Genomic DNA, 57,671 nt, shown 5'->3' with positions numbered 1-57,671 from the left:
GACGGTGCTCGAGCAGGTCCGCGCGACGCGCCCTCTGCGATCGGTGATGAGGAGTCCGGCGACCGCGCGGTCTCCAGCGTCTAGATACCCTCCCTTGATCTCCAGCGCGGCCTCGGCCGCGTCCTCCTCGTGCAGGTCCGCTTCGTCCGCGTCTCCAGCGCAGCCGGCCAGCGCGGCGGCGAGGAGGCAGCCTGCTCGGGTACACCGTGCGGTGCTGTTCCGGCACACGGCCAGCCGCCTTTGCACGGCACCTGCCAGCCTGGGCTGTGCACCGCCGCGCGCCCCGAGCGAGGAGAGGATTGCTTCCGGGGAAGCTCGCGCGCCGGGAGAGCCTCCCTCGCGCTGCTATCCCGCGCGTCCGTTCGCGACGTCGCCGCGCTGCGAGCGCTCGTTTTCTCCAGGCGGCGCCGGAGCTCTCCAGGCGGCGCCGGAGCGTCAGCCGACCACGATGTTCACGATCTTCCCCGCGACGTAGATGAACTTCTTCAGCTGCTTGCCCGCGGCGAGGGCGGCCACGGGCTCCAGGCCGAGCGCGGCGGCTCGCGCCTCCTCCTCCGATGCCGCCTTCGCCAGCATCACGCGACCGCGGACCTTGCCGTTCACCTGCACCGGGATCTCCAGGACGTCGTCGACGCAGAAGGCCTCGTCGTAGGTGGGCCACGGCTCGTAGCTGAGCGAACGCTCGTGGCCGGTGAGCCGCCACAGCTCCTCCGCGAGGTGCGGCGCGAAGGGAGAGACGAGGAGGATCAGCCGCAGGACCGCCTCGCGCGGCGGCGAAGGCAGCGAGCTCAGGTGATTCACGAAGACCATCATCGCGGAGATGGCGGTGTTGAACGCCATCCCCTCGATGTCGCCGGTCACCTTCTTGATCGTCCTGTGGAGCTGCCGGCTCGTCGCGTCGTCCATCGCGTCCGAGAGCGGTCGCGTGCACGTCGCGAACACGCGGTCCCGGAACCGGACCACCCCCTGGATCTGCCCTGATTGCCAGGGCTTCACCGCCTCGAGCGGGCCCATGAACATCTCGTACATCCGCAGCACGTCGGCGCCGTGGGCCCGCACGATGTCGTCGGGGTTGATCACGTTGCCCCGCGACTTCGACATCTTCTCGTTGTCCTCGCCCAGGATCATCCCCTGATGGACGAGCTTCGCGAAGGGCTCGGGGTGCTTCACATGGCCGAGGTCGTAGAGCACCTTGTGCCAGAAGCGCGCGTAGAGGAGGTGCAGCACGCCGTGCTCCGCGCCGCCGACGTAGAGGTCGACGGGCATCCACGCGTCGTACGCGGCCTCCGAGAACGGCTCCGCGTCGTTCTGCGGATCGAGGAAGCGGAGGTAGTACCAGCACGAGCCCGCCCACTGCGGCATCGTGTTCGTCTCGCGCGCGTACCACTTGCCGTCCCGCTGGAAGAAGCGCCAGTCGACGGCGCGCGCCAGCGGGCCCGCAGGGTCGTCGCCAGGGCGGAAGTCGGCGAGCGGCGGCAGCTCGATCGGGAGGCTGGCCTCGTCGACCGCGATCGGCTGATCGTAGCGGATCGTGTGCGCGGCGCCCTTCCTGGGATCACCCTGCGGATCGGCGAGCTCGACGGGGAAGTAGATCGGGATCGGCTCGCCCCAGTAGCGCTGGCGGGAGAAGACCCAGTCGCGCAGCTTGTAGTTCACCTCGCGCTTGCCTCGCCCGAGCGCCTCGAGGCGCGCGATGACCGCGCGCTTGCACTCCTCCGTCGCGAGCCCGTCGAACTCGCCGCTCCGGACCGCGACGCCCGGGTCGACGTAGGCGGCCTCGAGCTGGTCGTGCAGGGTGCCGTCGGGGCTCACGACCTCGACGATGGGCAGCCCGTAGGTGCGGGCAAAGGCGAAGTCGCGCTCGTCGTGCCCTGGCACCGCCATCACGGCGCCGGTGCCGTAGCCGCCGAGCACGTAGTCGGCGACCCAGATCGGCACCTCCACGCCCGTGATGGGGTGGACGGCGACGAGGCCGGTGTCGACGCCGGTCTTCTCCCTCGCCGCCGCGGCGAGCCGCTCGCGATCGCTCTTGCCAGCCGCGGCCGCGACGTACGCGCGCACCGCCTCGCGGCGCGGCTCGGACGCGCCGCTCTCCGCGCTCGTGAGCCATGTCGTGAGCGGGTGCTCGGGCGCGAGCACGACGTAGGTGACGCCCATCAGCGTGTCGGGGCGGGTCGTGAACACGCTCAGCGCGCCCTTGCCCCATCCCTTGACCTCGAACGTGATGAGCGCCCCCTCCGAGCGGCCGATCCAGGAGCGCTGCATCGCCACCGTCCCTTCAGGCCAGTCGAGGAGGCGGAGATCCTCCGCCAGGCGGTCGGCGTAGGCGGTGATGCGGAGCATCCATTGCCTGAGCGGCGTCCGGTAGACCGGGTGCGAGCCGCGCTCGCTCTTGCCGTCGATCACCTCCTCGTTCGCAAGGACGGTCCCGAGCGCCGGGCACCAGTTGACGCTCACCTCGTCCTGGTACGCGAGCCCCTTCTTGAAGAGCTGGAGGAAGATCCACTGCGTCCAGCGCACGTAGCGCGGATCGGTCGTGGAGAGCTCCCGCGACCAGTCGTAGCTGAAGCCCAGCATCTTGAGCTGGCGCTTGAAGGTCGCGATGTTCCGCGCCGTCGTGTCGGCCGGGCGCGTGCCGGTCTCGAGGGCGTGCTGCTCCGCCGGCAGCCCGAAGGCGTCCCAGCCCATGACGTGCAGCACGTCGATCCCGCGCATGCGGAAGTAGCGGGACATGATGTCGGTCGCCGTGTACCCCTCGGGGTGGCCGACGTGCAGCCCCGAGCCCGACGGATAGGGGAACATGTCGAGCACGTAGCGCTTCCCGCGGGCGGGGTCCGCGCTGCGGACGGCGCGGAAGGTCTCGCCTTCCTCCCACGCGCGCTGCCAGCGCGGCTCGACGGCGGCATGATCGTAGCGCGCGGGCTCACGCGGCTCGTTGGGAGAAGGTTCGGTGGAGGCGCGGGGGTCCATCGTCTCGGCGGCCATATCGCGACGTGCCATAGCACTGTGCTGCCGCGGTCGACAGCCGCCCCGCGGCGGCAGACGCCCGCGCCCCGGCGGGAGCGCCGCGCCCGTCCACGGCGCGGCACGGCCATGTCGAGAGTTCCCGACAAGCGTGGACAGCGCCTCGGTCCGAGCTCTGCCGTCGGCGACGCCCGCGCCCGAGAGGGCTGACCTCGCGCGCCGCCTCGCGCTCTGGGGCCGCCCGCGCGCCGGAGCGTCGTGCGCGCGCCCTGCTCGCCGGTGGCGCTGGCGAAAGCGCGCGCCTCCTGAGCGCCTCGGTGGCGGGACGAGCTCGCTCCTCCTCGCGCCGACCCGAGGAGCGCACCCCTGGCGTCGCACTCCTGCGTCCGCGACGGGCGGTGTCGTCACGGCGCGGCGCTGCGTGGCGCCAGCGCCGACGAGCGGCAGCGCCTCGCGGGGCGGGGCGACGCGTCAGAAGGATGGCCGCACGCCGAGACTTGGGGGTAGATTGAGGGCGCTGTTCCGCTTCAGTGTGAGGCGGAGGGGTCGCGTGGGCGGTCCCTCCGAGGCGCGCGGATGACCGACAAACACGTTCCATGGGGAGCCCCCGAGAGTGAGAGGGCGGCGCAGCCAGGCCGGCCGCTCCCGTCGGCGCACGGCTCGGGGATCCCTTTCCGGCCGCTGCCCGTGCCGCCGCTGATGGCGCCCGGCGCCCTGCGCCCGCTCTCCGCGCAGTACGCGCTGAGCCCTCATCTTCAGCAGCAGATTCAGCAGCAGAGCCCGCCCGCGTTCTCAGGGCCGATGCCGTCGGCGCCCGCGTTTTCGGGGCCGGCGTCATCGGCGCCCGCGTTCTCGGGCGCCATGCCGGCGCCGGCGTTCTCAGGGCCAGCTCCCGCCGGGTACACCCAGCCGCCCACGGCGAGCGTCTCGGCGCGCGGAGGGACCCTTCCGCCCGGGATCGTCTCGCAGCAGGACGTGCTCTCGGCCAGCGGCGTCTTTTCTCCGAGCGCGCTCCCGTTCATCTCGGCGCCGCCGCAGTCGGATCCGGTGCCTCCGAGCCAGGCGGCCTTCCAGCCGGCGCCGATCACGGATCGGATGGGCGCGAGCGCGACGCAGCCGCCTGCGCCGGCAGCGCAGCCCGGGTTCGCGAGCCCTGGCCTCGGTGCGGCCGCGCCCGCTGCGCCAGAGGCCGCGCGCGCGCCGATGCCATCACCTCACGCCGGCCAGCCGCCTGCTCCGGCGGCGCCGCCCGGGTTCGGGAGCCCTGGCTTCGGCGCGGCCACGCCCGCGGTATCAGAGGCCGCGCGCACGCCGATGCCCTCGCTGCATGCGGGGATGCCGGCTCAGGCCGGGCCGCCACCGGCCGCTGCGCCCGCGCCGGCGATGAGCGCAGCGCCCGGCGCGGCGGCGCACGGCGCGCCCCAGGCGGCCGGCGGGTGGGACGGAGCGGCCGAGAGCCCGTGGGCCACCACGTCGGCGCGCCTCGAGATGCCGGCGCTCCCGTCGACCTTCGTCCAGGAGCGCCCGGAACCGCAGAAGCCACCCGCCGCCGTCGCGCCGCGGCGGCGGGAGGGCGGCAGGACGCTCATCATCGTGCTCAGCGTGATCCTGGCGGTGGCCTTGCTGGCGCTCATCGGGATCACGCTGTGGCAGAGCATGGGCGGCGGAGGACCGATCGCGATCGACTACAAGGAGCCGCCGCCCACGGCCGCCGAGGCGTCGCCGGAGCCCACCGTGAGCGTGACGGCGGCCCCCAGCGCGCCCGCCGCGCCCCGCCCAGCCGCGCGCCCACGGCCGAAGAGCGACGACATCTACGACGAGGTCGAGAAGGAAAAGACCCGGCGCTGAGGCGGCGCGACGCCGCACGGACGGGGCGCGCCGCAGGCGATTCGTTGGCCCCGCGCCCGGTTCCGTGCTGGTGATCGCCCGCGATGGCGACGCCGATCCCGCACAACCTTGCCCCCTTCTCCCTCGACGAGCTGGCGCGCGCGACCGGCGGGCGCGTGCTGAGGAGCGGGCCGGACGCGCGGGGCGTCTCGACCGACAGCCGGACGATCGCGCCAGGAGCGGCGTTCGTCGCGCTCGCCGGCGAGAGCTTCGATGGCCACAGGTTCCTCGACGCCGCCGCGCAGCGCGGGGCGGCCGCGTTCATCGTCTCGCGGGAGGTCGCCCTGCCGCCCGGAGGAGGCGCGGTGCTCGTGAACGACGGCCTCGCCGCGCTCGGGGCGCTGGCCAGAGCGCACCGCGAGCGATGGCGGGCGGGCGCCCACCCCGACGGGCCGCGGGCGATCATCGCGATCGGCGGCTCGGCCGGCAAGACGACGACGACGCGGACCATCGCCGCGCTGCTCGCGGGGGTGGGCCGCGGCGAGGTGCACGCGACGGCGGGCAACCTGAACAACGCCATCGGGCTGCCGATGACGCTGCTCGGGCTCGAGGACCGCCATCGCTTCGCGGTCGTCGAGATCGGCACGAACCAGCGCGGCGAGGTCGCGGCCCTCGCGCGGATCGCGGGGCCGGACCTCGCCGTGCTGACGTCCATCGGCGTCGAGCACACCGAGGGGCTCGGCACGCTGGAAGACGTCGCCGCCGAGGAAGGTGATCTGCTCGCCGCCTTGCCGGCCGAGGGCGTGGCCCTCGGCAACGGCGACGACGCGAAGGTGGTCGAGCAGCTCGAGCGCGCCGGCGCCGCGCGGCGGATCACCTACGGCTCCGGGGAGCGCGCGCGGATCCGGATCGCGGGGAGGCGGCCGGTCGGCGTGCGCGGCACCTCGGTGCGGCTCGAGCGCGGAGGCGAGGCGCTGGAGCTCGTCGTCCCGCTGCTCGGCGAGGCGGGGGCGCTGGCGGCGGCCGCGGCCGTCGCCGTCGTGGAAGAGGCGGTCGGCGAGCCGCTCTCGACCGAGCGAGCGGCACGCGCCGCCGCGGGGCTCGCGCCGCCGGGGGACGGGCGCCTGTCCGTCCGCGAGCTGCCGGACGGCACCGTGGTCATCGACGACAGCTACAACGCCAACCCGCTGTCGATGCGATCGTCCCTCAGGACGGCCGTCGAGGTCGCCGAGGCGCTCGGGAAGCGGCTGGTCCTGCTGCTCGGCGAGATGCGCGAGCTCGGCGCGCTCGCGGCGGCGGAGCACGACGCGCTCGGCGAGCAGGTCGGCGCCGCGCGCCCCGCCGCGCTCGTCGCCGTCGGCGGCGAGGCGGCGTGGATCGCGCGCGCCGCCGAGGCGGCCGGCGTGCGGGCGTGGTTCGCCGTAGACGCGGACGCCGCGGCGGCCCGAGCGCAGGAGATCGTCGAGCGCGGCGATCTGGTGCTCGTGAAGGGCTCGCGCGGGATCAGGATGGAGCGGATCGTCGAAGCCCTCGTCGCCAGCGCCGGGCGCGGCGCCGGCTCGTCGCCCTCGCCGTGAGCGCGCGTCCGCCGGTCGAGCGCGCTCGCCTCCCGGCGCGCCGGGCCGCGATCACGCGCCGAGCGCGGCCCGCGCCTCGGCGACGGACAGGCTGAGCAAGAGCTTCGCCTCCTCGTTGCTGCAGAAGGAGCGCGTGACCATGCGATCGATGTACAGCGTGCCGCGGAGGTGATCGACCTCGTGCTGGAGGATCCGCGCCGGCCAGCCCGTCGCTTCCCACCGGACCTCCTTGCCGTCCTCGTCCACGCCGCTCACCTCGACCGACAGCTCTCGCTCGACCAGCGCCATGTAACCCGGGACGCTCAGGCAGCCCTCGAAGAACGTCGCCCGCCCCGCGCCTGCCGCGTCCGGGAGCGACGGCGCGAGGACCCTCAGCGTCGGGTTGATGATCACCCGGAGCGGGAAGGGCACGCGTCCGCGCTCGGCGCGCTGGCCCGCCGTGAGGCGCGACATGAGCTCCTCGCTGTCTTCGAGCACGATCACCTGCTGGTCGACGCCGATCTGCGGCGCCGCGAGCCCCACGCCGGGCGCCTTGCGCATGACGGAGACCATCGTCGAGACGAGGCGCTTGAGCCGCTTCGTCCCGATCTCCTCGGGCGGGACGGGCGCGGCGGGCTTCCGCAGGACGGCTCTGCCTGCGAGGACGATCGGGGGGAGCTCCATGCTGCCGGGATGAATCGGCGCACTCGCGAGCGCAAGCGTCGTGAGCTCGGGAGCATGGACCGTGTGGGGGGGCCTCGCGGCGAGGCGGGCGTGAGGGTGGATGTCCTCGCGGCGAGGCGGGCGTGAGGGTAGAGGAGCGGCGCCGGGCGCGGCCCGGCGTTTCCATGGCAGCACCTCTTCCGCCTCCGTCGGCTCGCGCGGACGCCCCCCGCCGGCCTCTCCGCCTCGTCGTCGTCGCCGCCCTCGCGGCGCTGACGCTCGCCGCGTTCGCCGCCGTGACGCTGCGGCTACAGCTCGAGCCGAACGTCGCCTCGCTCCTGCCGGAGCGCGGAGACGCCGCGGCGCTGCGCCGGTACGTGCGCGGGTTCGGGGGCGGTGACCTCGGCGTCGTGATGGTCAAGGGCGACGACCCCGACGAGAACGCGGCCGTGGCCGCGGAGATCGCGCGGGCCCTCGCGGCGCGCCCGACCGTGCAGCGCGCCGCCGATCGGATCGACGTCTCGCGCTCGCTCGATCCGTGGGTCGCGTTCCGGCACGCGGACGCGCGCGTGCGAGAGCGCCTCGCCGCCGCGCTCTCGCCCGAGGGGATGCGGGAGCGCCTCGCCGAGACGCGCGCCATGCTGCTCGCGCCGGGCGGCGGCGCCGCGGCCGAGACGATCGCGGCCGACCCGCTGCGCCTCTCGCAGCTCGTCTTCGAGTCCGCGGACATCGGATCCGGGGTGCGCACGCAGGCGGACGGCGCCTTCGCCACGGACGACGGCAAGGTGCACCTCGTCTTGGTGCAGCCGGCGGGGCAGGCGCTCCGCGGCGCCGACGCGCGGGCGTTCGTCGCGGACGCGAACGCCGTCCTCGGCCCGATCCGCGCGGCGCACCCCGGGCTCACGCTCGGGCTCACCGGCGGGCACGCCATCGCCGCGGCGACCGAGGCGATGCTCACGCGCGATCTCGCGATCTCGGGGTCGCTCTCGATGCTGCTCGCCTCCGTCGTCTTCGCGCTGCTCTTCCGCCGCCTGCGCGCCCTCGCCGCGGTGATGCCGCCGCTCGTGCTCGGGACCCTCTGGACCGCGGGGCTCGCCACGGCGCTCCCGGGAGGGCTCAGCGCGATCGCCGTCGCCTTCATGTCGGTGGTCGTCGGCGTCGGCGTCGACACCGGCGTCCACGTCTACGCCGCGCTGCTCGAGGCGCGGCGCGAGGGCCTCGAGCCGGAGGCGGCCGCGCGCGCGGCGAGGGCGCGGACCTCCCGCGCGGTGCTCGTCGCTGCCGTCACCGCGGGGGCGGCGTTCGGGGCGCTCGCGCTGTCGGACATCAACGCGCTCCGGCAGCTCGGGCTCCTGTGCGCCGCGGGCGAGGTCCTGACGGCGATCGCCATCGTCCTCGTGACGCCGGCCGTGGGCGCGTGGCTCGAGCGGGGGACCCCGCCGCTCGCGGCGCCGGCGCGCTGGCCCGACGTCCTTTACCGGCTCACCCGTACGCGGGGCCGCGCGCTCGCGCTCGCGGGGCTCGCGGCGCTCCCCATCGCGGCGGTCGCCCTCGGCGCCTCGCCGCCGCTCGCGGAGGCCATCGTCGCGATCAGGCCGGCCGAGCTCGAGCCCCTCAAGGTACAGCAGGAGATCTTCGAGGCGTTCGGCGGCCGGCGAGGGCAGTGGGTGGTGCTCGTCGCGGACGGCGACCAGGAGCGCGCCCGCGCGCGCGGCGACCGGATCGCGGAGCGCCTCGCCTCGATGAAGGCCGACGTGGAGGCCGTCGACGCGCTCACCGCGCTCGCCCCCGCCGCCCGGACGCAGGCCGAGCGCTTCGCCGCGCGCGACGCGCTCGACCTGCCCGCCAGGGCCGACGAGCTCGCGCGCGCGCTCCGCGACACGGGCTTCGCGCCCGAGCGCTTCTCGGCGGTGCTCGACGGGATGCGCGCGCCGCCCCGGCAGGAGGTGGCGCTCTCCGATCTCGAGCGCGGCCCCGCGTCCATCCTGCTCTCGCGCTACCTCGGGGCGGACGGGGGCGAGGCGCTCGTCGCGCTGTACGTGCGGCCCCGCGAGACCGGCTCGGTCGCGGGGATCGAGCGCGCGATCCGCGAGGAGGATCCGGGCGCCATGCTCACCGGCTACAGCCGGCTCGAGGCGTCGCTGCGCGAGACGCTCGCGCACGACATGCCGAGGATCGCGCTCGTCGCGGGCGCGCTCGTGCTGCTGGCGCTCTCCGCTTCCCTCCGCAGCGCGCGCGACATCGCGCTGGCCGCGCTCGTCGTCGCCTCGGAGATCTCCCTCGTCCTCCTGCTGATCCGGGCGCTCGGCATCCCCCTGCACGCGTACGACGCGCTCGTCATCCCGGTGCTGCTCGGGATCACGGTGGACGAGGGCATGTTCCTGCTCCACCGCGCCCGCGACATCGAGGCGGCGGGCGGCGGCGACGCCGTGATCCGCGAGACGCTGCGCCGCGAGGGGCCGGCGATCGCCGCCACGGCGCTGACCACGGCCGCGGGCTTCTCCGCGCTCGCGTTCTGCGGCTTCGACGGCCTCCGCGACCTGGGCCGGGTCGGCGCGCTGGGCAGCGCGGTCGGCCTCGTCGTCGCGCTCCTCGTGGTGCCTGCGGGGCTACGGCTCTGGCCCCGGGCCCATGGACGCGCATAACATGTCGCCGTTGTCGCCCCGGGGCCTCCTCCTCCTCGCTCTCCTCGCGCTCGCGCGTCCCGCCGCGGCGCAGCCGTCTCCTGCGCCCGCCGCGGCGCCGCCTCCCGCGGCGCCGGCGCCGAGGCCGCCGCGCTCGGCCGTGGCTCGCGCCGTCGACGCGCTCGTGCGCTCGCTCGACGCCGTGGACGGCCGCGCGCTCGTGGCCGCCGCGCCGCTGGTCTCCGACGCGCCCGCGCCGCGCGGCGCCCAGCTCGTGGCCACGCTCGCCGCCCACGTCGCCGGCAAGCTCGGCGCCGGCGTGCGCGCGCAGAAGGACCCGATCCCGCTGCCGCTCGCGCGCGAGGCGGCGCGCGACGACGCGGCGCTCGTCCACCTCGTCGTCGAGATCGCGGCGGGGAAGCTGCGCGTCACCGCGGACGTGTACCCGGTGCCGCGCACCGTCTGGGCGCGCATCCGCGACCCGGAGCCGGGGCCCATCGCCCACGCCTACGCCGAGGCGCCCATCGACGCGGAGATCCGCAGCTTCCTCGCGCCGATCCCGCTCGTCGCCGCCAGGGTCGACCGCGCGAAGAACTTCGAGGGCGACGTGGTCGCGCTCGCGTGCGGCGATCTCGACGCCGACGGGGCGCTCGAGCTCCTGAGCGTGAGCCGCCGGCGCGTGACGACGCTCCGCCTCCGCGGCGGCCGGGTCGTGCCGCTCGCGTCGCGCCCGTGGCCGGACGTCGTCGCCGTGCACCCGGCGCCGCTGCGCGAGCCGCTCGCGTTCGCCACGCTCGTCGAGCGCGCGAGGGACGGCGAGCGCCTGCCGCCGTTCGCCGACGTCGGGCTCACCGATCGCGCGCGCAGCATCCGCTTCGACGGCGAGCTGAAGGCGCTCGCCGAGCTGCCGGGGCTTTCGATCCCGGACGCGGGCGGCTCGGCCTGCACGACGGCGTGGGGGCCGCTCCTCACGGGCCCGCTCGGGCCGTGCGCCCCGGCCGATCCCCCGCCGGCGACCGCGTCGCTCTCCGGCCGGTACGACGCGCTCGCGTCCGCGCAGCTCCTGTCCGCGCAGGGCGAGCCCTTCGCCGTCTGGGCGACGCGCGAGCGCGGCGCGGTCGAGCTCCGGGACAGCGCGGGCCGCCGCAAGGTCGTGGGCAGCGCCGGGGCGCAGCTCGCGGTCGGCGATCTCGATCAGGATGGAGAGCCCGAGCTGCTCGCCAGCCTCGACGTCCTCGATCCGCTCGAGGATGCCGTCGTCGTCTGGTCGTGGCGGCGCCGGGAGGGCGGCCCGGCCCGCGCGGCGCCCGAGGAGATCCTGCGCTTGCCGGCGCCGGCGGGGGTGCGCGCCCTCGCGGTCTGTCCGCCCGACGGGGCCGGGCGCGCCCCGTTCGCCGTCGCGACGGCGGACGAGATCTGGGTGGTGCGGTGAGCCTCCCGCGCCGCGCCTTCCTCGGCGGCGTTGGCGCGCTGCTCGGCGCCGCCGCCCTCCCGGAGGCCGCGCGTGCGATGGGGCGCACCCCGCTCGGCGGCCGCCTCTCGATGCACCTCCCGTGGCCGACGAGCTCGCTCGATCCGCACGAGCTCAGCGATCCCGCCGCGGCGCTGTTCGCGCCGGCGATCGCCGACAGCCTCTACGGGCTCGATGCGTCCGGGAACCCGTACCCGACGCTCTCGTCCGCGCTGCCGTCGCGCGAGGCGGAGGGCGCGGTCGTGCGCCTCCGCGAGGGGCTGCGCACCGCGCGCCTGCTCAAGCTCGACGGCCGCGACATCGTGAGCTCCGTCGAGCGCGCCCGCGCTCGCGGCGCCGCCGCGGCGCTCGCCGACATCCCGAGGCCCGAGCGGCACCCGAGGGATCCGCTCGCCGCGGTGTTCCCGCGCGCGGATCCCGCCCGCGTCGCCCGCGCGCTCGCGTCGCCGATGGTCGCGCTCCTGCCGCGCAGCTTCGACCCCGCGGCGCCGGATGGCACGGGCGCGTTCCGGGCCGACGTCGGCCCGGGGCAGATCACGCTGACGCGCAACGACGTCGCCGCGCGCGGCGCCGCCTTCCTCGACGCGATCGAGGTGATCCGCTCCGACGACCTGACGACCTCGCTGCGCGCGTTCGAGACCGAGCGCGACGACCTCGGCTGGCTCGGCGCCGGCCTGCACACGAACCGCCGCGGCGCCGTCCGCTTCGATCTGGGCGTCGCCGGGTGGATCGTGCTCACGACGGGCCCCGACGCCGGGCCCTTCGGTCAGCCTGGCGTCGCGCAGCGGCTGGTCGACGCGCTGCCGCCCGAGCGCCTCGCGCACCTCGGCCTCGTCGGCCTCCCGAGGGCGCACGGCGATCCCGCGTGGGGAGGGCCCGCGGCGTCGCTGCTCGTGGACGAGTCAGCCGCCCACCTCGTCGAGGTCGCCGAGGCGGTCGCGCCGATCCTCTCGCGGCCTGGGCACGAGGTCACCGCGGAGCCGGTGGCGCGGGCGGAGCTCGGGCGCCGCCGCGCCCGCGGGAAGGCGACGCTCGCGATCGCGCTGGTGCGCCCGCTCGGCCCCGGGCCCCTCGGCGCGCTGCTCGCCCTCGCGACCGCCGACGATCGCAGCCGCGCCCTCGACCTCGCCCGTCACCCGCCCCGCCTCGCGCCCGGCGCCGCCCCCCGCTCGCTCACCGCCACGCTCCGCCTCGGCGTGATCGCCGAGGTCCGGATCGCGGGCGGCGTGCTGCCGGACGTCGCGCTCGCGCGCGCCGCCAGCGGCGAGGGCTGGGATCTCGGCGCCACCTTCCGCCGCCCGGCGAGGCGCTGATGTGTGCCTACCCCCGCGTGGAGGCGAGCGCGACCGCGCGGCGGCTGTTCGGGACGTCCGGGCGAGGGTCGCGGTGATGGGGGCCGCTTCGAGCGCTTGCGCGGTGGGGACATTTGGTTACTATCGGCTGGTCACGAACGTCACTGGCACTCGACACGACGCTTCTCTTCTCGGGGATCGCGGATTGATCGCGGACTGGACGACGCAACGTGTGGCGCATCGGGGGCTCCTCCCCAGCGCCGCCCCCCCTCGATCCCCCACGGCTCCATCGGGGCGGCAGGGCACTGTTCGGCACCGAAGCTGACGCATCTCGCAGAGCCGTGAAGTGAATCAGTGTCATGGGTACTCGCCTCTACGTTGGTAATCTCCCCTTCTCCGCCACCAAGGCCTCCGTGCAGGCCGCCTTCGCCCAGAGCGGCGAGGTGACGGATGTACACATCGTGACCGACCGCGAGAGTGGGCAGTCGCGTGGCTTCGGGTTCGTCACGATGGGCACGCCTGAGCAGGCCCAGCAGGCGATCGAGAACATGAACGGCGCCATGATGGACGGCCGTCCGCTTCGCGTGAACGAGGCGGAGGAGCGCGTCCAGCGTGGTGGCGGCGGCGGCGGTGGCTACGGCGGCGGCGGCGGCGGCGGTTACGGCGGCGGCGGCGGCGGTGGTGGCCGCGGCGGCCGTGGCGGTGGTGGCGGCGGCTACGGCGGCGGCGGTGGTGGCGGCCGCGGCGGCCGTGGCGGTCGCGGCGGCGATCGGTACTGAGCCGAGCTAGGCCGACGTTCCAGCGGCGGTGCCTCTCCCCAGAGGCGCCGCCGTTCTCGTTTGTGCGCTGCCCTGCGCGGCGACCGCCGTCACGCGCGCCGAGGCCCCGGTCGATCAGTACTCCGTCGATGCCTCCGCCTCATCGGCCGTCGCGGCGACCTGGCCTGCCTCCGCGGGGCGGAGCACGAGCTTGCCGACGGCCATCGCGACGAGGGCCGAGAGCAGCGACCCGAGCAGGACGGCGAGCTTCGCGACCCCGAGCCTTTGCCCCGTTCCGAACGCGAGCCCCGCGACGAAGATCGCCATCGTGAAGCCGATGCCCGCGACGCATCCCACGACGAGCACGCCTCGCCAGAGGACGCCGCGCGGGAGGGCGGCGAGGCCGAGCTTCACCGACAGGAAGCACGCGACCATGATCCCGAGCGGCTTGCCCATCATCAGGCCGAAGACGACCCCGAGCAGCAGCCGCGTCGAGCCCGCCGCGCCGAGGTGCACGTCGCCGAGGCGCACGCCCGCGTTGGCGAGCGCGAACAGCGGCATGATCCCGTAGGCGACCCACGGATGCAGCGCGGCCTCCAGGCGCACGACGGGCGGCAGCGCCTCGCGCCGCGCCTGCGAGAGCTGCGCGAGCGGCCCGGTGAGCTCGCGCGCGTCATGCCCGCCGGTCGCGCGCTCCTGGAAGTCCTGCAGCGCCCTCCGGGCCTCGGCGAGGAAGCCCTCCTCGCCGAACCAGGGATGCACCGGCGTGAGCAGGCCGAGCAGGACCCCCGTGATCGTGGGGTGCACGCCGGCGCTCAGCAGGCCGGCCCAGATGACGACGCCGGGCGCGGCGTAGACCGCCGGCGAGCGGACGCCGAAGCGCTGCAGCGCGAGCACGCCCGCGATGCCCAGGGCCACGAGCCCGAACCCCGCGGCCGAGATGCTCGACGAATAGAAGACGGCGATGACGAGGATCGCGCCGATGTCGTCGATGATCGCGAGCGCGAGGAGCAGCACGCGCAGCGCCGCCGGGACGCGGTTGCCGAGCAGCGCCAGCGCGCCGACCGCGAACGCGATGTCCGTCGCCATCGGCACGCCCCATCCGCTGCGCTCCGGCGGGCTCGGGTTCAGCGCGAGGTAGATGAGCGCCGGGAAGAGCATGCCCCCGAGCGCGGCCGCGACGGGCAGCACCGCCCGCTTCAGGACGGAGAGCTCGCCCTGATGGATCTCGCGCCGGATCTCGAGCCCGACGACGAAGAAGAAGATCGTCATCAGCCCGTCGTTGATCCAGAAATGGAGATCGCGCTCGACGAGGTAGGAGCCCACGCCGAGCCTCACCGGCGTGTGCCAGAGGCGCTCGTACGAAGCTGCCCAGGGAGAGTTCGCCCACGCGAGGGCCACCGCGGTGGCGATGAGCAGGACGATGCCGCTCGCCGCCTGGACGTGGAGGAACCGCTCGAGCGGCTGGAAGATCCAGAGCGCCAGGCGGCGCGCGGGCAACCAGGTTCCGGGCGGAGCGTTGCGGAGGTCCGAGCTGCCCATTCCGCGCGTACGGTAGGGCGCCCCACGGCGATCGAGAAGCGGCAATGACCCGAGCTCCGCGCTTCCGGGGCGCGGAGCTTGCTCCTTTGCCTGGCGGGCGTCAGAGAGCGGCACGCTGAACGCCCCTCGCGCTCGGGGCGGGCCGCTCACAGCCGATGCCTCCTTCCATCCCTTCAGAGCACAGGCCGTCGCCGCGGGCGATCTCGCTTTACTACTTCGGTATCTTCGCCGTCCTCGGCGTGTACCTTCCGCTGTTCCCGAGCTGGCTGGAGGCGCGGGGGATGCAGGGGCTCGCGATGGGGGCGATCGCGGCGACGCTCCCGGCGATGGGCCTCGTCGCGCCGCCGGTGTTCGGCTTGATCGCCGACTCGCTCGGCGTGCGGGTGTGGCTGATCCGGGCGGCCTGCGCCGGCGCCTTCGTCGTGTTCGCGCTGCTCGCGCTGTCGTCGGCGCTCGGCGTGTCGCTCGGCTTCGCCGGCCTCTTCGTCGCGGCGCTCGCGTTCGCTTTCTTTCGATCGCCGATGTTCACGATGGCCGACGTCGTCGCGGTGGAGGCGTCGGCGAGCTCCGGCATCGCCTACGGCCGGCTCAGGCTCTGGGGCTCGATCAGCTTCGCGTTGATGGCGATCGCCAGCGGAGCCCTCGTCGATCCGGCGCGGCCGGCCGCGTTCCCCGCCACGATCGCTGCCTCCCTGCTGATCGCGTTCGCCATCTCGTGGGCCCTCCCGGCGCGCGGCGAGGCGCCCTTCCGTCGGTCCGGCGCGCGCGACGGAGCGGCCGACGCCGCCGGCGCCGCGCGCGCTCCGGCCAACGAAGGCGCCGCCGGCGCTGCGCGCTCTCCTGCCGCCGGAGGCTCCGTGCGGCAGCGCGCCCGTGCCCTCCTCCAGAGCCACGATTTCCGCCTGTTCCTCGCGGCGTCGTTCCTGGCCCAGAGCGCCACCTCTTCGTACGATCTCTGTTACACGCTGCACCTGCGCGACATCGGTTTCCCCGAGTCGCTGGTGGGGGTCGCGTGGGCCGTCGGCGTCGCCGGCGAGATCGCGCTCATGGCGTTCTCCGGCCCCTTGCTCAAGCGGTTCGCTCCGCCCACGGTGCTCGCGTTCGCCTTCGCGGGCGCCTCGCTCCGCTGGGCGCTGCTCTCGTATGTGCGCTTCTGGCCCGCCCTGCTGGCGATCCAGCCGCTCCACGCGGTCTCGTTCGGCATGATGTGGGTCGCCTCGCTCGCCTACACGCGGGATCGCTCCCCGCCTCAGATCCTCGCCACGGCGCAAGGGCTCTTCACTGCCAGCGCTGGCGCTGGATCCGTCGTCGGGATGCTCGTGTGGGGTGAGCTCTACAAGCGCGGGGGCGGCACCCTCACGTTTGGGGTCGCCTCGATCACGGCGTTGATAGCATTCGTCCTGGCTGTGACCTTCGCGCGATCCACGCGGCCAACGCGACCGACGCGGCGTTCACCGTCAGGGGGCTCGATTTTCTCTGTCAGCTCCCGGTGCCAGGAGTAACGTTCCATTTTCCGCCGCACGCGTAGGCGCGCGCGGGCACTACCTGAACGAGGCGAGCATGTGCGGGATCGTCGGATACGTTGGGTCAAAAAAGGCGGCGCCGATCATCGTCGAAGGGCTACGGAAGCTCGAGTATCGAGGCTACGACTCGGCCGGCATCGCCATTCATGACGGCAAGGGCATCGAGATCGTCCGGACGCTCGGCAAGCTGATCAAGCTCAGCGAGGCGCTCGAGAAGCGGACCCTCGACGGTACGACCGGCATCGGCCACACGCGGTGGGCGACGCACGGCCGCCCGAGCGAGGTGAACGCCCACCCGCACTCCGCGGGCCCGGTGGCCGTCGTGCACAACGGCATCATCGAGAACCACGTGGCCGTCCGGCAGCAGCTGGAGAGCCAGGGGGTCAAGTTCCTCTCCGACACGGACACCGAGATCGTCGCTCACCTCGTCCACCGCGAGCTCCAGAAGGGCGCGAAGTCGCTCTTCGAGGCCGTGCGCGGCGCGCTCCGGCAGGTCCACGGCGCCTACGCGATCGCGGTCCTCTCGCGCGACGAGCCCGACGTCATCGTCGCCGCCCGGTACGGCTCGCCGCTCGTCGTCGGCGCTGGCGAGAACGAGATGCTGTGCGGCAGCGACATCCCCGCGCTGCTCGCGCACACCCGCGACATGATCTTCCTCGAGGACGGCGACATCGTCGAGCTGCGCGCGAGCGGCGTCCGCATCGAGACCGTGGCCGGCGGCGAGAAGGTCGAGCGGCGCGTGAAGCGCATCGACTGGAGCCCCGTCCAGGCGGAGCGCGGCGGCTACAAGCACTTCATGCTGAAGGAGATCCACGAGCAGCCCGACGTCGTCGAGGCCACGCTGCGCGGCAGGATCGATCTCGCCGCCGGCGACGTGCACGCGACCGAGATGGGGGTCACGCCCGAGTTCGCGAAGGAGCTGCGCCGGGTCTACATCGTCGCGTGCGGCACGAGCCACCACGCCGGCATCGCCGGCCGCTACTGGATCGAGCAGCTCGCCAGGGTCCCCACGGTCGTCGAGCTCGCGAGCGAGGTCCGCTACCGCGAGCCGATCTTCTTCCCCGACGATCTCGTGATCGCCATCAGCCAGTCGGGCGAGACCGCCGACACGATCGCGGCGCTCAAGGCGGCGAAGGCGCAGGGCGCCAAGGTGCTGGCGCTCTGCAACGTGCTCGACAGCGCGATCCCGCGCCTCTCCGACGGCGCGCTCTACACGCACGCGGGCCCCGAGATCGGCGTCGCCTCGACCAAGGCCTTCACCACGCAGCTCGCCGCGCTGCTCCTGCTCGCCGTCTACCTCGGCCGCCGCCGCGACTCGCTGCCGGCGGAGCGCGGGCGCGAGATCCTCCAGGCCCTCTGGGAGATCCCGAGCCACATGCGTGAGGTGCTCGGCGACGCCGACTACGTGCACGCGATCGCGAAGCGCCTCGTCCACGCGAAGGACGTCCTGTTCCTCGGGCGCGGCCTCGGCTTCCCCATCGCGCTCGAGGGCGCGCTCAAGCTGAAGGAGATCTCGTACGCGCACGCCGAGGGCTACGCGGCCGGCGAGATGAAGCACGGGCCGATCGCCCTCATCGACGAGGCGCTCCCCGTCATCGTCGTCTGCCCGCGCGACGCGCACTACGACAAGACGTTCTCCAACCTGCAGGAGGTCCGGGCGCGCGAGGGACAGGTCGTCGCGATCGCCACGAAGGGCGACGAGTCGATCCTCGAGATCGCTCAGCACCACGTCTGGATCCCCAAGGTGCCGGACGAGGTCGGGCCGCTCCTTACCGTGCTCCCGCTCCAGCTCATCGCCTATTACGTCGCCAACCTGAAGGGCAACGACGTCGATCAGCCGCGCAACCTCGCGAAGACGGTCACCGTCGAGTAACGAGCAACGTCTCCCTCGCGGCGCGGCATCCCCGCCGCGGCGAGCGGCCTCCTCTGCCGCGCGCAGCGCTCCTCTGCGGTGCGCGCCCCTCCTTCTTCAGCGCCGGCGCCCCCGCGCCGCGCCCGCGCGGGGCCGCGGCTATGCTGCGCGCATGCGCATCCCCGGCAGGACGGAGCGGCGGGTCGTCGCGGCCATCCTCGTGACCGCCCTGATCCCGCTCGTCGCCAGCATCGTGGTCGCCCGGACGGTGATCGCGCGGGTGTCGGCGACGGCGTTCCAGCCCGAGTTCGGCGTCCACCTGGACAGGGCGCTCGGCGTGTACGCCGAGCTGGCCGCCGCCATCAAGCAGGGCATGCGCTCCGAGGCCGACGCGATCGTCGCGGCGGACCCGCTGCGCGAGGCCGCCTTCGCCGGCGGCGCGCAGCGCCTCGACGCCGAGCTCGCGCGCATCATCGCGGCTCACCCCGCGCTGGTCTCCCTCCGCGTCGAGCGCTGCGGCGGCGATCTCGTCGGGGCGCGCGAGCGCGGCCGCCCGGTGGATCCGGCGCACGAGAAGACGCTCACGGTCCGGAAGGCGATCGCGCGCGCGCCCGGCCACGCCGCCGAGCCCGGCGAGCCAGCGCCGGGCGACGGCGGCTGCGACGGCGACGCGCGGACCCTCGTCGCGACGTTCGCCGCGCCGAGCGCGCGCTTCGACGAGCTCGACGCGGCGCAGGCGTTCGCGCAGGCGTACCACGCCCTCGAGCGGGAGCACCGGAAGGAGTACCTCGACGAGAGCTACGGCGACGCCTTCGCCGCCCTGCTCGGCGCGACGATCCTCCTCGCGATCCTCGCCGGCGTGCTCGTGGCGCGCCCCGTGGTCGACCGCATCGCGCGGCTCGCCGCGGCGACCCGGCCTGTCGCGGAGGGCGACCTCTCGGTGCGCGTGGGGCTGCAGGGCGACGACGAGGTCGCCGATCTCGGCCGCGCCTTCGACCGCATGCTCGAGGAGCTCGAGGGCAGCCGCGCGCGGATCGAGTTCCTCAAGCGCATGGGCGAGTGGCAGAAGATGGCGCGGCACCTCGCGCACGAGATCAAGAACCCGCTGACCCCGATCCAGCTCGCCGTCGAGGAGTGCCACCGGCGCTATGCGGGCAGCGACCCGGCGTACCAGCGCCTGCTCCAGACGACGCTGGAGGTCGTCGAGGAGGAGGTCGGCACGCTGCGCCGCCTCGTCGGCGAGTTCTCCAATTTCGCGCGGCTCCCGCGGGCGGAGCTCGAGCCCTCGGATCTCGCGGAGTTCCTGCGCGAGCAGGGCGAGCGCTTCGCCGCGGTCGAGGAGGCGGGGCGCGAGCACGCCTCGGACGAGGCGCTGCTCGGGCGCGTCGATCTCGAGTTCGACGTGCCGGATGTCCCGATGCCGGCCGCGCTCGATCGCGAGATGCTCCGGCGCGCCCTCGGCAACATCGTGCGCAACGCGGCGCAGGCGCTGCGCGACGCGCAGCGAGCGGCGCCCGGCGGAGGGGCCCGAGAGCGCCCGGGCGCCGCCGTGTGGGGCAGCGTTCGCGTCTCCGCGCGGAGCGAGGGGCAGAGCCACCTCATCGCGATCGACGACGACGGCCCGGGCATCGATCCCGCCGTGCGGGACTCGGTGTTCGATCCGTACGTCACGACGCGGTACGACGGCACGGGGCTCGGCCTGAGCATCGTGAAGAAGATCGTCGTCGATCACGGCGGCACCATCGACGTGCTCGAGTCCCCGCTCGGCGGCGCGCGCTTCGTCATCCGGCTCCCGCGCGCAGGCACGCCCGCGGCGCGCGCCGCGCTCGGGGCCGAGGCCTTCTCCGACGGCGATCGCGAGCCTGCGTCCGAGGGCGCCGCTCCGACGCCGCCAGCCGCTCGCGGAGGGCAGGCGCCGCGCGGGGCGGGGTAGGGCCGCGCCCGCGGGTGCGGCGCCGCGGATCCTGCAGCGCCAGAGCGCCGCTGGCCGGACGACGAGCGCAGCCCGGGAGCGCGCTCCGGGCTGCTGGCGGGGGTCTCGGCGCCGAAAGCGCACCTCCGGACCGGTCGGTGGTCAGGAGATGCTTGACCAGCCGGCCCCGCTTTGCCATGTTCGCCGGCGGAGAGGTGACCGAGAGGCCGAAGGTGCCTGATTCGAAATCAGGTGTACCCGCAAGGGTACCGCGGGTTCGAATCCCGCTCTCTCCGCTACGCTTGGCTGCTTGCCCCCGTTGAAGCAGGTGGGCTCTGACCGCCCGCTCTCTCTCGAGCGGCGCCGGTCCGGCAGAAGCGGACGCGTTGAAGTTGTATCGGGAGAGGTGACCGAGTGGTCGAAGGTGCACGACTGGAAATCGTGTGTACGGCAACGTACCGCGGGTTCGAATCCCGCCCTCTCCGCTGAGCTGAACCGTCGTCGATTCCTTGCCGTGATGAGCTCCTTCAAGCGAGCCAGCAGGACGCCGGCGAGCGATGTGACGTGAACGATGAGCGATGAGGCGGATCGGCCGGTCGCTCGACCGCCGCGTCCGCTCGCCGCAGTGTTGCCTGGCGCGGCGTTCGAGGGGGAGCTTTGGGTTCGTTCGCCGTCGATGCGGCCAAGGCGCTGCCTGGTTCAACGCCTTAGCGGGCTGGATATCGGGCAAATAAGAGAAATCTGGGAGCCCGAGACAAACCAGCGGTGCGCGGCGGGACGGACGTGACCGGCGGAACCGGCGGAACCGACGGCTTGTCGACAAACCCCGCTTGACCAACCCTCGCCCGACGACGACGATGCCCCCCGCAGAAGCCTGAGACGCTTGACAGGCGAAGGGCCGCCTTGTAGAAGTGGCGCCCCTTTTTGGCAGGCGCCCTTCCGGAGTTTTTCGCCCAATGAATCCTCAGCCCAAGTCCTTTTCCGCCAAGCCTGCGGAGGCCCGCAACGAGCGTACGTGGTGGGTGATCGACGCGGAAGGCAAGCCCCTCGGCCGCCTTGCCAGCCGCATCGCCACGGTGCTCCGCGGCAAGAACAAGCCCACGTTCACGCCGCACGTCGACACCGGCGACTTCGTGATCGTCGTGAACGCCAAGAAGGTCCTTCTGACGGGCCGCAAGCTCCAGCAGAAGAACTACGTGCGGCACAGCGGCGAGCCGGGCGGCTTCCGTTCCGAGTCGTACGGTCACCTGCTCGAGCGCAAGCCGGAGCTCCCGATCCAGAAGGCCGTGAAGGGCATGCTCCCGAAGAACGTGCTCGGGCGCGAGCTCCTCACCAAGCTCAAGGTCTACGCCGGTCCCGATCACCCCCACGCGGCGCAGAAGCCGCAGCCCCTTAGCTACAGCTGAGCAAAGCCATGACGGAAACGAGAACGTACGCCACTGGTAAGCGTAAGACCGCCGTTGCGCGTGTCTTCCTCTCGCCGGGCACCGGCAACATCAAGGTGAACCAGAGGCCCGCTGACGATTATTTCGTCCGCGAGACCTCGCGCATGGTGATGCGTCAATCGCTCGAGCTGCTCGAGCTGCTCGATCAGTTCGACGTGAGCGCGACCGTGGTCGGTGGCGGCCACAGCGCGCAGGCCGAGGCGATGCGGCACGGCATCGCGCGCGCCCTCTGCGAGCTCGATCCGGAGCGCAGGCCGTCGCTCAAGCGCGCGGGCTTCCTCACGCGCGACGCGCGCAAGAAGGAGCGCAAGAAGTACGGCCAGCCCGGCGCTCGCAAGCGCTTCCAGTACTCGAAGCGGTAGCACGCCTGGGCCGCCGCCCATCGGGATGGACGGCACGGCAAGGACATCGAGGACGCGAGGGTTTCCCCCTCCGCGTCCTCGGTGCGTTTTGTCTGCCCGACGCCGCGAAGGCGTCGAGGACGGGACAGCTCGTCCCTCGGCGTCTGCTCTCATCGAGCGGACCTCTCGGCCCGCTCGGCGTCCTCTGGTTTCATCGAGCGGACCTCTCGGCCCGCTCGGCGTCACATCGCTTCCGGTGGGCTCTTGAGATCGGCGCCTTCGATGAGCTCGCCCTCGTCGTCCCCGGCGCCTTCCGGCGGCTGCGCTTCTTGTTCGTTCGGTCCGCTCGGTCCGACGTCCGGCGCCGCGGCGGCCGAGGCCTCGCTGCCGGTGGCCGCGAGCGGCGGCGAGGGAGGCTCTGCCGCCTCCGGCTTCGCCGGTTCGGGCGGCGGCTCGGGCAGCGGGATGGCGTCGAGCCGCTTGTCGAGCGCTTCCTTTGCCGCGGCGAACGCCGCGCGATCGATGGCGGGCATCACGCGCTCTCCATCGAGCTGGAGGGTCTCGGCATCGAAGTACTTGCCGTCCCTCTTGGCGCTGAAGTGAAGGTGAGGGCCCGTCGAGCGGCCCGTCGACCCGACGTAGCCGACGAGCTGATGGGTACCCACCTTCATGCCGGCCTTGATGCCGGGGGCATACCTCGACAGGTGCGCATAGCCGGTGGTGACCCCGTTCGCGTGCGTCACCGTGACCAGGTTGCCGCTCGGACCCGCCGGGCCGACCCAGTCGACAACGCCGCGATACGCCGAGTACACCGGCGTTCCCATCGGCGCGCCGAAGTCCGTCCCGTTGTGGGGCATCTTCTTCTTCAGCACCGGGTGCATCCGCTGCGGGTTGAACTTCGACGTCACGGGCGCGCCCGGGACCGGCGCGCGCCAGCCGCCGGCGTGCGGCTGCCGGCCGCGCTCATCGAACGTGCCGCGGGCCTCTTGCCCCTTGAAATCGTAGATGCGCACCGGCTTCTCCGCGGGATCCGCGGGCCGGTACTCGAGCGCGATGACCTTCTTGTACCGGGAGAACATCCCGAGCGCCGTCTCTTCGACGGCGATCAGCCGGACCGTGCTCCCCTCCTCGAAGCTCTCCGTCGAGAGGCGCCCGTTCAGCGCGTCGTCGATCGCGTCGAGCACGCCGGGCTCCAGGCCCCCCGCCCGGATCGCGTTGGCGAGATCCTTCCCCACGTAGAAGGAGGCGACGACCTCCTCCTCGGCGATCTTCATGTCGAGCGCGGCGCCCTTGAGCAGCCCGGCCGCGTCGTCCCTCGCCTGGTAGATCTCGCTCGTCGAGACCTCGTATTCGAAGGCGCGGACGCGGCGCGTGGAGCGATCCATCGCGACCGTGAACCGGTCCTTGCGGCCGCACTTGTCGAACTTCCGCAGCCCGTCGAAGGCCTTCATGATCCGGTAGATCTGCGCCTTCGGTACGCCCTTCTCGTCGAGGGCCGTGATGAACGACCGGCGATCCATCACGTCGCTCACCAGGAGCATGGAAGGATCCTTCCCGAGCTCGGAGATCCGCCATGGGCCGGGCAGCGGGGTGCGCTGCTTGGTCTTCACCTCGGGCGCGGAGGACGGCCTGGCGGCCCCGTCCGTACCTGCTGCCGAGGCCGCCGGGCTCGCCGCGACCAGCGCGCGCTCGTCGCGCACCGGGACGCCCTGGATCAGCAGCGCGATGAGCGAGGTGAGCGTCGCGAGGCCGAAGATGCCGCCGAAGACCGCGGTCATGCGCGGCGACAGGTGCGGTCCTGGAGGGGGCCGGCTGAGGCCGGGAGGAAGCCGCGGACCGTCCGTCGAACCGGGGCCCGCGTGGGGACCGCCGTCCATGAGCGACGGCGATCGCAGGGGCTGCACGCGCGGATCGCTGCCGCGCGACCAGGGCGCCGATGCGCGCCCGCGAGAAGAAGGAGGAGGGAGCTGCGGCGGCCACGTCGACGCCGCGCGCGCGCGCAGCTCGCTGCTGCGCGACCAGGGAGCAGCCGGAGCGCCCTCGCCCCGGCGGCCGCCCTGCAGCGGCGCGGTCAGCGGCGGCGAGGGCGGTCTGCTGGGGGCGTCGAGCGCGTCGTCCGCGACGTCCTCGGCCGCGCCGGCGCGCACGATCTCCGCGCGCCGGGCGTCCTGCGGGACAGCAGCGCCGGGCTCCACGCGCGGCCCGTCTTGCGGGACAGCGGCGCCAGGCTCCGCCGCGCTGCCGGCCTCTCCGCTCCGCCCCCGGGCGCGGTCCTCGGCGTCCGGCGCTCCGGAGGCCTCGAGCGGGTTCTGGGGTACTGCACTCGGCACGCCGACGTGCGTACCAAGGCATCGACGGGGTTGCAACCGCGCGACTCCCTGGCCGACGCAAGGGTTGCGCGGAAGGCAGATCCCATCGTACGCCGGTCGCGTAAGCTGACGGGCCTGATGGACGACCGGCTGAAGCAACTCCTGGTTCTCGGCAGGGAGCACTACGAGCGGCGCGAGTACGATCTCGCGGAGCACGCCCTGCGGCAGATCATCGAGAAGACCGACCGCTTCGCGGACGTCTACAACATGCTCGGCGTCATTCTCCACGAACGCGGTGATTTCCTCGCGGCCGAGGCCCACTTCGAGCGCGCGGTGCAGCTCAACGAGCACTACACGGAAGCGCTGCTGAACCTCGCCGTCACCTACAACGACCTCGGCAAATACGAGGCCGCGCGGCATGTCTACTCTCGCATCCGCCGCGGCGAGGGGGGAGGCGGCGTCCTCGACCCGTTCGCGCGCGGCAAGATCGCCAACATGCACGCCGATCTCGCGCAGGCCTATGCCGACGCCGGTTGCGCGCAGGAAGCGATCGCCGAGCTCACGCGGGCTGTGGCGCTGTGTCCGACGTTCGTGGATCTTCAGCTGCGCCTCGGGACGATGTACCGCGACGCCGGGAATCTGGCGCTCGCTCGCGAGCATTACGCGGCCGCGCGCGACGCGAACCCGAAGTACGCGCCAGCGCGCGTGCTGCTCGGGGTCGCGCTGCTCTCCCTCGGCGCGCCCGATCAGGCGAGCGCCGAGTGGCGCGAGGCGCTCGCCATCGATCCCGAGAGCAGGACGGCGAAGATGTACCTTCGCACGCTGGAGGCGCAGCGGAGCAAACGCGCTGCGGGCGCCGTGTCAGGCGAGCCGGCGGCGGGCGGTACGTGGGACGCGCTCGACGAGGCGACACCCACGACCGTGAGCGACATCCTCTCCAAGACGACGGCCGATGCAGCGGGTGAGACGGATCGTGCTGCACGGGAAAGCAAACCCTGAACGTTGGCGAAATACTCTCTCCTCCGAGAGGAGGCGCGCCGCGCGTGGCGTGAGCTCCGTGGCAGCGAGCTGTCCGCCGGCCGGACCGCCGTGGCGGTCGCGATCGGCCTGTTCATCGGGTCGCAGCCGATCTTCGGCTGCCACACGCCGCTCGTGCTCCTCCTCTGCCTGTGGTTCCGTCTGGATGCAGCGATTGCCTGGGTCGCTGCGAACATCTCCAACCCCTTGTTCGCGCCAGCGCTCCTCACGGCCGAGGTCCAGGTCGGAGCGTACCTCCGCACGGGTCGCTGGCTGCGCCTCTACGAAAAGATGAGCTGGGCGCAAGCGCTTTCGGACTTCCCCGAGTACATGTTCCTCGGCGCCCCGGTGGTCGGGCTCGCGCTCGCGGCGCTCGGCGGCGGCTTGATCTTCGTCCTCGTCACGCTGAAGCGGCGCCGCGCTCCCTCGCAGCAGAGCAGCAGGATGGAGCCGTATCGGCTCCCCGGCGATGCGCCGCCCTGGGTCCACGCGGTCGAGCGCGTCGCCGGGAGGTACAGCCCGCCTGAGGGCGCCACGCCGGCGCAGCGTACCCGCTTTCACTATGTCCGCTTCAAGCTGCTCGGCGACCCCATCGCCCGGTTGATTGCCGACATCGCAGGCGACCGCCCCGGCGCGCTCGGGGAGGTCCTCGATATCGGGACCGGGGCTGGCCAGCTGCCGATTCTCCTGCTCGAGCTGGGGAGGGCCGAGCGCACGCGTGGGTTCGACTGGGACCGAGCCAAGATAGAGGACGCCCGGCGCGCGGCCGGCGAGGGCTCCGGCGCATCTCTCCCGCGCTCGTCCGAGTCGTCCGGCCCGCCCGGCCCGCAGCGCGCGGCCCACGCCCGCCCTCCGCTGGACGCCGAGTTCTGGTGCGCAGATGCGCGCGAGGCCGAGCTCGGAACTGCGGACACCGTGCTGCTCATCGACCTGCTCCACTACTTCCGCGTGGAAGAGCAGGACGCGATCCTGCGGCGCGCGGCGGCCGCGGTTCGTCCGGGCGGGCGCCTGCTCGTCCGCGAGGCGGACACCGAGCGCGGCTTGAGGAGCTCGATCACGCTCCTTGAGGAGCGTGTCTTCACCGCGCTTCGATTCAACCGGGGCGAGCGTGTGCGCTTCCGTCCCGCCCGAGAGATCGCGGCGCTCCTCGAGCAGCTCGGCTTCTCCTGCGAGACGGTGCCCGCCTGGGGGAAAACGCCCTTCTCGAATGTCCTCATCGTCGGGAGCCGAGCCCAGCGCTGAGCCCGAGTCGCCCTTCCCCGCGAGCTCTCATCTCCCGCCGCCGTCACCGTGCCCCCAGCGTCAGCGGTCGTTGCCGGGGTGTCCGGTCCGGCGTGCGGCCTCTTGTGCATCGCCCAGTTGCTCGAACACCGCGGATGGTTAGAACCTGTCCAGCAGGTTGAGGCGTCGCTCTCGCGGCTCCTTTCGGTGGACGAGCCGCGCTATCGGGTGGAGCGATTGCCCTGATGGCACAGACCATGCTTGTCCCATGGGCCTGGCGAAGGAGCCCTGCTGCCCATGTCCCTTCCTGTTCGCCAGAGGTCGATAGGCCTCCGGTGGCTCCCCCTTGCCAGGCGTCAGGCTCGCCCACGTTGCAAGCCCGCGATATCCGCCTGGGGCGTCCTGTCCAGGTGTCCGTGAAGGTGCGTTGAGCTCCGGGCCGGCCAGGTCCAGCGCGGCTCCGAGGGCGCCGCGTCATCGTCGAGAAGGGCGCCGGATGGGCGGAGCGGGTCGGGCGTTCACAGCAACGAGGCTTGCGCGGCGCCGATCGTGCTCTGCCATGTCGGCAGTTCCGGCCACGCTCACGGCTCCACGCAGCGAGCACCGCCCGGCGGGAGTCCGGCCCCGGATGACCGGACTCCTGCGCCGCGTCGCGCCGGTGACCCTCCCTTTCGTGTCCTTGGAGCTCCGCCCCGGCTCACGCCCCAGCGTCCGTTTCGAGGCCGCGTCAGCGCCGCGTGACAGAGACCCGAGGCGATCGCGGATGCACGAAACTAGATGTGGTGGTCCTTCGATGATGCCCCACGATATGTTGGGGCTCAGGGGGTCATGACGTGGTGGTCTCTCCCGATCCGACGTCGACAAGAGCACGGGCATGGCGGCTCGGTAACCCGGCGTCCTGGGCACCAGAGCGGACATGTGTGCACAGACGCGATCGCGGAGCGGCGCCGCCTGCGTCGTGTCACAAGGCGGCTCCGCTCAGCAGCGGTCGGGCGGCAGTTGACGCGCCTCACGCGCGGATTTCGCCGTCGTCCTACGGGTCGTCCTACGAGGAGACGACATGGCTTGGCGGGACTTCCTGAGGGGCATCCAGCGGCGTGTACGCCTGCGGAGCTTGCTCCGCGCCGAGGTGCGACGTCTCCGCGCCTGCCGGGACAGCTCCCGGCTCGCCGCGATTTCCCCTGCTGGGCTTGCGGGAAGGCGGGACGTCGACCTCGGTCGGTCTGGCCCGACCCCTCTGGAGAGCGTCGATGCCGGCTTCAGCGGGAAAAGTACTTGGTAGCCCGCTTCTCTCCTTTCGACGTGATCTTCTTCTCGACGAGCAGCTTCCGAATCGGGAGGGTCAGCTCCTTCGTGGTGGTGCCCAGATCCTTGGCGATCTGCTCGACGCCCTGGCCGCTGTTGCTCCGGATGTGCTCCAGGACCTTCTGCGTCATGGCGGCGAGCTCTTCCTTCGAGCGCTTCTCGCCCTTCTTGCGGGTGGGCTTCGCAGCGCGAGCGGGGCGACCGACCGCCTTCTTGACCTCCGCAGGCTGCTGGGGAGCGGCCTTGGCCCGACCCGCCTTGCGCGGCGCGGCGGCCGCAGCGGCCGGCTGGCCCTCGCCTCGCAGGGCGTTGGCGACGGCCTCGAGAGCCGCTTTGCGGACAAGTCCGCTCAGCTGAGAGACGAATGCATCAACGTGGCTTTTGATCTCGGTTTCGACGTTGTTCATTGGATCTCGCGTCCCATGAATAGCTAGAGTTGTCAACTGCTGAACAGCACCTTGCTTGAAAATAATTCGAGAGGTGTCCCCCTCTCCCCTCAACGCGCGTCAAGAACCCGCGCTCGCCACCTCCCCGTCGGTCATCGGGTGCTGGGGGCGACCGGTCGAGCCGGACTCCAGCCACCTCGTCTCCCTGCCGACGTCGCGCGACGTCGCGCCGCGAAGCCAGGCTCCGCCCCAACCCAAGAGGGTGCGATGGACAGCGCCGTGCTCCTCTCTGCACCGCGCTCCCGCTTTGGATGCCGCGGCGCGCGTGCCGTGGGCAGCCCCGTAACCGAGGGGAGCCAGCGACATTCCCATGAAGATCTGCTTTCCTGTGCTCCGGACACACGCGCCCCACCGCGCAGCGGCCGAAGCGGGCGCCTGACCGAGGGACCGTGGAGGAGCCCGACCCCCCGGGTGGAGCGCCCGCGACGAGGAAAGGTGTCATGGCCGAGGTCGCCGTTCCAGGCGACCCCGGTGAGCTGGAGCGGCAGCCTTTCACTTCTGCACTCCACCCTGCTCCGGCGGCGTAACCGTATGCCCGAGCTCTCGTCTCCCGACCGAGCCGCTCTCCGCGATCGACCGCAACGTGTCGGCCGCCGAGCCGCCCTCCGGCGGTGTCGACGTCATGAGGGCTACCCCACCCACCTGCCAGGACATCCCCCTGGCTGATCGGCGCGGCGGCCCGACGCGGTTGCTCCCACCCACGTTGCAGCCCCCAGGCCATGTCGCCTCCGGTCTGGCTGCGTCTTTTTGCGGCTGTGCTGGAGCTGCCCAGCCTCCGGCCGAGTCCCCCAAACCGCTCGCCGTGCCCGAGCTCCGACGGCCGCCCCGGCAAGCCGGAAGTCGCCCTGCGGGAGGCCACGAGGCCGCCGCTCCTGCTCAGCCGCTCATCCTGATTCAGGGGGTGACACTCGTGCTGGGCACCAGGGTGACGCTCGCCCGCGGCTCGCCCCCGTGCGAGGGGGCAAAGCTCACCGTCGCCGCCGAGGGCGACATCGATCCCCCGAGCGGGGCGGCGGTGATGGACGCTGGTGGACAGTTCGTCACTCCTCGGCTGTTCGACGCGCACTCCCACCTCGGGGGCCGCCCGACACCAGGCGCGGCGGCGCACCTGGACGGCAGCGAACGGGAACCAGACACGGGGCCGGTGGCGCCGCAGGCTCAGTTCGCCGATGCCTTCTGGCCCCAGGACCCGGGTATCGAACGGGCAGTCGCTGGTGGTGTTACGACCATACAAGTCCTTTCGGGTTCAGGCAACCTGATTAGAGGGTGCGCGGTAACGATGGAGCTCCGACCGGGCATCGGTCCTCCCATCGGCCCTCCGAGCTTGCTCCGAGCTTCCTCCCAGGTTCCTCCCTGATTCCTGCCAGATGCTTCCCAGACGCTCGCCACCGTGGCGCCCGGCGGGCTGAAAGTGGCTTGCGGGGAGAGCCCGAAGCGCAGCTACGGCGGGGACAAGCGGGCACCGATGGCCGGTACGGGCAACCTCGCTCTCCAGCGGGCGACCTCTCTCAAGGCCAGGAAGCTCCAGACGGACTGGGCGCGATGGAGCGACCGGGAGTCGCGCCGGATTGCGACCGAGGCGAAGACGCCGTCGTCCGCCAGGCCACGAAGCAGGAGCGCTCGACACCCGAGACCTCCTCCCGCGAAGATCCTGCCGTCGAGCCTACTGCCTGCTCGAGGGCGTGTCTCGCGTCGACGTGGGCGCGGCGCGCCATCACCGCAGTCGCCAGCGCCGCCTCGTACACGGGCGATCGCGCGACGCTGACGGCGGCGCACCGTGATCGGGTGGCCTCACGAGAGCCGCGCGTCGACGCGCGGCGCGCCCGGCTCTCGTGATCAGGGCGCTCGCGCGCGCTGCGCGGCTCTCGTGATCAGGGCGCTCGCCGCCCGACATCTCGACCTGGGCGTTCTGCCCCGTCGCGCCGAGGCGAGCGGCGCCGCGTCTCATGACGGCGTTTTTCTAGATGTAAAGGAGAACCGGCGCGGGCCGCGTCGGCCGCTCTCCACGGGAGCAGCCGTGATCGCGGCGCTTGCTGCCGGCGCGCGCGACTTCTAGATCGTTCCGGCCGTGGTCAACCCGAGCGCCAAGCAGGATCCCGAAGCCCTCCTCGCCGCCAAGCTCGCGTCGCTCCCGACGACGCCGGGCTGCTATCTGTTCATCGACAAGGCCGGCGCCGTCGTCTACGTCGGCAAGGCGAAGAGCCTGCGCTCGCGCGTCCGCAGCTACTTTCAGGAGAGCGGGAGCGACGCCAGGTACTTCATCCCGATACTCCGGAAGATCGTGGCCGATCTGGAGACGGTGGTGACCGCCACCGAGAAGGAGGCGGCCGTACTGGAGAACGAGCTCGTCAAGCAGCACAAGCCGCGGTTCAACGTCAAGCTGCGTGACGACAAGGACTTCCTTTGCCTCAAGCTCGACACGCAGAAGGCGTGGCCGATGCTCGAGACGGTCCGCCGTCCCGCCCCGGACAAGGCGCGCTATTTCGGGCCCTACCACTCGGCGACGAGCGCGCGGCGGACGCTCCACCTGGTCAACAAGCACTTCCAGCTCCGCACCTGCTCCGATACCGAGATGGCGTCGCGCCGGCGCCCCTGCCTGCAGTACCAGATCAAGCGTTGCCTCGCGCCCTGCGTGATGGATGTCGACCGGGAGCTCTATACGGAGATGGTCCGCTCGGTCGCGCTCTTCCTCGAAGGGCGCCACGACGAGCTCACGGGGGAGCTCACCACGCGAATGCGGGACGCGTCGCGGGAGCTCGAGTTCGAGCGCGCCGCCATCTACCGCGATCAGCTCCGGGCGGTCGAGGCCGTGCGCGAGGCCCAGCGCGTCGTCTACGTGAAGGACGTCGATCAAGACGTGGTGGGCATCTACCGCGAGGGGACGCTCGTGGAGGTCGAAGTGATCTTGGTGCGGAGGGGGCGCGTGACAGACACGCTGTCCTTCTCGCTCCGCAACATGGAGCTGCCGGACGACGAGGTGCTCGGCGGCTTCTTGAACGAGTACTATGGCGTCGCGTCCACCACGATCCCCGATGAGGTCCTCGTGCCGGTGTTGCCCGACGGCGCGGAGGGCGTCGCGGAGTGGCTCGGCGATCGGCGCGGCCGCAAGGTGGCGCTCTTCGTGCCTCAGCGCGGGCCCCGCGTCGATCTGCTCAAGATGGCGAGCGAGAACGCGGCTCACGCGTTCCGGGAGAAGCAGCGGAGCTCCGACGATCTCGAGGCCCGGCTCGAGGAGATCAGGGAGCGCCTTCGTCTCCCGACGCTCCCGCGTCGCATCGAGTGCTGCGACATCTCGCATCTCGGCGGCGGCGACACGGTGGGATCGATCGTGGCGCTCCTCGATGGTCAGCCGGACAAGAAGCGCTACCGCAGCTTCAACGTGAAGAGCGTGGCCGACGGCGACGACTACGCCGCGATGTACGAGGTGCTCTCACGGCGCTTCCGCCGCGGAAAGGCCGCCCGGCAGGCGAGCCCCGCGTCCACCGCAGACAGCGAGGCCGCGCTCGGCGCCGAAGGCGCGCCCGAGAGCGACGTGATGGAGGGCGTCACCGAGAGCGACATGATGGAGAGCGATCCGGCGGAGAGCGGCGCGCTCGAGAGTGATGCGACGGAGGGCGACCTGGCTGATGAGGAGATCGGCTCGGCAACAGCGAGCGACGCTCCGCCGGAGACGGAAGGGACGCCGGTGTCCGCGGCCGCGGAGCGAGAGAGCGCCGGCGCGGGGGGTGATGTGTCGAAGCGCGCCGAGGCCGGCGGAGGTGAGTGGGATCTTCCGGATCTGTTCGTCGTCGATGGTGGGCGCGGCCAGCTTCAGGTGGCGCTGTCGGCGGCGCGCGATCTCGGCCTGCACGGCCTCCCGATCGTCGGTCTGGCGAAGGAGCGGGAGACGCAGACCGGAGAGAAGCTCGTCGACCGCGTCTACCTGCCTGGCCAGAAGAACGGTATCCCGCTCCGATCCACGAGCTCCGCCCTCTTCTTCCTGGCGCGCGCGCGCGACGAGGCGCACCGCTTCGCAAACCACGCACGCAAGCGGCTCGGCAAGGCGCGGCGCCTCCGGTCCGAGATCGAGGACATCCCCGGGCTTGGCGGCGCGGTGAGGACGGCGCTCCTCCGGGAGCTCGGTTCCATGGAAGGAGTGCGTCGCGCGACCGACGCTCAGATCCTGGCGGTGACAGGGGTCACCAAGCGACACCTGTCAGCGCTGCGCAAGGTCATCCCGTCTCCCGAGTCCTCGCAGCACGACGCGCCGGCCGAGGACACCGGCGATCTCTCCAAGGCACGGGGGCTCACGCGCTGAGCGCGACCGGCCCGTTCCGCGATGGATCGGTGAAAGATCACGCTGCGACCTGAACGGCGTTCCGGGTTGAGCGCCAAGGCGTTCTCTGCGACGATCCGAACACCAGGCGCCCGGTCGCATTCCGGGCGCACGCGGTCATTTTTCGATCAAGAGCACCACCTGGCACACCGAGCGCTTCTTGCGGACCCGACGTAGCGGGCGGGCCGCGGCGGGCCGCGCTCGGCGGGCTCGATTCCCGGCGGGCGCTGCCTCGCTCCGGGGTTACGCGGCACGTGAGCACCATGGGAGAAGTACGCGCTGGCCACACGCTCGGTCGCTATGAGCTCCTCGTCCCCATCGCGCTCGGGGGCATGGCCTCGGTGTGGGCCGCTCGAACGGGCGGCCAGCTCCCCAGGATCGTCGCCGTCAAGCTGCTGCGCGCCGAGCTGAGCGACGATCCCGACTTCGAGGCGATGTTCCTCGACGAGGCCACCCTGGTCTCGCAGATCCATCACCCGAACGTCGCGGAGACCATCGATGTGGGTGAGGAGGACGGCGTCCTCTACCAGGTGATGGAGCTCATCGACGGCGAGCCGCTCAACCTGGTTCTCCGCGAGAGCAAGGCGCGCGGCGGCCTGCCGCTCCCCTTCGCGCTCCGCATCGTGGCCGAGGCGGCCCTCGGCCTGCACGCCGCGCACGAGCTGCGCGGCGGCGACGGCAAGCCCGTTGGCCTCGTCCACCGCGACGTCTCGCCGCAAAACATCCTGGTCGGATACGACGGGTCGGTGAAGATCCTCGACTTCGGCGTCGCCAAGGCCGCCTCGAACCTGCAGCGAACCCAGGTCGGCCAGGTGAAGGGCAAGTACGCGTACATGTCGCCGGAGCAGGCGGGCAGCGAGCCCATCGATCGGCGCACCGACGTGTTCACGCTCGGGATCGTCTTCTATCAGCTCGTGACGGGCAAGCACCCCTTCCACGCCGAGAACGATCCTGCGACGGTGCGCCGCATCTGCGACAAGGCTGCAGCCGAGCCGCCGCGCACCCTCGTCCCGTCGCTCCCGGAGGACGTCGGGCGCATCATCATGAGGATGCTCGCGAAGCCGAGGGACGAGCGCTTCGCCACGATGGCCGAGCTGCGCCAGTCCATCGAGCAGCTGTCGCCAGCGACGCCCATCGCCACCTCGGATGAGCTCGGCGCGCTGATGCAGCAGATGCTCGGCCCGCGCGGCGAGCGGCGGCGCGCCGCGATCCAGGAGGCCATGCAGATCGCGCGCGAGCGCGCGCTCGACTCCGACTATCCGCAGTCACAGCAGAGCTCGCCGCAAGCCGCCGCTCAGCCCGGGCGCGCGGGCGCGGAGCGCGGCGCCGGCCCACCGCAGGGCGCTCGGCCGGCGCCGCAGACGCCGCCGACGTCCGACGAGGGCCGCGCGCGGCGCTGGCTCGTCCCCGCGACCGTCGGCCTCGTGGTCCTCGTGGTGCTCGCGGGCGCGCTCCTCCTGCGCTCCTCGCCGCACGGCGGCCCGGCGCGGCAGCGGGGCTCTCTGCTCGTGCCCGGGGCGGGCTCGATCAAGGAGCCGCTCCTCAGGGCGGCGCGCGCCGCGTCGAAGGCGCCGCGCGGCGGCTCCGATGTGACGCGGGCCGCACCGTAGCCGCGCCGCGCGCCCGCGTTCGCTTGACGGTTCGGGCAACGCTTTTCAAGATGGCCGCCCTCGCATGGATCTTCGCCGCTCGCCGGAGCTCTGGCGGTTCGCCGCGCTGGTGGCGATCTTCGTCACGAGCGGCCTGGCCATCACCTACCTCGTGCTGCCGCCCCCGCCGGACGACGGCCCCAGGCCCCCGCCGGTCCTCCGTGTGGCGCAGGTGCCGGTGCCGACGGGCGGCGACGTGGTGGCGAACGCGCTCGACCTCGTGCGCCGCTACGCCACCGGGGAGATCCGGATCGTGCTCCCCGACGGCTCCGCGCGCGCGCTCCGCCGCAACGATCTCGGCGTCGAGATCAACCGGGTCCGCCTCGCCGAGTTCGTGCGCGAGGCGCTCCGCCCCGAGAGCGCGCTCCGCCGCGCGCACGAGCGGGCCGGCGGTGGCGACAAGCGCGACGAGGACGCGCCGCTCGACATCCCGATCCCGCTCCTCCTCGACTCCGAGCGGGCGATCAGCAAGCTGCTCGACCTGAAGGTCGAGCTCGACGCGCCCGCGGTCGACGCGTACGTCGACCTCGAGGCGAAGCAGCTCAAGCCCGAGAAGATCGGGTATCGGCTGGACGTCTACGGCACGCTCGCGCGCATCGACGCCGCCCTCCGGGCGGGCGAGGACACCGCGCAGGCCAGCGTCGAGACGATCGCGCCGAAGCTCGTCGCCGAGCAGCTCGGCAACGTCAAGTTCGATCAGGTGCTCGGCTACTTCGAGACGCGCTACGCGACCGGCGCGAAGTCCAAGGAGAGGACGTACAACCTCAGGCTCGCCGCGTCCAAGCTCGACGGCGTGGTCGTCATGCCGGGCGAGATCTTCGACTTCAACGAGACGGTCGGCCCGCGCGACGAGGCGCACGGGTACCGCGTCGCTCCGGTCATCGCGCAGGGAGAGCTCGTCGACGGGCTCGGCGGCGGGACCTGCCAGATCTCGGGCACGCTCCACGGCGCCGCGTTCTTCGCGGGGCTCGAGATCGTCGAGCGCTACCCGCACTCCCGCCCGAGCTACTACATCAAGCTCGGCCTCGACGCGACCGTCGTCTACCCGACGATCAACTACCGCTTCAGGAACCCGTTCGACTTCCCGATCGTGCTCCACGAGACGGTGGCCGGCGGCGTCGTGCGCGCCGAGATCCTCGGGCCCTCGCGCAAGCTCACGGTCACGTACTTCCGTCGCATCGACGAGGTCGTCCCGTTCGAGGAGCTGGAGCGCCCGACGCCGAAGCTGCCCGAAGGGAAGCGGGCGCTCTCTCAGCGCGGCATCCCCGGCTTCAAGACGACGAGCTCGCGGGTCGTCCGCGACGGCGCCTACGCCGTGCGGGAGAAGTGGAGCGACAGCTACCCGCCGACCGCGCAGATCGTCCATGTCGGGAGCGGCCCGCGCGACCCCGAGGCCAAGACGGCCGACGACAATCACCCCGAGTACGTGGCGGACGAGTACCTCGTCGTGACGCAGGGGCCGGACGTCCGCACGCCAGGCGTGACAGGCCCGGAGCCGGGCGGCGGCACCGTCGAGAGCCGCGAGCCCGGGCTCACGGGCGAGCGCGGCTGGACCGAGCGCGCGGGGTTCGGCACGTTCCGCGCGAAGGGGGAGGAGCGCGCCGAAGGGGAAGGCGGCCGCGCGCGCGGCGAGGACGCGCCGCCCGCAGAGGGGATCACCGTCGCGCACTCCCCGGGCGCGGCGGCGCCGGAAGCCCGTGGCCAGCGGGACCCCGCGGGGGACGAGGCGAAGAGCGGCAAGGGCAAGAAGCGACGCCAGAACCAGAACCAGAACCAGAACCAGAAGAAGAAGACGACGACGAGCGACGGCGGCTGAGCGGGCGGCCTCGAACGACGCCGGCGGCGGCTGCTCGGCGGCGCTCGCCGCGCGCTGGCCTCGGCGAGCTCCGCTCGTCCTCCGCCGCCGCGGCCTTCAGCGAGCGCCGATCGCCCGGCGCACCTCGTGGAGCGTCGGGCCCGCGAGCGCCCGCGCGCGCTGGGCGCCTTCCGAGAGCAGGGCGTCGACGCGGGCCGGGTCGGCCATGAGATCGGCGAAGCGGCGCCGCGGCTCCTCGAGCGCGCGGTTCAGGACCTCGAACACGGCCTCTTTCGCCTCGCCCCAGCCGATGCCGCTCTGGTAGCGGCCGCGGAGCGCCTCCGCCTCTTCGGGCGTGGCGAACTCCCGGTAGAGGTGGAAGAGCGGCGAGGTGTTCGGATCCTTCGGCTCGCTCGGGGGCGACGAGTCCGTCTTGTACTTGAAGATCGTCTTGCGCAGCTTCTCCGGCGGCAGGAAGAGCGCGATGGTGTTGTCGTAGCTCTTGCTCATCTTGCGGCCGTCGAGGCCCGGGATCACCGCCGTCTCCGCGCTGATGCGCGCCTCGGGCAGGACGAGGGTCGGGCCGTAGATCGCGTTGAAGCGCTGCGCGATATCGCGGGCGATCTCGATGTGCTGGACCTGGTCCTTGCCCACCGGCACGACATTCGTCTTGAACAGGAGGATGTCGGCCGCCATCAGCACCGGATAGCCGTAGAGGCCCATGTTGATCCCGGCGTCGAGGTCGTCGCTGTCCTCGGCGCCCGCGGCGCTCGACGCCCCGGCCCGGGACTCCATGTTCTTGGCGACAGCGGCCTTGTAGGCGTGGGCGCGGTTCATGAGCCCCTTCGCCGTGAAGCACGAGAGGATCCAGCTGAGCTCGAAGATCTCCGGAACGTCGGATTGCCTGTAGAAGATGACCTTCTCGGGATCGAGGCCGAGCGCGAGCCACGTCGCGGCGACCTCGTGGACCAGGCTCCGGAGCTTCTGCGCGTCGTGGATGACGTTGAGCGCGTGATAGTCCGCGACGAAGTAGAGCGCGTTCGACGCGGTCCCTGCGAGCGCGAGCGCCGGCTTGATCGCCCCGACGAAGTTGCCGAGGTGCGGCGTTCCGGTGGGCTTGATGCCGGTGAGGACGGTGCTTGCCATCGTTGTCGTGTTCCTCTGAGGGAGCTCATCCCATTACGCGCTCCTGGCGGGTGATGCCACTGCCACGCCCCAAAAATCAGCCGGGTTTCTTGCTGCGCGGGCGCGTTGGGGCGTGTCGGCGCGCGTGTCGGCGCGCGTGTCGGCGCGCGCGCGGTGGTACGCGCGTGCGCGCCTGCACGAGCTCTCTGCCCGCGGCGCGGCCCCGGATCCTCCGCCCGCGGCGCAGCGGGTACCGCGTCGTGGCCGTGTACGGTGTACGGTGTACGATTGGCGATTTTCGTGCCACGGTGGACGCCGGACCGACCCCACGACCCACGCTGGCACCTGCGCCATGTCTGGCCGAACGCCGTCATCTCCCGCACCTCGCCCCGAGGTCTCCGCCCCGCCGCCCGCTGGCCAAGCCCCCGAAGGCGCGCGGCCGACCGTCGCGCTCGCCGTCTCGGGCAGCATCGCCGCGTACAAGGCCGCCGAGGTGGCCCGGCTGTTGATCCAGGGCGGCGCGCGCGTGCTCCCGATCATGACGCGCGCGGCGCAGCAGTTCCTCGGGCCCATGACGCTGAGCGGGCTCTGCGGCGAGCCGGTGCGCGACACCATGTGGGATCCCGGCTTCGCGGGCGAGCTGCACGTCGCGCTCGCCGCCGAGGCCGATCTCGTGCTGCTCGCGCCCGCGACCGCCGACGTGATCGCCCGCCTCGCCGCGGGGCGCGCCGACGACCTCGTGACGGCGCTCGCCCTGTGCGCGCGGGGGCCGGTGCTCGCCGCGCCGGCGATGCACCCCCGCATGTGGGCTCACCCCGCGACGGCGCGGAACGTCGCCACGCTCGAGGCCGACGGGCGCGTGCAGCTCGTCGGCCCGGTCTTCGGCGAGGTCGCCTCGGGCGAGCGCGGCCTCGGGCGCATGGCCGAGCCGGCGGCGATCGCGGCCGCGGCGTTCTCGCGGCTCGCCCCGCGCGACCTCGCGGGCCTCCGCGTCGTCGTCACGGCGGGTCCCACGCTCGAGGACCTCGATCCCGTGCGCTTCCTCGGCAACCGCTCGACCGGCAAGATGGGCTTCGCCGTGGCGGAGCGGGCCGCGGCGCGGGGCGCGCAGGTCACGCTCATCGCCGGCCCCGTGTCGCTCTCCACGCCGCCGGGCGCGCGCCGGGTCGACGTGCGCGGCGCGCTCTCGATGCGCGGCGCGCTCTGGCAGGCGCTCGGCGAGGACCTGCGCGGCGCCGACGCGCTCATCATGACGGCCGCCGTGTCCGACTACCGCCCGGCCGAGCAGCACGCGACCAAGCTGAAGCGGACGCCCGACCTCGCGTCGCTCCCGCTCGTGCCGAACCCTGATTTGCTCGCGGAGATCGGCGCGGCGCGCGGCGGGCCAGCGGACGCTGCCGGCGCCGGCGGAGCGCGCTCGCCGGTGCTCGTCGGGTTCGCGGTCGAGACCGCCACGGACGAGGGGGTCATCGCCTATGCGCGGCACAAGCTCGCCAGCAAGCGCGTCGACATGATCGTCGCCAACCACGCGGCGGACTCGTTCGGCCGGGACGACAACCGCGCCACGATCGTGACCCGCGACGCCGCCGACGCGCTCGGCGTGTTGCCCAAGCCGGCGCTCGCGGACCGCATCCTCGACCGGGTGTTGCAATTGTGTCGGACGAGTCGGACGGGTCAGGCGAGCGCGCGATGAGCCCGGGCGAAGACCGCGCCGCGGCCCCTTCCGCCGCGGCTCCTCCGGCTGCCTCTGGCTCGACCGCCCCGGCCTCGTCGCGCGATCCGCGGGCGATCGATCCGCGCGAGCCGCCGCGCTCATCGCGCCGCGAGGCCGCGCTCATCGCCGCGTCCGTCACCGCCTGTGTCGCGCTCGCCGTCTCGTTCGCGTTCGATCCTGGTCGCGCGGGCGCGCCTGCCATGCTCGCGGCGCTCGGCGCGCTCTACGCCGTCCTCGCGGCGATCACCGTGATGTGGCTCCGCCGGCGCGGCGAGCTCCGCGCCGCGCTCCGCCCCCTGTCCGGCGATCTCGCGCGCGGCGCGCTGGTCGCGGCGGGGCTCTACGGGCTCGCCATGGCGGTGCAGCTGCTGCTCGCCCCGCGGGGCTCGCCGCGCGAGGCGTGGGTCCTTCGCCTGTACCTCCAGCTCGGCGACCCCTCGGCCGACGCGCGCGTGTTCGTCGGCGCGCTCGTCTTCGTCATCGCCGCGCTGGAGGAGATCGTCTGGCGCGGGCTCGTCCTGCGCGCCCTGGAGGGGCCGCTCGGCCGGGGCGCCGCGTGGCTGCTGTCGAGCGCGCTGTTCGCCGCCGCGCACGCCCCCACGCTCTTCCTGCTCGGTGATCCGGTGGCCGGGCCGAACCCGCTGCTCGTCGCGGCGGGCTTCGGCTGCTCGATCGTGTGGGGTCGCGTTGTGCACCGGACCGGGCGCCTGGCGCCGGCGGTCTTCGCCCACGCGTTCTTCTCGTGGGCGATCGTGAGCTTCCCGATCTGGCGGCCGTGACGGGCTCGCGCCTGCCGCGGGATCAGCCCTCGAGCTTCGCGAGCTCCTCGTCGGGGACGTCGAAGTCGGCGTAGACGTTCTGCACGTCGTCGTGGTCGTCGAGCGAGTCGACGAGGTTCAGGCAGACCTCGGCGTCGCGGCCCGCGACCTCTTTCTTGTTCTTGGGGACGTAGCCCGCGGAGTTCGACTTCACCGCGATCTTCGCGTCCTCGAGGGCCTTCACGACGGTGTCCATCACGTCGACGCTGGAGAGCACCTGCCACTCCTCTCCCTGGTCGCTGTAGTCGTCGGCGCCCGCGCCCACGGCGGTGTCCATCAGCTGATCCTCCGTCGCCGCGTCCTTCGCGAGGAGGATGATCCCCTTCCTCTCGAAGGCCCACTGCGCGGAGCCGCCGGCGCCGAGCTGCCCGTTGTTCTTCTCGAAGATCTTCCGGATCTCGGCGACGGTGCGGTTCCGGTTGTCGGTCATCGCCTCGCAGAGGAACAGCGTGCCGCCGGGCCCTGTCCCTTCGTAGAGGATCTCCTCGTAGTTCGCGCCCTCGATCTCGCCCGTGCCGCGCTGGATGGCGCGCTTGATCGTGTCGGCGGGCATCGCCTGGCCCTTGGCGTCGTTGATCGCCTTGCGGAGGCGCGGGTTGCCGTTCGGGTCTCCGCCGCCCATGCGCGAGGCGACGGTGATCTCCTTGATGAGCTTCGTGAAGAGCTTGCCGCGCTTCGCGTCGAGCGCGCCCTTCTTGCGCTTGATGGTGGCCCACTTCGAATGGCCGCTCATGCCTGTCTGCTCCGTGATGACGGGGCGCTCGCTCGCGGCGCGCGCCCAGGGGGAAGGTTCGGCGCAAGATGGAGCACCGTTCGGTTCGAGCATAGAAACCGTCAGGGCGCCGGGAGCGCCAGGAGATTGTCGAGCTCTCCCGGCGCTCTCGGCGCCTTTCGGTTCGAACCGTCCGTCGCTCTAGCGGTGCGCCCCGGGGGAGGCAACAGCGACGGCGCCCCGGCCGCACGTGGAAGGTGGGATCTTTTGAACCGCCAAGGCGCCAAGGACGCCAAGAAAAACATAAAAATCTTGGCGTCTTATGGCGCCTTGGCGGTCCATCGTGCCAGCAGGGCTGGGGAATTCCCCCACCACCCTCGCGTGCCCTCCCCACCGGGAGGACGAGCGCGGCGGGGAGCCCTCGCCGACCTGGGTCTGTGGCTGCTCCCCCTCTGTGTCGCTACAGCGCGTAGCCGGTCTCGCCGTGCTCGGTGGCGTCGAGGCCCTCGCGCTCGTCGCTCTCGGGCACGCGCAGGCCGATCAGCTTGTCGACCAGCTTGAGGAGCACGAAGGTCACGATCGCGGCGTACAGGCCGACGGCCACGATGCCGGCCAGCTGCGGGACCAGCTGCCCCGGGTTGCCGGCGACCACGCCGTCGCGGCCGGCCTCGTTCAGGGCCTTCTCGGCGAAGACGCCGGTGAGGACCGCGCCGAGCAGGCCGCCCACGCCGTGGACGCCGAACGCGTCGAGCGAGTCGTCGTAGCGCAGGCGCTCCTTCGAGACGACCGCCGCGTAACACACGACGCCCGCGAGCAGGCCGATCACGACGGCGGCCCACGGCGCCACGAACCCGGCCGCGGGCGTGATCCCGACGAGCCCGGCCACGATGCCGGACGCCACGCCGAGCGCGGTCGGCTTGCCTCGCTGCGCCCACTCGACGAGGAGCCACGCCGCGCCGCCCGCCGCCGCCGCGAGGTGCGTGTCGAGCAGCGCCAGCGCGGCGAGCCCGCCCGACGTCAGCGCGCTGCCGGCGTTGAAGCCGAACCACCCGAACCACAGGATGCCCGTGCCCGTCAGGGTCATCGTCAGGTTGTGCGGCACGTGCCGCTCGTGCGGATATCCCGTGCGCTTGCCCAGCACGAGCGCACAGATCAGCGCCGAGACGCCCGCCGCGAGGTGAACCACGGTGCCGCCCGCGAAGTCGAGCGCGCCCATCTCGAAGAGCCAGCCCTTCTCCGCCCACACCCAGTGCGCCACCGGGTCATAGACGAGCGTGGACCAGAGCAGGATGAAGACCAGGTACGCCGAGAACCGCATCCGCTCGGCGAACGCCCCCGCGATGAGCGCGGGCGTGATCACCGCGAACATCATCTGGAACGCCGCGAACGCGATGTGCGGCACCGTGCCGCGCTCCACCGTCGCGATCCCGTGCAGACCGACAAAGTCGAACCCGCCGATGAGCCCACCGTGCGACGTCCCGAACGCGAGCGAGTACCCGATGGCCACCCACTGCACCGAGATCACCGCGAGCGCGGCGAACGAGTGCATGAGCGTCGCGAGCACGTTCTTGCGGCGCACCATGCCGCCGTAGAACAGGGCGAGGCCCGGCGTCATGAAAAGGACGAGGGCTGTCGATGCGAGGAGCCAGGCCGTATCCCCAGTGTCGATCTTCATGGCACGGGCGTAACGTGCCCAATGTTTCAACGAGGTTTCGTGGTCGCGGCAGGACGCATTTGACAGGAAGTCGGGAAATTTCTAACGCCCGATCTGGCGGCGCCGGACACCGGATCCGACCATTCCGTGATGTCACCTACATCAGGCCGGTTGTTGTCCCCGTATCGACAGGACCGGGACCTTTGCCGATCTCACCACCCGCTGCGCCACGCTGCCGAGCAGCGCCCGCGCGACCGCCCCGCGCGCGTGTGTCCCGATCACGATCATGTCGGCGCCGATCTCGTCCGCGAGGCGGCAGATCTCCTCGTCGGGGACGCCGGCGCGCAGCACGCCCGAGATCTCGACGCCGGGCGTGGCGCGCCGGCGCTCGAGCACCTGATCGAGGCTCCGCTGCGCCGCATCGCCGATGCGGGCGGCGTCCTCGGCCGAGGGGATCAGGGACGAGCCTTCCGGGAAGCTGTAGACGGGCACGCTGTACACGTGCGCGACGACGACCTTCGCGGACAGCTTGCGGGCGAGCTCGATCGCCGTGTCGAGGGCGATCTCGGAGGTCGCGTTGAAGTCATGGGCCAGGAGGAGGGTCTTCATCTTGCTCCGCGGTGGTGGAGGGCGCGGGCGGCGCGCCGCCGCCCTTTCGGTCCGGCTTTCGTAGCTCCGGGGGCGGGTCTCCGGTAGGGGGCTCGTCGGAGGCCGCCGGCGCCGGCGCCGGGGCCGGCGGCTGCTTCTTCGTCGCCGGCTTCACCCGCTGGAACAGCGCCATCTTCTTCAGCCGGCTGAGCTCCTTGAGCTCGCCGCGCTTCACCGACGCGTTGTGGCGCTCCAGGTCCCTGCCCTTGAGCTCCCCCTCGTCGAGCAGCACGTACTGGACGATCGCGGCGCGGTCCCCCGGATAGAAATAGGCCTCCTTCCGGTTCGACACGTGCGGTCCCATCTTGTTCGTCGTCCCGACGATGGCGCCGGGCGGGATCGCCTCCACCTGCTTCCGGACCCAGGCGTAGGTCGCCTCGTGCTCGGGCGTGAGCTTGCGCGCCACGCGGGAGAAGCCGCCCCTGAACGACGCGTTGTCGACGAGGCCGCCGAACTTCCACGACACCAGCGCGCTCGCCACCAGCATGGCCGCGAGCAGCGCGCGAGAGAGGCGCCGCCCGTCGAGCCCGTAGTACGCGGCCGGCGCGGAGCTCTCGATCCGCTTGAGCGCGAGCGGCGTCAGGGCGAACGCGATGGGGAAGAGGATCGACGAGTATTGGAAATGGATCGAGAAGACCGCGTCGCGCGAGGCGAGCAGGCAGAACATGAGCCCGTAGACGAGCATCCAGCGCCCGGGCTTGGCGAGAAAGGGCAGGAAGGCGAGGGGGACGAAGATCTGGAGCAGGAAGAGGATCTTCGGCTCCTCCAGCACGACCTTGAGCGCGAAGACGGGGTTCGTGAGGAGGGAGACGAGCAGGCCGCCGAGCCCGCTCCGGTTCGGCATGAGCTCCTCGTAGTAATAGGCGAACGAATATGCGTCCTTGCCGGACATGATGATGCCCGCCGACGTCATGAAGAACAGCTTCACGATGACGAGGTAGACGAGGCTCGTCGCGATGGTCACCCAGCCGAGGCGCGCCTTGCTGACGCCGCGCCGGTCGAAGATGGCGTAGAGCCCGATGAAGCACATCAGCAGGGAGACGTCCTCCCGGCAGAGCAGCAGCGCGGCGAGGGTGACCCAGTACCACCTGTCCTTGCCGGTCTCGTAGAAGTAGAGGAGCCAGACGAGGAGCGGCGAGATCAGCGCGAGCGAGTGGAACTCGTACATGTTCACGCCGTGCAGGGCCGGGTAGATGGCCCACACGGCGGCGAGCAGGAGCGCCTTGCCGCGGTGCTCGAGCTTGTCGCGCGCGAGCAGGTACACGGGGACGACGCCGGCGCCGAGCCACACGGATTGGAGCACGAGGAGGAGCTCGGCCCTCGGGTAGATGAGGTAGAGCGGCGAGAGCAGGACGAGGATGGGATCGAAGTGCGCGGAGCCGTGATAGCCGGCCTTGATGAAGGAGCAGCCGAGCGGCCGGCCGTGGATCGATTGGTAGAAGATGTTGTCGTAGTACCCGAGGTCCGTCGTCCGCGTGTGCAGCGCGCGGTGGTTGGTGATCGCGAGCCGGGAGAAGAAGGCGCCGTAACCCGCCCACAGCGCGAGGACGGCGAGCGGCGTGAGCCGCCGCCCCGCCTCGGCGAGCGCGCCGGCGTGCTCGGGCGCGCCGTCGAGCCCGAGCGAGGACCGCTCGCCGCGGCCCCAGCCGTCGCGGCCCCAGCCGTAGACGCCCGCGCCCACCGCCGCGGCGGCGAGGGCGGCGAAGAAGATCGCGGTCTTCGGACTTTCCTTCTCGATGTTCGGGACCTGGAGCGCGGCGACGAACGGGAGCGCGAGCAGGGGGACGAGGGCGCGGTTGAGGCGGCCCACGGTGCTCACGAAATCCCACGAGCGGGTGCGGGCCCGCCGCGCCAGCATCACGAGGAAGTAGGCGAGCCCGACCACCACGATGGCGGCCCCGGCGCCGCCGGCCATCCAGCGGCGCTCCACCTCGGTCAGCTTGTTCGTGTCGAGCTGCGCGAGCCGGCTCGGGTGGGTGAAGGCCCAGGCCGTCACGGCGATGCTCATGCCGTAGAGGATCGGCCATGGCGCCAGGGTCAAGGTGGCGCGCGCGAGCCGCTCGAGGGCGCCGTCGAGCTTGGCGAGCGCGCTGTTCAGCCTGGTGCGATGGTTCTCTAGCATGGGTGAGGCGGGTCCTCGGCTACTTGACCCCACCCCCCGCTGTCAAGGAACGTGGAACAAGCGCGCAAAGACGCGGAAAGACGCGGAAGGACGTGGACCGCCGCGGGGACGCGGGAAGGGCAGGGCGCCGCGCGCGGCTCGCGGTAGAATGGCGCCATGTCGCACTACCGGGATCATCTCGATGCGGCTCGCGCGCGCATCGAAACCCTCGAAGCCAAGCTGAAGGAGCGGGATGCGGCGCTCGCCGCCCGGGACGCGGAGATCGCGGAGATCCGTGCGGAGGTCGAGCGGTTGCGTGACGGATCGGACGATGACGGGCCGCCCGACGGGCCGCTCGGCCGGGGCGGTGGGCAGCGGGCCCTGCTGGTGGCGCTCGCTGTGTGCAGCTTCGCCACCGCGACGGGCTACGCGATGGTGCGCCCCTCGCACTGCCTGCAGCGCGGCGGCGCATACCCCGCCTCGGCCGAGGTGTTGCCGCGCTCGCACGACGCGTACGGGGCCTGGTCGGGCCGGGTCGACGGGGCGCGCGTCCGAGTGGGCAAGGCCGCGGGCGCGGCGCTCGAGCAGGGCCGTGTCCGCGCGAAGCGCTGCTGGCAGCCGGACGGGCCGAGCGGGGAGGGGAGCGTGACCGTGACCTTCGCTCCGAGCGGCGAGGCCCACGTCGAGCTGGAGGGGGCGCCCTTCGCCGGGACCGAGGCCGGCGCGTGCGTGATCGACGCCTTCCGGGCCGCCGCCGCGCGGGTGCCGGCCTTCGACGGGGAGTCCCTCGTCCTCACCACCCCGATCCGGCTCTAGCCAGATCCGGTGGAGCACGTCACGGCTCGGCCGGGGCGGCGGCGGTAGTGGGCGGGGGGGCCAGCTGCCAGCTCACGAAGCCCAGGGCGGCGATGACGAGATAGATGATGGCGAAGACCAGGAGGCCGAAGGTCACGCCGTGCTCGGCGGTGGCGCCGAGCGAGGGGAACACGAGGGAGAAGAAGAGCTCTCGGACGCCGACGCCGGCGATCGAGATCGGCAACAGGCCGAGCAGGTTCGCGATGGCGAGCAGGCAGGTGATGTCGAAGAGCGAGATCGAGAGCCCGAGCGCCCTCGCGATCAGGTAGCCCTGCAGGAAGTTGACGACGAACGTCGCCACGGTGACCGGGAGCGAGAAGAAGAGGCCCCGGCCGACGTGGGCCCGCAACGCGACGAGGAAGCGGCTCGTCGCGCTGGTCTCCGCGTCGGCCTCCTCGCCCGCCGCGGGCCCCTTCGCGAGCCTGCGGGACACGGCGAGCATCAGCCGTTCGGCCAGGCCAGGGATGAGCAGCACGAGCGGTCCGAGGATCGTGAGCGCCAGGCCGCCCCACGTCAGCCAGGCCAGCTGGCCGGCGATGACCGTGCTGTAGCGCGCGACGCCGACGGCGACGAACGCGACCAGCACGTAGAGATCGCACAGCCTGTCGATCACGACGGACGCCAGCCCCTCGGCGTAGGACACGCCGAGATCGTGGCGCAGGTAGCGGATCCGGAGGACATCGCCGACGCGCCCCGGCGTCAGCATGCCGACGTAGAGCGACGTCAGGAACGACGTCCAGGCGCGCCCGAGCGGGTAACGGATGCCCTGGGCGCGGAGCAGCGCGTCCCAGCGGACGACCTTGAGGTGGATGTTGAGGACGTTCAGCGCCGCCGCGAGCAGGAGCGGGCCGGGTGAGGCCGATGCGAACGCGGCGATCACCGCGTCGCGGTCCTCGATGCGCAGGATCACGACCGCGAGGAGGAGCGGACCTACCAGGCGGACGAGCGCGCGGACGACCGTGCGGCGCATGCTCAGCGCGGAGCTGCGAGGCAGAGGACCCAGGGGTAGGAGGTCGTCATCCGCAGGATGTCGAACCGCGGCTCGATGAGCCGGCGGAACGACGTCGGGTTCCAGTGGTTGATGTGATCGCTGTCGTTGCCGAGGCGGCGCACGTTGTTGCCTGCGAGCAGGTTGGAGAGCTTGAAGAACGGCTCGTGCGGCACGGAGAGGATGACGCGCCGGGGGGCGAGCCGCGCTATCTCGGCGAGCGCCCGATCGGGCGTGTCGAGGTGCTCGAGCACCTCGGCGCAGATCACGAGGTCGAACCCGGGCGAGAGATCGCGGAGATCGCCGAGATCATAGGCGCTCCCGACGCGCGCGGCGACGTTCGGGAAGAGCCGCTTCAGCCGCTCGATGTCGGCGGCGTCGAGGTCCAGGCCGGTGAACTGCTTCTCGGGGAATTTCTCGGAGAGGTAGCCGGAGAGGAACCCCTCCCCGACGCCGATCTCGAGCACGCGCTGGACCGGATTCGCTTCGATGAAGAGATCGTGTATCGCGGAAGCGAAGCGCTGGATGAGCTTGCGCTTCAGCGCACCAGCTCTCCGGTATTTCGCGGTCTCGAAGCGACTGAAGTAAGCGTCGGGGATCACTCGAACTCCTCGCGGACGGGCGGGTCGTCCGCCATGTGGCGCTGCTGCATCTGGAAGGTGAGGAACTCGCCGATGAAGCCCATCGAGAAGAACTGGATGCCGAGGAGGATCATCAGCACGCCGAGGAGGAGCAGCGGCCGGTCTCCGATCTTGTGACCGAGCAGCCAGAGGAACGTCAAATACACGTTGATGGTCACGCCGGTCGCAGCGAAGACCAGGCCGATGAGGCCGAAGAGGTGCATCGGCTTCTTCGAGTAGCGCGTCAGGAACATGACGCTGAGCAGGTCGAAGAAGCCGCGCAGGATGCGCTCCAGTCCGTAGCGCGAGGCGCCGTACTTGCGGGCGTGGTGGCGCACCGGGATCTCCGTGACGCGGAAGCCTTGCCAGGCGGCGAGCGCCGGGATGTACCGGAAGAGATCGCCGTAGATGGGGATGGTGCGCAGCACATCGCGACGGTAGGCCTTGAAGCCGCAGTTCATGTCATGGAGCTTCACGCCCGTGACCGCGCGGACGGTCCCGTTGAAGATCCGGGACAGGACGAGGCGATTGGCGGGATCGAGGCGGTTGACCTTCCAGCCCACCACGACGTCGAGGCCCTCCTCGACCTTGGCGATGAAGCTCGGCAGATCGGCCGGGTCGTCCTGGAGATCGGCGTCCATCGTGACGACCACGGCGCCCCTCGCCTTGCGGAACCCGGCCGTGAGCGCCGTCGCCTTGCCGAAGTTCTTCCGCAGCCGGATCCCCTTCACGACCGGGTTCTCCGCGCGGATCCTGGAGATGACGCCCCAGCTGTCGTCCGTGCTGCCGTCGTCCACGAAGATGAGCTCGTAGGAGAAGCGCCCTTTCAAGGCCTGATCCACCCGCTGCGCGAGCTCCGTCAGGCTCTCCGCCTCGTTCAGCCCCGGGACGACCACCGAGACCTGCGGCGCCGCCGAGGCGGCCGGCGCGATGGAAGGCGCCATGAGGCTCGGGCGAGGATCGAAGGCGGAGAGCCCGAACGTGGCCCGGTCCTCCGGAGCCTCGTGAGGGGCAGGTGTGGGGGGCTGGTCCACAATCACGGCGGCGGAGGATAGCAGAACGTCACGAGAAGGCGCGGTTCCGTCCGAGGAACGCGCCGCGAGCGCGACGGCAACGAGGGCAGGACGTGCTGCCGGTCACCGGGAGGGGGGAGAGGGAAGGGTGGCGGAGAGCCGGCAGGGGCAGCATGGGGTTCCGCAAGTCCACAGAATCGTTGGTCCAAGAAGGCCGAAGTGCAGCACCGCCCGCTGCCGTGTGCTGGCAGGGGGAGGGGAAGCGCTGCCGGGCCGGTCCCGCTGGTCAGAGATCGTAGAGGCGCTTCATCCAGTCCACGAACGAACGTGCGAGGGGGGCCCGGGGATCGAGGGAATGGTTCCTCACCGCCTCGTGCAGACGGGCGCCGGGGGGCTCCTGCCATGCGAGCCACGTGTGGATCTCCGCCTTGTACGCGTGGACATCGAGCCAGGGTCTGAGCGGCGGATCGATCCCGGGGTTCGCGTTCGCGTGCTCGCGCATGAGCTCCTGAGCCCTCTGCATCGCCGAGCGGACATGCTCCCCCAGCGCGGTGGGCATCGAGGTCCGGAGCTGCGCGAGGAAGCTCTCCATCGCGCCGAGGGACCGATTGTCCGGCATGATCCACACACCGAAGCGCCGCCCGCGGTCCGCGTCGAGGACGAGGCCGCCAGGAGGCAGATCGGCAGGGAGGCGGTCGCGCGTCTCGGCAGGCGCGTGGGCGCGCACCTGGGCCCAGCGGCTGCCGGTCAGATCGGCGTCGATCACAACCCCGACGATCCTCCGCCCGCTCTCCTTCCACCGGACGCCGAGCCGGCCGAGGACCTGATCGTCGCTGCCGCACCATTCGATCTCGACGAGGCGCTGCCCCTTTCTCGGTTCCCAGGGCGTCCCTGTGGCCTTCTCGAAGACCTCGGCCACGACCAGGAGATCGTCGATCCCCTCGACGAGGAGCAGCTTCGGACCCGGAGGCGAGGGGATCACCGCACCTCGGCGCCGATCTCGGCTGCGATCCGGATCTCGTCGTCGGTGAAGGCGATGGCGCGAGGGTTGCCCCGCTCGATGCGCTGGATGGTGACCTCGGGCCGCGGCGCCTCCCCGGCCTCGACGATCGCGGCGAGGCTCTGCGCGCAGTCGCGGCTGTGGGTGGCGGCGAAGACCTGCACATCGAGCCGCTTCGCCGCGTCGTGGACGAGGCGCCACATGTCCCCCATCACGCTGTAGTGCAGCCCGGTGTCGATCTCGTCGATGAGCAAGACGCCTCCAGCGGCGCGCACCACGCTCAGCGCGATGCCCAGCATGCGCCACATGCCGTCGCCCATGCTCCCGAGCGGGATCCGGTGCTTCGTGCCCGCGAGCTTCACGGCGATGCCGCCTCGCCCGTCGCGGGAACGGAGCGCGCTGCCCAGGGGCGCGATCCGCTCGATCCCGGGCTCGATCGAGCGGAGCGCACGAAGGAGGACCTCCTCGTTTTCGGTCAGGACGACCTCTTCCAGACGTGAGACCGTGGCCTGCGCGTCGAGCGCTCGCGTGGTGACGAGCTCGACCGGACGAGCTTCGTTCTCGGGGCTCCTGCGGTGCCGCTGCGGAAGCCAGCGGTCGAGAATAAGCCCGCCCGCCCGTGTCAGGGGGAAGGTCAGCACGTCACCGCGGTTCCACTGGAGCGCGATGGCGAAGGCGCCTGATGGCCCTGCCTGAGGCTCGGGCTCGGTCGGATCCACGGGCAGCGTGAGCTGCTGTGCGGGAAGGGCCTCGACGATTCGCACGTCGAGTGTGAGGAACTCGGGGTCGTTCCTGCCGGTCATGCGGAACGCGCTGCCCAGGTCGATCTCGTGCCCCTCGAAGAGGTGGGCAACCTCCATCGCCTGGACGTCCGGAATACCGCGCGGCGCCTGCACGTACTCGCCTCGCTGGTAGAGTACCGACCTGAGAGGCCCCGGGTCCCCGACCCGGAGCAGGATGTGCAGCGCTTCGAGGACGGTCGTCTTTCCGCAGTTGTTCGCGCCCACGAGGAGGTTGACGCGCCCCAGGCCGCTCATCGTGAAATCGCGGAGGCCGCGAAATTGTTGGACGGAGAGCTCGCGCAGCACAGCCGCCTCCAGGCGCCGGGGACGCTACCGGACGCCGGGAACAGGGGCAAGGACGCTGGGCGGTCCGCCGGCCGGCGCGACCCGGCCGACCGCTGCGGAGACCCGGCAGTGGGTCAGGGAAGGGCTGCGGAGACCCGGCAGTGGGTCAGGGAAGGGCTGCGGAGACCCGGCAGCGGGTCAGGGAAGGGCTGCGGAGACCCGGCAGCGGGTCAGGGAAGGGCTGCGGAGACCCGGCAGCGGGTCAGGGAAGGGCTGCGGAGACCCGGCAGTGGGTCAGGGAAGGGCTGCGGAGACCCGGCAGTGGGTCAGGGAAGGGCTGCGGAGACCCGGCAGCGGGTCAGGGAAGGGCTGCGGAGGGGCGGCGAGGGAACGCTCGCCGGCCCCCTGCGCTCCTCCGCCGGCTCAGCCGGGCGTGCCCTCTTCTGCCTCGGGCTCCGCGGCGTCCTCCTCCTGCGCGGCGTCCTCCTCCTGCGCGGCGGCGGCCGGGGGGCGCTGCGGGCTGCGCTCCAGGAGCGCGAGGAACGGCGCGTGGAGCGCCTGGAGCATGTCGCGCTGCTTGCCGCTCGGCGTGTGCTCGATGAGCCAGCTGATGTCGTCGTGGATGGCGTTGAACGCCTGCGTGCAGCCGGCCACCGCCTCGCGGATGCGCTTCGAGCGCGCGACCGCGCGCTTCTGGCCGGAGGTGCGGCCGAGGCCTCTTGCGAGCGCCTCCGTCGCCTCCTCGACGCGCTTCAGGTACGCGCCGGCGCCGACCTTCTTCACGTCGGCGGCGAGCGGCGCCTTGCCCGCGACCGCGATCTGGTGCCAGCCGTAGTCGACCTCGGCGTCGTACGCGTACAGGGTCTGCTCGGTGCCCGCCCCCGCGAGCAGGGCGCCGCGGAGCCGCACCGCCGCGTCGCGCTGCGCCGGATCCTTGCTCTCGGCCGCCGAGGCCAGGAACAGGTGCAGCGCCCGCTGGGCCGTGTCCCACTCCACGTCGAGCTCGCCGAGCACCGCGGCCGAGGCGACCCCGAGCGCCTCGTCGAGCGCCGCGATGCTCCAGCGCGCGCGCAGCTTCCAGACCACCGGCCTGGGCGCTTCGATGAGCAACGCCGCGGGGACGCGGTTCGGGACATCGTACTTGTCTACCGAGACGCCCTTCCACGCTCCCTGCTCGAGATCCCGCGCGAACGCGCTGAACGCCTTGTCCGTGACGAAGCTGTATCCATAGGCTGCCATCGTTCTCTTCTCCGATCCTCCCCCAGGAAACTGAGCATCTTAGCGGGAGCGACTCGCGCGTTCGCAACCGCTTTGCGCAAACGGTCCTGTCGGAACCGTGCTCGGCGCGGCCAGTGGCCGGAGGCCAGTGGGCCAGTGGCCATGGGCCAGTGGCCATGGGCCAGCGGCCAGCGGCCAGCGGCCAGCGGCCAGCGGGCATGGGAGGGCCGCCGGGCCGTGGGCGCCCGGTGGTGGTCGGCGGTCGCGTCGTTTTCGACGGGGGAGGCGTCGATTGGGTGAGCACTCCGGCGGCGCCGTACCGACATGGGTAGGCGACGGCAGCGCCTCCAGAGGAGGGGCGCTCGCCCGAGAGGCACCCGCCCATGGACAACGCGATGCTCCCTCTCACGGAACCCACGAGACGCCCGGCCTTCATCACGGCGGCGCTGGCCGTCACGGCGGACCTGCCCACCGCCGCGCTGGCCGTCACCGAGGCGTTCCCGCCGCAGCAGCCGGCGAGTAGGGTGGACGCCGGGAAGGAGCGTGACAGCGCCGTGAGCGACGCCGAGGAACCGATCGAGCGGCAGGTGTTCCAGCCGGGTCAGGTCTTCCACCAGGTGGAGGTCGTGCGGTTCGTCGGCGCCGGGTACTCCGGCGAGGTGTACGAGGTCCGCCACCGGATCACCGGGGCGCGGTGCGCCCTCAAGATGATGCACCTGCGCGACCGGAAGGACGCCAGGAAGGCCGAGAGGAGCCTGGCCGAGGCCCACGGGACGTTCGGGATCCAGCACGCCAACGTGGTCGAGGTCTACGACATCGGCTGCGAGGCCGACGGCACGGCGTGGATGCTCATGGAGTTCCTCGACGGGCCGACGCTGGCCACCATCCTGGAGCGCCAGGGGCGGCTGTCGCCGCTCTACGCGCTGCACGTCGCGCTCGAGGCCGCGTGGGGGCTCGACGCGGCGCACGAGAACCAGATCATCCACCGCGACGTGAAGCCGGACAACATCGTCTTCACCGCGGACGGGATGGTGAAGGTCGTCGATTTCTCGATCGCGAAGGTCATCCCCTACGAGATGCGGACGACCCAGCGCAACGTGCGCCTCGGGACGGCCGCGTACATGGCGCCCGAGAACCTCGCAGGGAACGAGGCGGACGCGCGCTTCGACGTGTACTCGCTGGGGCTCGTGCTCTGGGAGATGATCGCCGGCCGCCACCCGTTCCGCGACGCGTTCGACGACCGGACGAAGCTCGTGAACTGGCAGTTCTTCGCGGATCCCGCGCCGCTGTCGGAGGTGGCGGGGCTGCCGGCGTACGTGGACGAGGTGATCCGGCGCGCGACGGCGAAGCAGCCGGCGGCGCGGTACCTGTCGATGGCCGAGATGGCGCAGGGCATGATCGCGCTGCGCAGGCGCCTCGAGCAGGACGAGGCGGAGGGCCGGATCTCGCTGGCGACGCCGCCCGGCGAGCCGCCGATCCCGGGCCGGCCGGGGCGGCGCGCGGTCTACCGGGCGCCGGTGACGGGGCCGACGCTCGAGGTGCCGCGGGGGGAGCCGTCGGCCAGGGTGGTGGTGGCGTCGCCGGCGCCGGCGGTGGGGCCCGGCGGGACGGCGCCGATGGATCTGGAGAGCGTCCGGGCGGCGGCGCTCGGGCCTGGACCGTGGCCGGCGGGCCGCGAGGGGGACGGGCGCGCGCCGGGCAGCCAAGGGAGGACGGCGCGGGGGACGGAGATCATGGAGGTGGCGGAGCGCCCGTCGCGCTCAGCGCCGCCGCCGGGGTCGTACCGGCCGCCCGCGGTGCGCACGACGAGCCCGATGCTCCGGCTGCTGGCGGCGGAGGGCGAGCACGGGGAGAGGGAGCGGGGAGAGGGAGCGCGCGCCGGGCGCGAGGTGCGCATGGCGCCGTGGATGCTGATCGCGCTGGTGCTCGCCTCCTCGGGGGCGAGCGCGCTGGCCGTGAGGTGGCTCGCGCCGCCGGGCGCGCCCGCAACCTCGGCGGAGGATGCCGGCGCGACGGCGGCTGCCAGTGCGACGGCGGCTGCCAGCGCAACGTCGGTCAGGTCGGAGGGCGCAACCTCGGTCGGAGCGGAGGGCGCAACCTCGGTCGGGGCGGCAGGCGCAACGTCGGTCGGAGCGGCGGGCGCAACCTCGGTCGGACCGGCGGGCGCAACCTCGGTCGGGGCGGCGGGCGCAACCTCGGTCGGAGCGGCGGGCGCAACCTCGGTCGGAGCGGCGGGCGCAACCTCGGTCGGGGCGGCAACCCCGGTCAGGCCGGCAACCCCGGTCAGGCCGGCAACCCCGGTCGGGTCGGCGCGCCGGCCAGCAGCGACGGCCAAGCCGGGGCGGCAGGCGGCGCCGCCGCCCTTCGGTGACACACCGATTTTCTAGGGATGTGCAGGGCAGGGCGCTGGAGCGTGCGAGCGCGGAGAGGAGGCCGGAATGTCACAGGACGATCGAAACGACGAGCAGCGGCTGCGCGCGGAGCGCGTGGTGGCGGAGACGATCGAGCGGAGCCTCGCGCCGTACCGCGGGCTGGTGCCGGAGGCGATGCTGGCGCAGCTGCGCGAGGCGATGGAGGACGAACTCGTCAAGAACCCCTATTCCGTCGCGCTCTTGCGCCAGCTGATGGCGCGGCCGGTGCCGTCGTCGAGCGGGGAGGTGCCGTGCGAGGGCGCGCCGGCGGAGCGTGGCCACGACCGCAAGGGGGGCGCGGCGGGCGGCGGGAGGGAGGGCGCGTGACCGGCGAGGGCGAGGGCAAAGACGCCGAGGTGCTGCCGCTGCTCACGCCGAGGCAGCGGGCGATGGTCGAGCGCGCGCTGCCGATGGTCGATGCCCAGGCCCGCTGGTACGCGCGCAGGTACGCGGGGCTTGTCGAGCGGGACGAGCTCGTCGCGGCGGGCTCGGCGGCCGTGGTGGAGGCGGTGCGCCGGTACGACGAGGCGCATGGCGTCTCGTTCGAGGGGTACGCGCGCGCGCGGATGGACGGCAGCATGCTGGACCTGATCCGCGCGGAGACGCAGGCGCGGCAGCGCGACGTGGCGATGCGGCGCGCGATGGCGGCGCTGTCGGAGCACCACCAGGGCGAGTTCGACCTCTTGCGGGACGGCCCGGAGCAGATCCAGGGCCGGCTCCAGGAGTTCTGCGACGCGCTGGCGACGGTGGGGGTCGTGGCGGGGGTGGCGGCGATGCGGCGGCCGGTGTCTGACGAGGAGGCGGCCGAGCGCGTGGCGTACGTGGGCGCGATCCGTGCGCTGGGGGAGGCGTTCGCCGAGCTGCCCGAGGACGAGCAGCGGGCGCTCGGGGCGGTGTTCGTGGACGGCATGGACATGCACGAGGCGGAGGCGTTCCTCGGGGTGCCGTACATCACGGTGCGCCGGCGGCTGGAGCGGGGCCGGGAGCGGCTGCGCAAGGCGCTGTGGAAGCGGGGGGTGAAGGAGATGCCGCTGACGCGGGGCGAGCCCGGGATCGCGCCGGTGCTGCGCGGGGTGTGGGGCGATGGGCCGGAGGGGGGAGGCGCGGAGGGAACGGGAGGCGCGGAACGCGCGGGGAAGCGAGGACCCGGGTCGCGCGGGCGGTAGGCCGCGCGGGTGCAGGGAGCGAGGCGATGGCGAAGCAGGACGGCGAAGCGGCGGGCGTGCCCCGGGCGATCCAGAGCCAGGGGGAGGACGAGGCGAAGGCCTACGCGGTGGGCGAGGTCGCGCCGGGGCCGCTGCACCCGACGGTGGAGATGGAGCGTGTCCACATCGAGGATCCGCGGCGCGTGCCGCCGCCGCGGGAGGGCGCGCGGCGGGGCGGCGGGGCGCGCAACCCGGAGCAGCGCGCGCCGCTTTCGGACGCGGGTGCGCCGAGCGTGTCGATGCCGGAGGGGCTGTCGGTGACGAAGCGGCAGCCGATCGTGATCGACAGCGAGATCCTCGCGGAGTGGCATGGTGGGCGGGGCGAGGCGGCAGGGAGCGAGGCGGCGGGGGGCGAGGCGGCGGGGGGCGAGGCGGCTGGGAGAGACGAGGCGACGGGGAGCGCGGGGCGCGCGGCGCCGCGGCTCGCGGAGGTCGCGGTGGCGCGGCGCACGGAGCGGCGGGCGGGCCGGCAGCGCGCGGCGTGGGTGCTGGCATTGGGGATCCTGCTGGCGATCGGGGCGGCGGTGGTGCGAACGGGGTGGGGAGCGCGCGACGGCGGGGCAGAGACGGCCCGCGGCGCAGGCGGGGCGGCGCAGGGCGAAGAGAAGGACAGGCGGGGCGAGGAGAAGGCAGGCACGCGGGGGGACGAGAAGGCAAGCGTGTCCGGTGCGGCGACGGCCAGCGCGCCGGCCGCGAGCGCACCGGAGGGGCCTGTCGAAGCGCCGGGTGGCGCGGCGGTCTCGGTGCGGACGCCGCCGCCCGTGGAAGGAGCGCCCGCGGCAGCGACCAGCGCACTGGAGGGTAGGTCGAGCGGGCCCGCCGGGTCGGCGACGTCGCAGGGCGCGGCGCCGAGGGCGCGCGCTGGCGGTCCGGCGGCGCCGACGCGGGAGGCGCCGAGGGAGCCGGCGGGCGCGGCGTCGGCGAGGGCGACACCGGGCGCGCCGCAGCGGCCGAGCGCCTACGACGTGCCGAACTTCGATTGAGCCCCCGGGATGGATCGACAATGGGAGACGCGATGAGAAAGCTGACGATGCACGTGACGGGCGCGGCGATCTGCGTGCTGTCCGCCTGCGCCCTGGCCCCCGCCACGGCCCTGGCACAGCCCGCGCCGCCGGCCGCGGCGGTGAGCCGGGACGACGAGGGCCGCGGCGACAACGCCCGCGCGACGCAGCTCTACCGGGAGGGGAACGAGGCGTTCAAGCAGAAGCGGTGGGCGGACGCGGAGCTGCTGTACCTGAAGGCGTGGGCGCTGGTGAGGACGTTCGACGTCGCGGCGAACCTCGGTGAGGTGCAGATCCAGCTGAACAAGGCGCGGTCGGCAGCGACGTTCCTTGCGTTCGCGCTGAGGACGGCGCCGCCGTCGACGAAGCCGGAGCAGATCGCGCGGATCCGGCACTTCCTCGACGAGGCGAAGGCGCAGGTGGGGACGCTTCGCGTGCGGGTGAAGAACGCTGCGGACGCGGAGGTGCTCGTGGACGGGGAGCGGGTGCCGGAGGACGCGGCGAAGCACGAGGTGTACGTGGAGCCCGGGGAGCGCACGCTGGTGATCCGGCGGGCGGGGTACGAGGACGAGACTCTGAAGGTGGTCGCGGCGCCGGGGATCACGGAGACGGTGATGCCGGAGCTGAAGCCGAAGGCGGCGGAGGCGGCGTTGGCCGGGGCGGCTGGGCAGGGGCCGGCGGGGGCGAAGGCGCCGGAGGTTGGGGGCGCGACGGGAGCGGCGGCGACGGGGGAGGCGAAGACGAAGGCGCCCGCGGTGGGGATGCGGGCGGGGACGGGGGCCGAGGAACCGCGGAGCTGGGTGCCGGTGATCGCACTGGGGGTGGCGAGCGCGGTGGGGTTGACGGTAGGCGTCACGACAACGGTGCTCTCGACAAATGCGCGAGCCTCCGCGGACAAGGATGAGGAAGCGCTCCGGTACGCGAACGGACAGTGCATCGAGCCGCCGAGCGATCTGACACAGCACTGTCGCGAACTCCGACATGAGGCAAAGCGCGCCGAGGGCTTCGGAACGGCGTCCGTCGTCAGCTATGCGGCGTCAGGCGCTCTAGCGATCGCCGCTGCTGCGTATGCGCTGTGGCCTCGACGCCCCCCTTCGGCGAGCCATGGATTGCGTGTGTTGCCTCGAACACACGCAGGCGGAGGCGGTGTGCTCGTGGTCGGAGCATGGTGAGCATGATGAAGAACGCGCGGGTGATGCGGTGGATGCGCTGGGGGGTTGCTGTTGCCGGAGTTGCGAGCGGCTGCGACGCATTATCGATCGGGCTGACGAGCGACTGCGATTACATGCGCACGTGCTCTCACTTCCTCAACGGTGATGCCGGTGGGACGCCGGAAGGGTGCGTTCCAAGCGAGTCGACGTCGTCTGTGAGCGATACGTGCGGTGTGTTCGTGTCGTCGTCGGGGAGCGACGAGAACACTGCGACGAAAGAGGCGCCGATGAAGACGCTGGGGGCGGCGCTAGCGCTGGCGGAGAAGAATGAGAAGCGGCGTGTGTACGCGTGCGCGGAGACGTTCGAGGAAGCGGTGGAGGTCACGCAGGGCGTGACGATCTACGGAGGGCTCGACTGCGCGAGCGGATGGGGCTGGGCCGGCGAGCAGAGGAAGACGGTGCTGACGGCGGCCGCTGGGGAGATCCCGCTGGTGATGCGTGGAGGCGGAGCTGAGGCGACCGTGCGCGTGGAAGATCTCCATG

General features: G+C 72.4%; 43 protein-coding genes and 2 tRNA genes (2 of these 45 cut by a window edge). 27 read left to right on the top strand and 18 right to left on the bottom strand.

Annotated features, from left to right (window positions below; genetic code table 11):
• Nucleotides 1-228, bottom strand: partial view of a trypsin-like serine protease gene (locus WMF22_RS40100; RefSeq protein WP_438033145.1) — the beginning only. The gene continues 867 nt to the left of window position 1, outside the view; 228 of the gene's 1,095 nt are visible here — the first part of the coding sequence; the start codon lies at nt 226-228; the stop codon falls past the left edge of the window.
• A gap of 207 nt (nt 229-435) precedes the next feature.
• On the bottom strand, nt 436-3,000 hold the full coding sequence (gene leuS / locus WMF22_RS40095) for a leucine--tRNA ligase (RefSeq protein WP_438033144.1): 2,565 nt from the start codon (nt 2,998-3,000) through the stop codon (nt 436-438).
• Nucleotides 3,001-3,540: 540 nt separating this feature from the next.
• Between leuS and WMF22_RS40090 the strand changes: the two genes are divergently transcribed.
• Nucleotides 3,541-4,812, top strand: coding sequence for a hypothetical protein (locus tag WMF22_RS40090; RefSeq protein ID WP_438033143.1), 1,272 nt, complete (start codon nt 3,541-3,543; stop codon nt 4,810-4,812).
• Nucleotides 4,813-4,895: 83 nt separating this feature from the next.
• The gene (locus WMF22_RS40085; protein WP_438033142.1) at nt 4,896-6,368 is read left to right on the top strand and encodes a UDP-N-acetylmuramoyl-tripeptide--D-alanyl-D-alanine ligase; all 1,473 of its coding nucleotides are present in this window, start codon (nt 4,896-4,898) and stop codon (nt 6,366-6,368) included.
• Between the two features lie 51 nt (nt 6,369-6,419).
• Here the strand turns inward: WMF22_RS40085 and WMF22_RS40080 are convergent, their stop codons facing one another.
• Entirely contained in the window at nt 6,420-7,031 is a 612-nt protein-coding gene (locus tag WMF22_RS40080; RefSeq protein ID WP_437295212.1) for a peptide deformylase, read from the bottom strand.
• A 164-nt stretch (nt 7,032-7,195) separates the two neighbouring features.
• On the opposite strand from WMF22_RS40080, the gene WMF22_RS40075 reads away from it, so the two are divergent.
• The 4 genes from WMF22_RS40075 (at nt 7,196) to WMF22_RS40060 (ending at nt 13,176) form a co-directional block, all read left to right on the top strand.
• Nucleotides 7,196-9,655, top strand: a complete 2,460-nt coding sequence (locus tag WMF22_RS40075) for an MMPL family transporter (RefSeq protein ID WP_438033141.1) — start codon at nt 7,196-7,198, stop codon at nt 9,653-9,655.
• Between the two features lies 1 nt (nt 9,656).
• Complete coding sequence (locus tag WMF22_RS40070; protein ID WP_438033140.1) at nt 9,657-11,066, top strand: hypothetical protein; 1,410 nt, start codon at nt 9,657-9,659, stop codon at nt 11,064-11,066.
• The gene (locus WMF22_RS40065; RefSeq protein WP_437295209.1) at nt 11,063-12,418 is read left to right on the top strand and encodes a hypothetical protein; all 1,356 of its coding nucleotides are present in this window, start codon (nt 11,063-11,065) and stop codon (nt 12,416-12,418) included. Before WMF22_RS40070 ends, WMF22_RS40065 begins: the two co-directional genes overlap by 4 nt.
• 338 nt (nt 12,419-12,756) lie before the next feature.
• Nucleotides 12,757-13,176, top strand: a complete 420-nt coding sequence (locus tag WMF22_RS40060) for an RNA recognition motif domain-containing protein (RefSeq protein WP_012240018.1) — start codon at nt 12,757-12,759, stop codon at nt 13,174-13,176.
• A 114-nt stretch (nt 13,177-13,290) separates the two neighbouring features.
• On the opposite strand, the gene nhaA is transcribed toward WMF22_RS40060, so the two are convergent.
• Nucleotides 13,291-14,697, bottom strand: coding sequence for a Na+/H+ antiporter NhaA (nhaA, locus tag WMF22_RS40055; RefSeq protein WP_438033139.1), 1,407 nt, complete (start codon nt 14,695-14,697; stop codon nt 13,291-13,293).
• A 155-nt stretch (nt 14,698-14,852) separates the two neighbouring features.
• Between nhaA and WMF22_RS40050 the strand changes: the two genes are divergently transcribed.
• The 7 genes from WMF22_RS40050 (at nt 14,853) to rpsI (ending at nt 21,791) form a co-directional block, all read left to right on the top strand.
• Nucleotides 14,853-16,199 (top strand): MFS transporter, encoded by a 1,347-nt coding sequence (locus WMF22_RS40050; protein WP_438033138.1) that lies wholly within the window; start codon nt 14,853-14,855, stop codon nt 16,197-16,199.
• A 58-nt stretch (nt 16,200-16,257) separates the two neighbouring features.
• Nucleotides 16,258-18,093 carry a glutamine--fructose-6-phosphate transaminase (isomerizing) gene (gene glmS / locus WMF22_RS40045; protein WP_437295205.1) on the top strand — a complete coding sequence of 612 codons (1,836 nt, stop codon included), beginning with the start codon at nt 16,258-16,260 and terminating at the stop codon, nt 18,091-18,093.
• A 151-nt stretch (nt 18,094-18,244) separates the two neighbouring features.
• On the top strand, nt 18,245-20,005 hold the full coding sequence (locus tag WMF22_RS40040; protein ID WP_438033137.1) for an ATP-binding protein: 1,761 nt from the start codon (nt 18,245-18,247) through the stop codon (nt 20,003-20,005).
• A gap of 188 nt (nt 20,006-20,193) precedes the next feature.
• Nucleotides 20,194-20,280: transfer RNA gene (locus tag WMF22_RS40035), tRNA-Ser, on the top strand.
• Between the two features lie 104 nt (nt 20,281-20,384).
• A tRNA-Ser gene (locus WMF22_RS40030) sits at nt 20,385-20,469 on the top strand.
• A 471-nt stretch (nt 20,470-20,940) separates the two neighbouring features.
• The gene (rplM, locus tag WMF22_RS40025) at nt 20,941-21,390 is read left to right on the top strand and encodes a 50S ribosomal protein L13 (RefSeq protein ID WP_012240013.1); all 450 of its coding nucleotides are present in this window, start codon (nt 20,941-20,943) and stop codon (nt 21,388-21,390) included.
• An 8-nt stretch (nt 21,391-21,398) separates the two neighbouring features.
• A complete protein-coding gene (rpsI, locus tag WMF22_RS40020; protein ID WP_012240012.1) occupies nt 21,399-21,791 on the top strand; it encodes a 30S ribosomal protein S9 in 393 nt (130 codons plus the stop codon).
• Nucleotides 21,792-22,012: 221 nt separating this feature from the next.
• On the opposite strand, the gene WMF22_RS40015 is transcribed toward rpsI, so the two are convergent.
• On the bottom strand, nt 22,013-24,100 hold the full coding sequence (locus WMF22_RS40015) for a peptidoglycan DD-metalloendopeptidase family protein (protein ID WP_438033136.1): 2,088 nt from the start codon (nt 24,098-24,100) through the stop codon (nt 22,013-22,015).
• Nucleotides 24,101-24,217: 117 nt separating this feature from the next.
• Between WMF22_RS40015 and WMF22_RS40010 the strand changes: the two genes are divergently transcribed.
• Both WMF22_RS40010 and WMF22_RS40005 read left to right on the top strand, forming a co-directional pair.
• On the top strand, nt 24,218-25,078 hold the full coding sequence (locus WMF22_RS40010) for a tetratricopeptide repeat protein (protein WP_437295202.1): 861 nt from the start codon (nt 24,218-24,220) through the stop codon (nt 25,076-25,078).
• Nucleotides 25,079-25,081: 3 nt separating this feature from the next.
• Nucleotides 25,082-26,338, top strand: a complete 1,257-nt coding sequence (locus tag WMF22_RS40005; RefSeq protein ID WP_438033135.1) for a DUF2062 domain-containing protein — start codon at nt 25,082-25,084, stop codon at nt 26,336-26,338.
• A gap of 1,238 nt (nt 26,339-27,576) precedes the next feature.
• Here the strand turns inward: WMF22_RS40005 and WMF22_RS40000 are convergent.
• Both WMF22_RS40000 and WMF22_RS39995 read right to left on the bottom strand, forming a co-directional pair.
• On the bottom strand, nt 27,577-28,029 hold the full coding sequence (locus tag WMF22_RS40000; protein ID WP_012240008.1) for a hypothetical protein: 453 nt from the start codon (nt 28,027-28,029) through the stop codon (nt 27,577-27,579).
• A gap of 531 nt (nt 28,030-28,560) precedes the next feature.
• The gene (locus WMF22_RS39995; protein WP_437295200.1) at nt 28,561-28,692 is read right to left on the bottom strand and encodes a hypothetical protein; all 132 of its coding nucleotides are present in this window, start codon (nt 28,690-28,692) and stop codon (nt 28,561-28,563) included.
• Between the two features lie 1,444 nt (nt 28,693-30,136).
• Between WMF22_RS39995 and uvrC the strand changes: the two genes are divergently transcribed.
• From uvrC to WMF22_RS39980, 3 genes are all read left to right on the top strand, one after another.
• Nucleotides 30,137-32,365, top strand: coding sequence for an excinuclease ABC subunit UvrC (gene uvrC / locus WMF22_RS39990; RefSeq protein WP_437295199.1), 2,229 nt, complete (start codon nt 30,137-30,139; stop codon nt 32,363-32,365).
• Nucleotides 32,366-32,646: 281 nt separating this feature from the next.
• A complete protein-coding gene (locus WMF22_RS39985) occupies nt 32,647-33,993 on the top strand; it encodes a protein kinase domain-containing protein (protein ID WP_438033134.1) in 1,347 nt (448 codons plus the stop codon).
• A 64-nt stretch (nt 33,994-34,057) separates the two neighbouring features.
• Nucleotides 34,058-35,848: a VanW family protein gene (locus tag WMF22_RS39980; RefSeq protein ID WP_438033133.1), complete on the top strand. Its 1,791-nt coding sequence runs from the start codon at nt 34,058-34,060 to the stop codon at nt 35,846-35,848.
• 96 nt (nt 35,849-35,944) lie between these two features.
• On the opposite strand, the gene WMF22_RS39975 is transcribed toward WMF22_RS39980, so the two are convergent.
• Nucleotides 35,945-36,973, bottom strand: coding sequence for a tryptophan--tRNA ligase (locus WMF22_RS39975; protein WP_437295196.1), 1,029 nt, complete (start codon nt 36,971-36,973; stop codon nt 35,945-35,947).
• 331 nt (nt 36,974-37,304) lie between these two features.
• Here WMF22_RS39975 and coaBC point away from each other — a divergent pair, with 331 nt between their 5' ends.
• Together coaBC and WMF22_RS39965 are read left to right on the top strand one after the other, a co-directional pair.
• Entirely contained in the window at nt 37,305-38,645 is a 1,341-nt protein-coding gene (gene coaBC / locus WMF22_RS39970; RefSeq protein WP_438033132.1) for a bifunctional phosphopantothenoylcysteine decarboxylase/phosphopantothenate--cysteine ligase CoaBC, read from the top strand.
• Entirely contained in the window at nt 38,642-39,445 is an 804-nt protein-coding gene (locus WMF22_RS39965; RefSeq protein WP_437295194.1) for a CPBP family intramembrane glutamic endopeptidase, read from the top strand. The genes coaBC and WMF22_RS39965 overlap by 4 nt, the downstream gene beginning before the upstream one ends.
• A 22-nt stretch (nt 39,446-39,467) precedes the next feature.
• Here the strand turns inward: WMF22_RS39965 and WMF22_RS39960 are convergent, their stop codons facing one another.
• From WMF22_RS39960 to WMF22_RS39945, 4 genes are all read right to left on the bottom strand, one after another.
• Nucleotides 39,468-40,217, bottom strand: a complete 750-nt coding sequence (locus tag WMF22_RS39960) for a YebC/PmpR family DNA-binding transcriptional regulator (RefSeq protein ID WP_437295193.1) — start codon at nt 40,215-40,217, stop codon at nt 39,468-39,470.
• Between the two features lie 439 nt (nt 40,218-40,656).
• Nucleotides 40,657-41,871, bottom strand: a complete 1,215-nt coding sequence (locus WMF22_RS39955) for an ammonium transporter (RefSeq protein ID WP_437295192.1) — start codon at nt 41,869-41,871, stop codon at nt 40,657-40,659.
• 141 nt (nt 41,872-42,012) lie between these two features.
• Nucleotides 42,013-42,459, bottom strand: coding sequence for a universal stress protein (locus tag WMF22_RS39950; protein ID WP_437295191.1), 447 nt, complete (start codon nt 42,457-42,459; stop codon nt 42,013-42,015).
• Nucleotides 42,434-44,620 (bottom strand): DUF2079 domain-containing protein, encoded by a 2,187-nt coding sequence (locus tag WMF22_RS39945; protein ID WP_438033131.1) that lies wholly within the window; start codon nt 44,618-44,620, stop codon nt 42,434-42,436. Before WMF22_RS39945 ends, WMF22_RS39950 begins: the two co-directional genes overlap by 26 nt.
• 156 nt (nt 44,621-44,776) lie before the next feature.
• Here WMF22_RS39945 and WMF22_RS39940 point away from each other — a divergent pair, with 156 nt between their 5' ends.
• On the top strand, nt 44,777-45,415 hold the full coding sequence (locus WMF22_RS39940; protein WP_438033130.1) for a hypothetical protein: 639 nt from the start codon (nt 44,777-44,779) through the stop codon (nt 45,413-45,415).
• Between the two features lie 19 nt (nt 45,416-45,434).
• Here the strand turns inward: WMF22_RS39940 and WMF22_RS39935 are convergent, their stop codons facing one another.
• From WMF22_RS39935 to WMF22_RS39910, 6 genes are all read right to left on the bottom strand, one after another.
• A complete protein-coding gene (locus WMF22_RS39935) occupies nt 45,435-46,424 on the bottom strand; it encodes a lysylphosphatidylglycerol synthase transmembrane domain-containing protein (RefSeq protein ID WP_437295188.1) in 990 nt (329 codons plus the stop codon).
• A 2-nt stretch (nt 46,425-46,426) separates the two neighbouring features.
• Nucleotides 46,427-47,044, bottom strand: coding sequence for a class I SAM-dependent methyltransferase (locus WMF22_RS39930; protein ID WP_437295187.1), 618 nt, complete (start codon nt 47,042-47,044; stop codon nt 46,427-46,429).
• Nucleotides 47,041-48,006 (bottom strand): glycosyltransferase family 2 protein, encoded by a 966-nt coding sequence (locus WMF22_RS39925; RefSeq protein ID WP_438033129.1) that lies wholly within the window; start codon nt 48,004-48,006, stop codon nt 47,041-47,043. The genes WMF22_RS39930 and WMF22_RS39925 overlap by 4 nt, the downstream gene beginning before the upstream one ends.
• A gap of 355 nt (nt 48,007-48,361) precedes the next feature.
• Complete coding sequence (locus WMF22_RS39920) at nt 48,362-49,057, bottom strand: DUF3226 domain-containing protein (protein ID WP_438033128.1); 696 nt, start codon at nt 49,055-49,057, stop codon at nt 48,362-48,364.
• On the bottom strand, nt 49,054-50,163 hold the full coding sequence (locus WMF22_RS39915; protein ID WP_437295184.1) for an AAA family ATPase: 1,110 nt from the start codon (nt 50,161-50,163) through the stop codon (nt 49,054-49,056). The genes WMF22_RS39920 and WMF22_RS39915 overlap by 4 nt, the downstream gene beginning before the upstream one ends.
• Nucleotides 50,164-50,565: 402 nt before the next feature.
• The gene (locus WMF22_RS39910; RefSeq protein ID WP_437295183.1) at nt 50,566-51,381 is read right to left on the bottom strand and encodes a hypothetical protein; all 816 of its coding nucleotides are present in this window, start codon (nt 51,379-51,381) and stop codon (nt 50,566-50,568) included.
• Between the two features lie 374 nt (nt 51,382-51,755).
• Here WMF22_RS39910 and WMF22_RS39905 point away from each other — a divergent pair, with 374 nt between their 5' ends.
• The 6 genes from WMF22_RS39905 to WMF22_RS39880 all read left to right on the top strand — a co-directional run.
• Nucleotides 51,756-53,747 (top strand): protein kinase domain-containing protein, encoded by a 1,992-nt coding sequence (locus tag WMF22_RS39905; protein WP_438033127.1) that lies wholly within the window; start codon nt 51,756-51,758, stop codon nt 53,745-53,747.
• A 51-nt stretch (nt 53,748-53,798) separates the two neighbouring features.
• Nucleotides 53,799-54,098 carry a hypothetical protein gene (locus tag WMF22_RS39900; protein ID WP_437853217.1) on the top strand — a complete coding sequence of 100 codons (300 nt, stop codon included), beginning with the start codon at nt 53,799-53,801 and terminating at the stop codon, nt 54,096-54,098.
• Nucleotides 54,095-54,937: a sigma-70 family RNA polymerase sigma factor gene (locus WMF22_RS39895; RefSeq protein ID WP_438033126.1), complete on the top strand. Its 843-nt coding sequence runs from the start codon at nt 54,095-54,097 to the stop codon at nt 54,935-54,937. Before WMF22_RS39900 ends, WMF22_RS39895 begins: the two co-directional genes overlap by 4 nt.
• Nucleotides 54,938-54,963: 26 nt before the next feature.
• Complete coding sequence (locus tag WMF22_RS39890; protein WP_438033125.1) at nt 54,964-55,959, top strand: hypothetical protein; 996 nt, start codon at nt 54,964-54,966, stop codon at nt 55,957-55,959.
• Nucleotides 55,960-55,991: 32 nt separating this feature from the next.
• The gene (locus WMF22_RS39885) at nt 55,992-57,149 is read left to right on the top strand and encodes a PEGA domain-containing protein (RefSeq protein WP_438033124.1); all 1,158 of its coding nucleotides are present in this window, start codon (nt 55,992-55,994) and stop codon (nt 57,147-57,149) included.
• Nucleotides 57,150-57,415: 266 nt separating this feature from the next.
• Nucleotides 57,416-57,671 carry the start of a PGRS family protein gene (locus WMF22_RS39880; protein ID WP_438033123.1) on the top strand. Its footprint extends 1,040 nt past the window's final position, so 256 of the gene's 1,296 nt are visible here — the first part of the coding sequence; its start codon is at nt 57,416-57,418; the stop codon falls past the right edge of the window.

The sequence above is a fragment of the Sorangium sp. So ce204 genome (genome assembly GCF_051526795.1).
Lineage (GTDB): Bacteria > Myxococcota_A > Polyangia > Polyangiales > Polyangiaceae > Sorangium > Sorangium cellulosum_B.
This window is presented reverse-complemented; position numbering and strand designations above follow the sequence as displayed.

Coding starts and splice junctions, on each gene's coding strand:
- WMF22_RS39910 (WP_437295183.1), bottom strand. CDS start 51,381: ATGGCAGCCTATGGATACAGCTTCGTCACGGACAAGGCGTTCAGCGCG.
- WMF22_RS39985 (WP_438033134.1), top strand. CDS start 32,647: ATGGGAGAAGTACGCGCTGGCCACACGCTCGGTCGCTATGAGCTCCTC.
- WMF22_RS39925 (WP_438033129.1), bottom strand. CDS start 48,006: ATGGCGCCTTCCATCGCGCCGGCCGCCTCGGCGGCGCCGCAGGTCTCG.
- WMF22_RS40040 (WP_438033137.1), top strand. CDS start 18,245: ATGCGCATCCCCGGCAGGACGGAGCGGCGGGTCGTCGCGGCCATCCTC.
- WMF22_RS40060 (WP_012240018.1), top strand. CDS start 12,757: ATGGGTACTCGCCTCTACGTTGGTAATCTCCCCTTCTCCGCCACCAAG.
- WMF22_RS39905 (WP_438033127.1), top strand. CDS start 51,756: ATGCTCCCTCTCACGGAACCCACGAGACGCCCGGCCTTCATCACGGCG.
- WMF22_RS40010 (WP_437295202.1), top strand. CDS start 24,218: ATGGACGACCGGCTGAAGCAACTCCTGGTTCTCGGCAGGGAGCACTAC.
- rplM (WP_012240013.1), top strand. CDS start 20,941: ATGAATCCTCAGCCCAAGTCCTTTTCCGCCAAGCCTGCGGAGGCCCGC.
- WMF22_RS39900 (WP_437853217.1), top strand. CDS start 53,799: ATGTCACAGGACGATCGAAACGACGAGCAGCGGCTGCGCGCGGAGCGC.
- WMF22_RS40085 (WP_438033142.1), top strand. CDS start 4,896: ATGGCGACGCCGATCCCGCACAACCTTGCCCCCTTCTCCCTCGACGAG.
- WMF22_RS40080 (WP_437295212.1), bottom strand. CDS start 7,031: ATGGAGCTCCCCCCGATCGTCCTCGCAGGCAGAGCCGTCCTGCGGAAG.
- nhaA (WP_438033139.1), bottom strand. CDS start 14,697: ATGGGCAGCTCGGACCTCCGCAACGCTCCGCCCGGAACCTGGTTGCCC.
- rpsI (WP_012240012.1), top strand. CDS start 21,399: ATGACGGAAACGAGAACGTACGCCACTGGTAAGCGTAAGACCGCCGTT.
- WMF22_RS40070 (WP_438033140.1), top strand. CDS start 9,657: ATGTCGCCGTTGTCGCCCCGGGGCCTCCTCCTCCTCGCTCTCCTCGCG.
- WMF22_RS39945 (WP_438033131.1), bottom strand. CDS start 44,620: ATGCTAGAGAACCATCGCACCAGGCTGAACAGCGCGCTCGCCAAGCTC.
- coaBC (WP_438033132.1), top strand. CDS start 37,305: ATGTCTGGCCGAACGCCGTCATCTCCCGCACCTCGCCCCGAGGTCTCC.
- WMF22_RS40090 (WP_438033143.1), top strand. CDS start 3,541: ATGACCGACAAACACGTTCCATGGGGAGCCCCCGAGAGTGAGAGGGCG.
- leuS (WP_438033144.1), bottom strand. CDS start 3,000: ATGGCACGTCGCGATATGGCCGCCGAGACGATGGACCCCCGCGCCTCC.
- WMF22_RS40000 (WP_012240008.1), bottom strand. CDS start 28,029: ATGAACAACGTCGAAACCGAGATCAAAAGCCACGTTGATGCATTCGTC.
- WMF22_RS39940 (WP_438033130.1), top strand. CDS start 44,777: ATGTCGCACTACCGGGATCATCTCGATGCGGCTCGCGCGCGCATCGAA.
- WMF22_RS39975 (WP_437295196.1), bottom strand. CDS start 36,973: ATGGCAAGCACCGTCCTCACCGGCATCAAGCCCACCGGAACGCCGCAC.
- WMF22_RS39890 (WP_438033125.1), top strand. CDS start 54,964: ATGGCGAAGCAGGACGGCGAAGCGGCGGGCGTGCCCCGGGCGATCCAG.
- WMF22_RS40050 (WP_438033138.1), top strand. CDS start 14,853: ATGCCTCCTTCCATCCCTTCAGAGCACAGGCCGTCGCCGCGGGCGATC.
- WMF22_RS40075 (WP_438033141.1), top strand. CDS start 7,196: ATGGCAGCACCTCTTCCGCCTCCGTCGGCTCGCGCGGACGCCCCCCGC.
- glmS (WP_437295205.1), top strand. CDS start 16,258: ATGTGCGGGATCGTCGGATACGTTGGGTCAAAAAAGGCGGCGCCGATC.
- WMF22_RS39935 (WP_437295188.1), bottom strand. CDS start 46,424: ATGCGCCGCACGGTCGTCCGCGCGCTCGTCCGCCTGGTAGGTCCGCTC.
- WMF22_RS39885 (WP_438033124.1), top strand. CDS start 55,992: ATGAGAAAGCTGACGATGCACGTGACGGGCGCGGCGATCTGCGTGCTG.
- WMF22_RS39995 (WP_437295200.1), bottom strand. CDS start 28,692: ATGACGTCGACACCGCCGGAGGGCGGCTCGGCGGCCGACACGTTGCGG.
- WMF22_RS39960 (WP_437295193.1), bottom strand. CDS start 40,217: ATGAGCGGCCATTCGAAGTGGGCCACCATCAAGCGCAAGAAGGGCGCG.
- WMF22_RS39980 (WP_438033133.1), top strand. CDS start 34,058: ATGGATCTTCGCCGCTCGCCGGAGCTCTGGCGGTTCGCCGCGCTGGTG.
- WMF22_RS39950 (WP_437295191.1), bottom strand. CDS start 42,459: ATGAAGACCCTCCTCCTGGCCCATGACTTCAACGCGACCTCCGAGATC.
- WMF22_RS39955 (WP_437295192.1), bottom strand. CDS start 41,871: ATGAAGATCGACACTGGGGATACGGCCTGGCTCCTCGCATCGACAGCC.
- WMF22_RS39965 (WP_437295194.1), top strand. CDS start 38,642: ATGAGCCCGGGCGAAGACCGCGCCGCGGCCCCTTCCGCCGCGGCTCCT.